At 62.4% G+C, this 55920-nt stretch carries 54 protein-coding genes, 1 tRNA gene, 4 pseudogenes and 1 riboswitch (1 of these 60 only partly in view); of the genes and pseudogenes, 28 read left to right on the forward strand and 31 right to left on the reverse strand.

All coding sequences use genetic code 11. The features are described 5' to 3' along the window. The first annotated feature begins 138 nt into the window (after window positions 1-138). The 8 genes and pseudogenes from ACF8MI_RS07055 to ACF8MI_RS07090 form a co-directional block, all read left to right on the forward strand. Window positions 139-786, forward strand: coding sequence for a DedA family protein (locus ACF8MI_RS07055; protein WP_016715375.1), 648 nt, complete (start codon window positions 139-141; stop codon window positions 784-786). 9 nt (window positions 787-795) lie between these two features. Then, window positions 796-1611 carry a zinc-dependent peptidase gene (locus tag ACF8MI_RS07060; protein WP_392517439.1) on the forward strand — a complete coding sequence of 272 codons (816 nt, stop codon included), beginning with the start codon at window positions 796-798 and terminating at the stop codon, window positions 1609-1611. Between the two features lie 93 nt (window positions 1612-1704). Beyond that, window positions 1705-2232, forward strand: a complete 528-nt coding sequence (ppa, locus tag ACF8MI_RS07065) for an inorganic diphosphatase (RefSeq protein WP_003255365.1) — start codon at window positions 1705-1707, stop codon at window positions 2230-2232. A gap of 186 nt (window positions 2233-2418) precedes the next feature. Further along, window positions 2419-3120, forward strand: coding sequence for an XRE family transcriptional regulator (locus ACF8MI_RS07070; protein ID WP_060499530.1), 702 nt, complete (start codon window positions 2419-2421; stop codon window positions 3118-3120). Window positions 3121-3524: 404 nt separating this feature from the next. Then, window positions 3525-5246, forward strand: coding sequence for a copper resistance system multicopper oxidase (locus ACF8MI_RS07075; protein WP_200929049.1), 1722 nt, complete (start codon window positions 3525-3527; stop codon window positions 5244-5246). 26 nt (window positions 5247-5272) lie between these two features. Then, window positions 5273-6148, forward strand: coding sequence for a copper resistance protein B (locus ACF8MI_RS07080; protein ID WP_233458212.1), 876 nt, complete (start codon window positions 5273-5275; stop codon window positions 6146-6148). 9 nt (window positions 6149-6157) lie between these two features. Next, window positions 6158-6499, forward strand: a pseudogene (locus ACF8MI_RS07085) (cytochrome c); the annotation flags it as partial. Beyond that, window positions 6500-6682 (forward strand): annotated as a pseudogene (locus ACF8MI_RS07090) (alpha/beta hydrolase); the annotation flags it as partial. A gap of 47 nt (window positions 6683-6729) precedes the next feature. Here the strand turns inward: ACF8MI_RS07090 and ACF8MI_RS07095 are convergent. Continuing rightward, the gene (locus ACF8MI_RS07095) at window positions 6730-7716 is read right to left on the reverse strand and encodes a zeta toxin family protein (RefSeq protein ID WP_200929047.1); all 987 of its coding nucleotides are present in this window, start codon (window positions 7714-7716) and stop codon (window positions 6730-6732) included. Between the two features lie 158 nt (window positions 7717-7874). Beyond that, window positions 7875-8016: riboswitch (FMN riboswitch) on the forward strand. An 81-nt stretch (window positions 8017-8097) separates the two neighbouring features. On the opposite strand from ACF8MI_RS07095, the gene ribB reads away from it, so the two are divergent. From ribB to ACF8MI_RS07120, 5 genes are all read left to right on the forward strand, one after another. Then, window positions 8098-8748: a 3,4-dihydroxy-2-butanone-4-phosphate synthase gene (ribB, locus tag ACF8MI_RS07100; RefSeq protein ID WP_016715363.1), complete on the forward strand. Its 651-nt coding sequence runs from the start codon at window positions 8098-8100 to the stop codon at window positions 8746-8748. A gap of 136 nt (window positions 8749-8884) precedes the next feature. Next, on the forward strand, window positions 8885-9127 hold the full coding sequence (locus tag ACF8MI_RS07105) for an exodeoxyribonuclease VII small subunit (RefSeq protein ID WP_060499534.1): 243 nt from the start codon (window positions 8885-8887) through the stop codon (window positions 9125-9127). Further along, window positions 9124-10011 carry a (2E,6E)-farnesyl diphosphate synthase gene (ispA, locus tag ACF8MI_RS07110; RefSeq protein ID WP_060499535.1) on the forward strand — a complete coding sequence of 296 codons (888 nt, stop codon included), beginning with the start codon at window positions 9124-9126 and terminating at the stop codon, window positions 10009-10011. The genes ACF8MI_RS07105 and ispA overlap by 4 nt, the downstream gene beginning before the upstream one ends. Window positions 10012-10118: 107 nt before the next feature. Next, window positions 10119-12014: a 1-deoxy-D-xylulose-5-phosphate synthase gene (gene dxs, locus ACF8MI_RS07115; RefSeq protein WP_104833534.1), complete on the forward strand. Its 1896-nt coding sequence runs from the start codon at window positions 10119-10121 to the stop codon at window positions 12012-12014. Window positions 12015-12118: 104 nt separating this feature from the next. After that, window positions 12119-13990 (forward strand): TonB-dependent receptor domain-containing protein, encoded by a 1872-nt coding sequence (locus tag ACF8MI_RS07120; RefSeq protein ID WP_200929046.1) that lies wholly within the window; start codon window positions 12119-12121, stop codon window positions 13988-13990. Here the strand turns inward: ACF8MI_RS07120 and ACF8MI_RS07125 are convergent. The 12 genes from ACF8MI_RS07125 to nrdR form a co-directional block, all read right to left on the reverse strand. Then, window positions 13968-14780, reverse strand: a complete 813-nt coding sequence (locus ACF8MI_RS07125; protein WP_060499538.1) for a cobalamin-binding protein — start codon at window positions 14778-14780, stop codon at window positions 13968-13970. The genes ACF8MI_RS07120 and ACF8MI_RS07125 overlap by 23 nt on opposite strands. Continuing rightward, window positions 14780-15199, reverse strand: a complete 420-nt coding sequence (locus tag ACF8MI_RS07130; RefSeq protein WP_200929045.1) for an MFS transporter — start codon at window positions 15197-15199, stop codon at window positions 14780-14782. Before ACF8MI_RS07130 ends, ACF8MI_RS07125 begins: the two co-directional genes overlap by 1 nt. Next, window positions 15196-15813, reverse strand: coding sequence for a GTP cyclohydrolase II (gene ribA, locus ACF8MI_RS07135; RefSeq protein ID WP_012270291.1), 618 nt, complete (start codon window positions 15811-15813; stop codon window positions 15196-15198). The genes ACF8MI_RS07130 and ribA overlap by 4 nt, the downstream gene beginning before the upstream one ends. Window positions 15814-15948: 135 nt before the next feature. Beyond that, on the reverse strand, window positions 15949-16692 hold the full coding sequence (locus tag ACF8MI_RS07140; RefSeq protein ID WP_060499540.1) for an ABC transporter substrate-binding protein: 744 nt from the start codon (window positions 16690-16692) through the stop codon (window positions 15949-15951). A gap of 16 nt (window positions 16693-16708) precedes the next feature. Continuing rightward, window positions 16709-17212: a phosphatidylglycerophosphatase A gene (locus ACF8MI_RS07145; protein WP_003255391.1), complete on the reverse strand. Its 504-nt coding sequence runs from the start codon at window positions 17210-17212 to the stop codon at window positions 16709-16711. Further along, window positions 17209-18177: a thiamine-phosphate kinase gene (thiL, locus tag ACF8MI_RS07150; protein WP_200929044.1), complete on the reverse strand. Its 969-nt coding sequence runs from the start codon at window positions 18175-18177 to the stop codon at window positions 17209-17211. Before thiL ends, ACF8MI_RS07145 begins: the two co-directional genes overlap by 4 nt. Before the next feature lie 18 nt (window positions 18178-18195). After that, complete coding sequence (gene nusB / locus ACF8MI_RS07155; RefSeq protein ID WP_003255393.1) at window positions 18196-18696, reverse strand: transcription antitermination factor NusB; 501 nt, start codon at window positions 18694-18696, stop codon at window positions 18196-18198. Then, window positions 18693-19169, reverse strand: coding sequence for a 6,7-dimethyl-8-ribityllumazine synthase (gene ribE, locus ACF8MI_RS07160; RefSeq protein WP_003255395.1), 477 nt, complete (start codon window positions 19167-19169; stop codon window positions 18693-18695). Before ribE ends, nusB begins: the two co-directional genes overlap by 4 nt. Window positions 19170-19261: 92 nt before the next feature. Next, complete coding sequence (ribBA, locus tag ACF8MI_RS07165; protein ID WP_016484697.1) at window positions 19262-20353, reverse strand: bifunctional 3,4-dihydroxy-2-butanone-4-phosphate synthase/GTP cyclohydrolase II; 1092 nt, start codon at window positions 20351-20353, stop codon at window positions 19262-19264. Between the two features lie 18 nt (window positions 20354-20371). Further along, window positions 20372-21037 carry a riboflavin synthase gene (locus tag ACF8MI_RS07170; RefSeq protein ID WP_060499542.1) on the reverse strand — a complete coding sequence of 222 codons (666 nt, stop codon included), beginning with the start codon at window positions 21035-21037 and terminating at the stop codon, window positions 20372-20374. A gap of 42 nt (window positions 21038-21079) precedes the next feature. Then, window positions 21080-22210: a bifunctional diaminohydroxyphosphoribosylaminopyrimidine deaminase/5-amino-6-(5-phosphoribosylamino)uracil reductase RibD gene (ribD, locus tag ACF8MI_RS07175; protein WP_156867947.1), complete on the reverse strand. Its 1131-nt coding sequence runs from the start codon at window positions 22208-22210 to the stop codon at window positions 21080-21082. A gap of 2 nt (window positions 22211-22212) precedes the next feature. Next, complete coding sequence (gene nrdR, locus ACF8MI_RS07180) at window positions 22213-22677, reverse strand: transcriptional regulator NrdR (RefSeq protein ID WP_009685710.1); 465 nt, start codon at window positions 22675-22677, stop codon at window positions 22213-22215. Window positions 22678-22783: 106 nt separating this feature from the next. Here nrdR and ACF8MI_RS07185 point away from each other — a divergent pair, with 106 nt between their 5' ends. The 3 genes from ACF8MI_RS07185 to trxA are packed head-to-tail and all read left to right on the forward strand — an operon-like array spanning window position 22784 to window position 24800. Further along, on the forward strand, window positions 22784-23236 hold the full coding sequence (locus ACF8MI_RS07185) for a YbaY family lipoprotein (RefSeq protein ID WP_060499544.1): 453 nt from the start codon (window positions 22784-22786) through the stop codon (window positions 23234-23236). Next, window positions 23237-23896: a methyltransferase gene (locus ACF8MI_RS07190; RefSeq protein ID WP_060499545.1), complete on the forward strand. Its 660-nt coding sequence runs from the start codon at window positions 23237-23239 to the stop codon at window positions 23894-23896. A 31-nt stretch (window positions 23897-23927) separates the two neighbouring features. Next, window positions 23928-24800, forward strand: coding sequence for a thioredoxin (gene trxA, locus ACF8MI_RS07195; protein ID WP_060499546.1), 873 nt, complete (start codon window positions 23928-23930; stop codon window positions 24798-24800). Between the two features lie 68 nt (window positions 24801-24868). Here trxA and ACF8MI_RS07200 read toward each other — a convergent pair whose 3' ends face one another. After that, entirely contained in the window at window positions 24869-26152 is a 1284-nt protein-coding gene (locus tag ACF8MI_RS07200; RefSeq protein ID WP_060499547.1) for a hypothetical protein, read from the reverse strand. Window positions 26153-26506: 354 nt separating this feature from the next. Further along, window positions 26507-26869 (reverse strand): hypothetical protein, encoded by a 363-nt coding sequence (locus ACF8MI_RS07205; protein ID WP_200929042.1) that lies wholly within the window; start codon window positions 26867-26869, stop codon window positions 26507-26509. Between the two features lie 128 nt (window positions 26870-26997). Here ACF8MI_RS07205 and ACF8MI_RS07210 point away from each other — a divergent pair, with 128 nt between their 5' ends. The 5 genes from ACF8MI_RS07210 to ACF8MI_RS07230 all read left to right on the forward strand — a co-directional run bounded on the left by ACF8MI_RS07210 (window position 26998) and on the right by ACF8MI_RS07230 (window position 30918). Beyond that, complete coding sequence (locus ACF8MI_RS07210) at window positions 26998-27573, forward strand: DUF2796 domain-containing protein (protein WP_060499549.1); 576 nt, start codon at window positions 26998-27000, stop codon at window positions 27571-27573. Continuing rightward, complete coding sequence (locus ACF8MI_RS07215) at window positions 27574-28284, forward strand: ABC transporter ATP-binding protein (protein ID WP_060499550.1); 711 nt, start codon at window positions 27574-27576, stop codon at window positions 28282-28284. Then, on the forward strand, window positions 28284-29549 hold the full coding sequence (locus tag ACF8MI_RS07220; protein WP_060499551.1) for an ABC transporter permease: 1266 nt from the start codon (window positions 28284-28286) through the stop codon (window positions 29547-29549). The genes ACF8MI_RS07215 and ACF8MI_RS07220 overlap by 1 nt, the downstream gene beginning before the upstream one ends. A gap of 63 nt (window positions 29550-29612) precedes the next feature. Beyond that, the gene (locus ACF8MI_RS07225; RefSeq protein ID WP_060499552.1) at window positions 29613-30125 is read left to right on the forward strand and encodes a DUF3299 domain-containing protein; all 513 of its coding nucleotides are present in this window, start codon (window positions 29613-29615) and stop codon (window positions 30123-30125) included. A gap of 109 nt (window positions 30126-30234) precedes the next feature. Continuing rightward, a complete protein-coding gene (locus ACF8MI_RS07230; protein WP_014589498.1) occupies window positions 30235-30918 on the forward strand; it encodes an OmpW family protein in 684 nt (227 codons plus the stop codon). Here the strand turns inward: ACF8MI_RS07230 and ACF8MI_RS07235 are convergent. Then, entirely contained in the window at window positions 30906-32063 is a 1158-nt protein-coding gene (locus tag ACF8MI_RS07235; protein WP_200929041.1) for an MFS transporter, read from the reverse strand. The genes ACF8MI_RS07230 and ACF8MI_RS07235 overlap by 13 nt on opposite strands. 101 nt (window positions 32064-32164) lie before the next feature. On the opposite strand from ACF8MI_RS07235, the gene ACF8MI_RS07240 reads away from it, so the two are divergent. Further along, a complete protein-coding gene (locus ACF8MI_RS07240) occupies window positions 32165-32608 on the forward strand; it encodes a helix-turn-helix domain-containing protein (RefSeq protein ID WP_104833539.1) in 444 nt (147 codons plus the stop codon). A gap of 52 nt (window positions 32609-32660) precedes the next feature. Here the strand turns inward: ACF8MI_RS07240 and ACF8MI_RS07245 are convergent, their stop codons facing one another. The 3 genes from ACF8MI_RS07245 to ACF8MI_RS07255 all read right to left on the reverse strand — a co-directional run bounded on the left by ACF8MI_RS07245 (window position 32661) and on the right by ACF8MI_RS07255 (window position 35430). After that, window positions 32661-33593 (reverse strand): NAD-dependent epimerase/dehydratase family protein, encoded by a 933-nt coding sequence (locus ACF8MI_RS07245; RefSeq protein ID WP_060499555.1) that lies wholly within the window; start codon window positions 33591-33593, stop codon window positions 32661-32663. After that, window positions 33586-34470 (reverse strand): sugar nucleotide-binding protein, encoded by an 885-nt coding sequence (locus tag ACF8MI_RS07250; protein WP_104833540.1) that lies wholly within the window; start codon window positions 34468-34470, stop codon window positions 33586-33588. The genes ACF8MI_RS07245 and ACF8MI_RS07250 overlap by 8 nt, the downstream gene beginning before the upstream one ends. A 150-nt stretch (window positions 34471-34620) precedes the next feature. Next, window positions 34621-35430 carry a helix-turn-helix transcriptional regulator gene (locus ACF8MI_RS07255; RefSeq protein WP_060499557.1) on the reverse strand — a complete coding sequence of 270 codons (810 nt, stop codon included), beginning with the start codon at window positions 35428-35430 and terminating at the stop codon, window positions 34621-34623. A gap of 178 nt (window positions 35431-35608) precedes the next feature. On the opposite strand from ACF8MI_RS07255, the gene ACF8MI_RS07260 reads away from it, so the two are divergent. Both ACF8MI_RS07260 and ACF8MI_RS07265 read left to right on the forward strand, forming a co-directional pair. Next, on the forward strand, window positions 35609-37051 hold the full coding sequence (locus tag ACF8MI_RS07260; RefSeq protein ID WP_060499558.1) for a sodium:alanine symporter family protein: 1443 nt from the start codon (window positions 35609-35611) through the stop codon (window positions 37049-37051). 63 nt (window positions 37052-37114) lie between these two features. After that, window positions 37115-38113, forward strand: coding sequence for an asparaginase (locus tag ACF8MI_RS07265; protein WP_177337107.1), 999 nt, complete (start codon window positions 37115-37117; stop codon window positions 38111-38113). A gap of 15 nt (window positions 38114-38128) precedes the next feature. Here ACF8MI_RS07265 and ACF8MI_RS07270 read toward each other — a convergent pair. The 9 genes from ACF8MI_RS07270 to ACF8MI_RS07310 all read right to left on the reverse strand — a co-directional run bounded on the left by ACF8MI_RS07270 (window position 38129) and on the right by ACF8MI_RS07310 (window position 49049). Next, window positions 38129-38224 (reverse strand) — tRNA-Sec (locus ACF8MI_RS07270). A gap of 6 nt (window positions 38225-38230) precedes the next feature. Then, window positions 38231-40153: a selenocysteine-specific translation elongation factor gene (gene selB, locus ACF8MI_RS07275; protein WP_104835391.1), complete on the reverse strand. Its 1923-nt coding sequence runs from the start codon at window positions 40151-40153 to the stop codon at window positions 38231-38233. Then, a complete protein-coding gene (selA, locus tag ACF8MI_RS07280; RefSeq protein ID WP_104833541.1) occupies window positions 40150-41577 on the reverse strand; it encodes an L-seryl-tRNA(Sec) selenium transferase in 1428 nt (475 codons plus the stop codon). Before selA ends, selB begins: the two co-directional genes overlap by 4 nt. Window positions 41578-41736: 159 nt before the next feature. Beyond that, on the reverse strand, window positions 41737-42657 hold the full coding sequence (fdhE, locus tag ACF8MI_RS07285; RefSeq protein WP_060499561.1) for a formate dehydrogenase accessory protein FdhE: 921 nt from the start codon (window positions 42655-42657) through the stop codon (window positions 41737-41739). Window positions 42658-42661: 4 nt separating this feature from the next. Next, window positions 42662-43318, reverse strand: coding sequence for a formate dehydrogenase subunit gamma (locus ACF8MI_RS07290; RefSeq protein WP_104833542.1), 657 nt, complete (start codon window positions 43316-43318; stop codon window positions 42662-42664). Beyond that, window positions 43315-44265 carry a formate dehydrogenase subunit beta gene (gene fdxH, locus ACF8MI_RS07295; RefSeq protein WP_060499563.1) on the reverse strand — a complete coding sequence of 317 codons (951 nt, stop codon included), beginning with the start codon at window positions 44263-44265 and terminating at the stop codon, window positions 43315-43317. Before fdxH ends, ACF8MI_RS07290 begins: the two co-directional genes overlap by 4 nt. Beyond that, complete coding sequence (gene fdnG, locus ACF8MI_RS07300; protein WP_200929040.1) at window positions 44265-47333, reverse strand: formate dehydrogenase-N subunit alpha; 3069 nt, start codon at window positions 47331-47333, stop codon at window positions 44265-44267. Before fdnG ends, fdxH begins: the two co-directional genes overlap by 1 nt. Before the next feature lie 147 nt (window positions 47334-47480). Continuing rightward, window positions 47481-48242 (reverse strand): SDR family NAD(P)-dependent oxidoreductase, encoded by a 762-nt coding sequence (locus ACF8MI_RS07305; RefSeq protein ID WP_200929039.1) that lies wholly within the window; start codon window positions 48240-48242, stop codon window positions 47481-47483. A gap of 21 nt (window positions 48243-48263) precedes the next feature. Continuing rightward, complete coding sequence (locus ACF8MI_RS07310) at window positions 48264-49049, reverse strand: TSUP family transporter (protein ID WP_200929038.1); 786 nt, start codon at window positions 49047-49049, stop codon at window positions 48264-48266. A gap of 199 nt (window positions 49050-49248) precedes the next feature. Here ACF8MI_RS07310 and ACF8MI_RS07315 point away from each other — a divergent pair, with 199 nt between their 5' ends. Next, entirely contained in the window at window positions 49249-50631 is a 1383-nt protein-coding gene (locus ACF8MI_RS07315) for a PLP-dependent aminotransferase family protein (protein WP_200929037.1), read from the forward strand. 223 nt (window positions 50632-50854) lie between these two features. On the opposite strand, the gene ACF8MI_RS07320 is transcribed toward ACF8MI_RS07315, so the two are convergent. After that, complete coding sequence (locus tag ACF8MI_RS07320) at window positions 50855-51310, reverse strand: hypothetical protein (RefSeq protein WP_200929036.1); 456 nt, start codon at window positions 51308-51310, stop codon at window positions 50855-50857. 1240 nt (window positions 51311-52550) lie between these two features. On the opposite strand from ACF8MI_RS07320, the gene ACF8MI_RS07325 reads away from it, so the two are divergent. Both ACF8MI_RS07325 and tnpA read left to right on the forward strand, forming a co-directional pair. Continuing rightward, the gene (locus ACF8MI_RS07325; protein ID WP_267909311.1) at window positions 52551-52682 is read left to right on the forward strand and encodes a transposase; all 132 of its coding nucleotides are present in this window, start codon (window positions 52551-52553) and stop codon (window positions 52680-52682) included. A gap of 101 nt (window positions 52683-52783) precedes the next feature. Next, window positions 52784-53215 (forward strand): IS200/IS605 family transposase, encoded by a 432-nt coding sequence (gene tnpA, locus ACF8MI_RS07330; RefSeq protein WP_200929035.1) that lies wholly within the window; start codon window positions 52784-52786, stop codon window positions 53213-53215. Window positions 53216-53540: 325 nt separating this feature from the next. On the opposite strand, the pseudogene ACF8MI_RS07335 reads toward tnpA, so the two are convergent. Next, a pseudogene (locus tag ACF8MI_RS07335) lies at window positions 53541-54062 on the reverse strand (IS30 family transposase); the annotation flags it as partial. A 292-nt stretch (window positions 54063-54354) separates the two neighbouring features. On the opposite strand from ACF8MI_RS07335, the pseudogene ACF8MI_RS07340 reads away from it, so the two are divergent. Then, a pseudogene (locus ACF8MI_RS07340) lies at window positions 54355-54576 on the forward strand (transposase domain-containing protein); the annotation flags it as partial. Window positions 54577-54986: 410 nt separating this feature from the next. On the opposite strand, the gene ACF8MI_RS07345 reads toward ACF8MI_RS07340, so the two are convergent. Continuing rightward, window positions 54987-55920, reverse strand: partial view of a cell division protein FtsQ gene (locus ACF8MI_RS07345; RefSeq protein WP_200929034.1) — the 3' portion only. It continues 221 nt past the right edge of the window; the window shows 934 of its 1155 coding nt (coding positions 222-1155); its start codon lies off the right edge, out of view; its stop codon occupies window positions 54987-54989.

Here is a 55920-nt window from a genome sequence, read left to right on the forward strand (position 1 = left end):
ATACCCCCGCCGTAACCCCCCGCTACAAACTCCCCGGGCATGTTCGCGACTTAGCCGTATAATGCCCCATCTGTCATGTGTGAAAATTTACCCATCCCCAGGTAACCGAGCCTACGCCCCAGAACACAGGTGCTGTACATGGATTTCAACCCGCTGGACCTTATCCTGCATCTCGATGCCTACCTCGATCTGCTGGTCACCAATTACGGTCCCTGGATCTACGCCATCCTGTTCACCGTCATTTTCTGTGAAACAGGGCTGGTGGTAATGCCTTTCCTGCCAGGCGATTCGCTGCTGTTCATCGCTGGCGCCGTGGCCGCTGGTGGTGGCATGGACCCGGTGCTGCTGGCCGGCCTGCTGATGGCTGCCGCCATTCTGGGGGACAGTACCAACTACGTGATAGGGCGAACGGCCGGCGAGCGGTTGTTCAACAACCCCAACTCGAAAATCTTCCGCCGCGATTACCTGCAGCGTACCCACGACTTCTACGAACGCCACGGCGGCAAGACCGTGACCATGGCGCGCTTCCTGCCCATCCTGCGTACCTTTGCACCGTTCGTCGCCGGCATCGCACACATGCATTACCCACGCTTCCTCGGTTTCAGCATCGCCGGTTCGCTGCTGTGGGTGGGAGGCCTGGTTACCCTGGGTTACTTCTTCGGTAACGTGCCGTTCATCAAGCAACACCTGTCGCTGATGGTGGTGGGCATCATCATCCTGTCGCTGGTGCCGATGATCCTCGGCCTGCTGCGCGGCCGCCTGGGCCGGGCCGCCAAGGCTCACTGACCGCCACTCATGTGGTCGTTCAGCGCCTGGCGGCGCAAGCGCACCCTGGCGCGCTACCCCATCTCCCCCCAGCAATGGCAGGCTGTACGCGAGCGCCTGCCGATGCTGGACGGCATCAGTGACGCCGAAGACCACTGGCTGCGCGAAGCCTGCATCCTGTTCCTGCTCGACAAGCACCTCACCTGCCTGCCCGGCGTCGAACTGGACGACGAGCAGCGCCTGCTGCTGGCCGCCCAGGCGCAACTGCCACTGCTGCACCTGGGCGAGCTGAACTGGTATCAGGGCTTCCACGAAATTATCCTGTACCCCGACGACTTCAAAAGCCCCCAGCGCCACCGCGATGCCAGTGGCGTGGAGCACGTCTGGGACGGTGAGCACAGCGGCGAAGCCTGGCAGCAGGGGCCGATCATCCTGGCCTGGAACGGCGTGCTGGCCAGTGGCGGCTGGGAGGCCTACAACCTCGTCATCCATGAGCTGGCGCACAAGCTCGACATGCTCAATGGCGATGCCAACGGCCTGCCCCCGCTGCACAGCGGCATGCCGGTGGATGAGTGGGCAACGGCCATGCAACAGGCCTACGACGACCTCAACCGCCAGCTGGACGCCAACCCCGACGCCGAAACCGCCATCGACCCCTATGCCGCGGGAAACCCGGCAGAATTCTTTGCTGTCACCAGCGAATACTTCTTTAGTGCCCCCGACCTGCTGCAGCAGGCTTATCCATTGGTCTACCGCCAGTTGTCGCTGTTCTACCGGCAAGACCCGCTGGCGCGCCTGCGCCGGCTACAGGCAGAACACCCCGAATACCGCGAAAGCCACGCCTGACGGGGCCGCACATCAGACCAGGCGTGGCATGCCCCGGCAGAATGTGCCTATAATCGCCGCCACTTTTTTGGTCAAACACGGGGGCACTGCCCAATGAGCTACAGCAAGATTCCGGCGGGCAAAGACCTGCCGAACGACATCTACGTCGCCATCGAGATCCCGGCCAACCACGCGCCGATCAAATACGAGATCGACAAGGACAGCGACACCCTGTTCGTCGACCGTTTCATGGCTACCCCAATGTTCTACCCAGCCAACTACGGCTTCATCCCGAACACCCTGGCTGACGACGGTGACCCGTTGGACGTGCTGGTTGTTACCCCTTACCCGGTAGCGCCAGGCTCGGTTATCCGCGCCCGTCCGGTTGGCGTGCTGAACATGACCGACGACGGCGGCGGCGACGCCAAGGTCATCGCTGTTCCTCACGACAAGCTGTCGCAGCTGTACGTTGACGTGAAGGAATACACCGACCTGCCAGCCCTGCTGATCCAGCAGATCGAGCACTTCTTTGCCAACTACAAAGATCTCGAGAAAGGCAAGTGGGTCAAGATCGAAGGCTGGGAAGGCGCCGACGCCGCCCGTGCCGCGATCACCAAATCGGTTGCTGCCTACAAAGGCTGATACCGGTTGCAGGAAGAACCCCGCCATGGCGGGGTTTTTTTATGCCTGAACGGGCGATGCTCAGGTTGCTGGTAATAAATCCTACGCAGTCCTACATCAACTCCCTACAAACCACCCCTTTTCGTACAACCCCTGTCAACACCCGGTTCATATGCTTGCTGCCCCCCCGCCGCTACACTCGCCAGCATGAACACTTCCGGCGACCGCCTCAAAGCCCTGCTCCACGAATGTGGCCTGACCCCTTCCGATTTTGCCGCCCAACGCAGCGTCACACCGCAGCACGTCAACAACTGGTTCAAACGGGGTGTGCCTTTGGCCCGGCTGGACGAACTGGCCGACTTGTTCTGCGTGCATCGCCGTTGGCTACGCACCGGAGAAGGGCCCAAACATCCCAACCCGATCCTGCGCAGCGGCGCGCCCCGGCCGACGCCCGTCAACCCGCCCTCTCCGCTGTCGGTGGAACATGGCCGGGCAGTTAAGGTGCCCTACTACCAGTTGCAACAAGGCCTGCTGTCGCCGGTGGCCAGCAAACACCTGCGCTTGCCGGCAAAAGCGTTGAGGGGGCTGGGTGTGCATGCTGCCAATGCGATCTGCCTGGCGATGCCGGCCAGCAACATGCTGCCGCTGATTCCGCTGAATGCCAGCCTGGCCATCGACCTGGGCATGACCCGAGTGGTAGAGGGCGAAACCTATGCCCTGCTGCACAACGGCATGCTCAGGGTGAACAACCTCAGCCTTGGCCAGCACGGTACGCTGTACCTGCACAGCCATGACCGGCGCAACTACGCAGTCGAACGCTACACCCCCGCACAGTGCCAGGCGCAGGGCCTGGAAATTCTTGGCTGGGTGTTTCACTGGTCGCATTTCCGCCAACAGCGGCCTGGCTGAAACACCCTGTGCCATTTTTTGCTGGGCATCCTGCGCGTGCCCTTGTATGCTACGCGGCACATTCAGCCCCGACCTGCGCAAGCCGCGGTCCAGAGGGCTCTGGCGATATCCCACACGGGCATCTGCCATTTCTTTCAGGCCCTTGATGGCCACTCAGTTAAGGCGATTGCGGCTTACCATAAATTAGTCGGAAGCGTCCCCGAGAAGCCGGCCACAAGCCGGCTTTTTAATGCCTCGCCGAAAGCCATCCCAAGCCCTCTGCAGCCTGCCTCCCCCCTTCGAGAAGCTGACGAAAAAGTAATGTCGAACTCAGTTTTCTGACAGCGGCAACTCGCTAGTTTGGTCGTGGGCTGCGACATCCAGCAGCCAGGATATCCGCACTCCACACGACTGGACGCAACGGCATGCAAAGCAAAACCACAAGACGCACCTTCGTCAAAAGCCTGGCCGCTACCGGACTGCTCGGCGGGTTGGGCATGTGGCGCACGCCGGTGTGGGCCTTGAACAGCCCTGGCCAGCCAACCGTGCTGACGGGCAGCGACTTCGACCTGTACATCGGTGAACTGCCGGTCAATATCACCGGCACAACGCGCACAGCGATGGCCATCAACGGCTCTATACCTGGCCCAACGCTTCGCTGGCGCGAAGGCGATACCGTTACGCTTCGCGTGCGCAACCGTTTGAAGCAGGACACCTCCATCCACTGGCACGGCATCATCCTGCCGGCCAACATGGATGGCGTGCCTGGCCTGAGCTTCGATGGCATCGCCCCGGATGGCCTGTATGAGTACAGGTTCAAAGTCCATCAGAACGGCACCTACTGGTACCACAGCCACTCAGGCTTCCAGGAACAGGTTGGGGTGTACGGCGCGCTGGTCATCGATGCGAAAGAACCCGAGCCGTTCACCTATGACCGGGATTACGTGGTGATGCTCAGCGACTGGACGGATGAAGACCCTGCCCGGGTGCTGTCCAAGCTCAAGAAACAGTCTGACTACTACAACTTCCACAAACGGACGGTGGGTGATTTCGTCAACGACGTGTGCGAAATGGGCTGGTCCGCTGCGGTGGCTGATCGCACGATGTGGGCCGAAATGAACATGAGCCCCACCGATCTCGCGGACGTGAGCGGGTACACCTACACCTACCTCATGAATGGCCAGACACCGGGCGGCAACTGGACGGGGATATTCAAGCCTGGCGAAAAAATTCGCCTGCGCTTCATCAACGGCTCCGCCATGACGTATTTCGACGTGCGTATTCCCGGCCTGAAGATGACCGTGGTTGCGGCGGATGGGCAATATGTGAAGCCGGTATCGGTCGACGAGTTCCGTATCGCGGTTGCTGAAACCTACGATGTGATTGTCGAGCCCGAAGATGAGCAGGCATACACCCTCTTTGCTCAATCCATGGACCGTACCGGCTATGCCAGGGGAACGTTGGCTGTCCGCAAAGGCTTGCAAGCGGCTGTTCCAGCTGTTGATCCACGCCCGTTGATTTCCATGAGCGACATGGGTATGGATCACAGCGGCATGGCGGGGATGGACCATAGCAGCATGGCCGGCATGGACCACAGCCAGATGGCCGGCATGAGTGGGGCCATGCAGCGCCATCCTGACTCAGAGACCAACAACCCCTTGGTCGACATGCAGACGATGAGCCCGACGCCGAAACTGAGCGACCCGGGCATCGGGCTGCGTAACAACGGCCGCCGTGTGCTGACCTATGCGGACCTGCGCAGCACCTTCATTGATCCCGACGGCCGAGAACCTGGCCGCACCCTCGCGTTGCACCTCACAGGCCACATGGAAAAGTTCGCCTGGTCGTTCGACGGGGTCAAGTTTTCCGATGCCGAGCCGCTGCGTCTCAAATACGGGGAGCGCCTTCGTATCACCTTGGTCAACGACACCATGATGACTCACCCCATCCACCTTCATGGTATGTGGAGCGACCTGGAGGATGAGAACGGCAACTTCATGCTGCGCAAGCACACCATCGACATGCCGCCTGGCTCGAAGCGAAGTTACCGCGTGACTGCGGATGCCTTGGGGCGCTGGGCCTATCACTGCCACCTGCTGTTCCACATGGAAATGGGCATGTTCCGAGAAGTCCGCGTGGACGAATGAGCGGGAAGTCCGAGATGAAAAAACCTATGAAGCAAAGCGCAATTTTCCTCTCTGCTGCCACCGCAGGCCTGCTTGCTGTCTACGCCCCGTCGTCGTGGTCCAGCGACAACCATGGCGCGATGAAGGGCATGGATCATAGGAGCATGGATCACTCGAAGATGAACCATGGTGCTGCCACCCCTGCGACGACCAGCCGAACGCCGATTCCCGAATTGACGGATGCAGACCGGCAGGCGGCATTCCCCCCGCTGGGTGGGCATCAGGTGCACGACAGCGCACTCAATAGCCTCTTCTTGCTGGACCAGCTTGAGTATCAGGATGCAGACGAGGGAAGCACCCTGGCCTGGGATGCTACCGGGTGGGTCGGCGGCGATATCAACCGGGTGTGGTTTCGCTCCGAAGGCGAACGCACCAACGGCGTCACCGAAGATGCCGAGTTGCAGTTGCTCTATGGCCGCGCTGTCAGCCCCTGGTGGGATGTGGTTGCCGGGGTGCGCCAGGATTTCAAACCGCAATCCCCGCAGACCTGGGCTGCATTCGGTATCCAGGGCATGGCGCTTTACGGCTTCGAGGCCGAAGCCACCGCGTTCCTGGGTGAGAACGGTCAAACCGCCGCGCGCCTGGAAGGCGACTACGACATTCTGCTGACCAATCGCCTGATTCTTCAGCCCACCGCCGAAGCCAATTTCTATGGCAAGAACGACCCTGAGCGCGGTGTGGGCTCTGGCCTGGCCAATACGGAGGTCGGGCTGCGGCTACGGTATGAAATTGTTCGCCAGTTCGCACCTTACATAGGCATCACCTGGAACCGTTCCTATGGCAGAACGGCCGATTTCATCCGCGACGAGGGCGGCGCTGTGGATGAAGCGCGTTTCATTGCCGGCATCCGCATGTGGTTTTGAGAGCCCGAGATGAAAAAAACAATTACAACGCTTGCAGCAGCAGGCGCCGTCGCCGGTGCCGGCGTATTGGGCGCAGCTTACTTTGGCCTGGTGAACGTCGGGGCTGATGATCCCCATTTCCCGGCCGTGCATGCCTTTCTGGCCATGGCCAGGGATCGGTCCATCGAGGTACGGGCCAGGGATATCGAGGTACCGAACCTCAAGAATGAAAACCTGATTCGCATCGGCGCCGGTAACTACAACGCCATGTGCATTGGTTGCCATCTGGCCCCTGGCGTCGAAAAGACCGAGCTGAGCCAAGCGCTGTACCCGTCGCCCCAAGATCCGAGCAAGCTCGGCGCCAGCGGTGACCGGGGCAGCGAAGAACCCTCGAAACCCAGGGCGCAGCTTAAAGGCGATGTCGAGAAGCCCGCGCGCGAGCTGGCGGCGGATCTGGCCAAGGTAAAAAGCCTTCAGGTGCGCTTCGAACGGTTCGATGGGCTGGATCATGGGCAAATGCTGGGGGCTTCCTTGAACGCGGTGATCGAGCAGTAGGCCAGATAACAGGGAATCCCGCTCCGGCCTGCTGCTCCGTCGCATCGTCAAGGATAGATGTACTTGAGCACGTACTGGCTCAGCTCACGGAAGGCATCCCTGGGAATCCGGGCTACAAGATCTGGTGTCCGGCCAAGCGTCTTGCAGCATGCCGCGACCATCTGCTGGCGCACCGGCTCATCGAGCATGCTGGCATGCACAACCTGGAAGAACTGAAGGTAAACGCCAGAACCACTGCCCTCAGGGCTGCGCCGGATTTCAACAGGTATGTCGTGGTAAGGCGCCCGGAAGAACGGCTGACCATCGTAGTCCGCCTGTGGGGTCAGCACACCCTGGGCATCACACCGGCTGTGACACAGCACTTTGCTCTGCTGATCCGTCTCGAAGCCTCGTTCATAAAGCGTCACTTGCGACCCGGGTGCCTGTAGGCAGGCACTTTCAAAAGCGTTCAGGATCTTCCGGGCATTCGCCTGGGAAGCCTGGATCTGCGACAACGCCACGAACCGCTCGATTTCACCCTTGACGACACTTTTAACGCCACGGTCGAGGGTTGCCCAGTGGCTGAACTCCTCTTTGCAGGCAATCATGTGAATCTCGAAGCGGTAACCTGCCTCTACGGCAGCAGGCGGGAAACCGGCGAACGCTTCATCGTCCAGTGCCGACTCCATGATGATGTTGTAGCGGTTGGCGAAGGCATACTCGAAAACCTTGCCGCTCAGCGCTCTGACGAAGGCTTCGGTGTGTTGGTAAACATGCAACACACCGTGCTCGCTCATCTGTGCGTAGTGCGGGTGCAGTTTGCGGAACTCAGGCAAATAAAGCCGCACATGGTTCTCGTAGCGCTTGCTGGGTAGCAACTGCTTCTCCAGCAAGTAAGTCTTGCCCGACCCTTGCGCCCCCGCAACGATTAGCATGTTCGGGGTGGGGTCACTGTCAGGCCCATCAGCCTCACGTGCCTTGTCGAAGAGCGTGTTGTCGAGCACGGCAAAGGCATCTGTCACGTCGTTGGCAGTGAACGGGTAAAGCGTGGCCATATCTGCAATCCTCAAGTATCTGCCCCAAGCGGGCTGCCCGGCACTTTAGAAGTTGCGATGACGTACTGTGTGGTAGATGGCTATGGCATCTCTGGCCAGCCCGCCGAAGGTCGTAGACGCGTGGGTTGCCAGTGAGGTGGCCATGTGCGTTATGCTTGGCCGGTCTTCAGGGCGGGGTGAAAGTCCCCACCGGCGGTAAATCGAAAGATGAGCCCGCGAGCGCCCCGGCTATGCCGGGGGTCAGCAGATCTGGTGCGACTCCAGAGCCGACGGTCATAGTCCGGATGAAAGAAGGCGTCAGGCAGGGGCCTATCCGGGCGCCCCTGCGCGCGCATTTTGTTCGCCCCGAGACGTTCATCGATCATTCACGAGGAGCGTTTCATGTCCACCCTTCACCACCCGCAATTCCCCAATGTTTCTGCCGCCATCGCCGCCTTCCAGGCCGGGCGCCCTGTATTGCTGCTTGATGATGACGACCGCGAAGACGAAGCGGACATCATTGCGGCTGCCGAAAACATCACGCTGCAGACCATGGCCATGATGATCCGCGACTGCAGCGGCATCGTCTGCCTGTGCCTGGACGAAGCCACCGTTGACGAACTGCAACTGGCGCCGATGGTGCAGAACAACCAGGCCCGCCACGGCACCGGTTTCACCGTCACCATCGAAGCGGCAGAAGGCATCACCACCGGGGTTTCTGCCCAGGACCGCATCACCACCATTGGCGCAGCATTGCGTTCCAGCGCCGAACAACGCCATATCGTCAGCCCAGGGCATGTGTTCCCGCTGCGCGCCCGCAATGGCGGGGTGTTGACCCGCCGTGGGCACACTGAAGGCTCGGTGGACCTGGCACGCCTGGCCGGCCTGCGCCCTGCGGCGGTGCTGTGCGAGCTGATGAACCCCGATGGCAGCATGGCCCGTGGCGAGCAGGTAGCGGTGTATGCGCGGCAGTACAACTTGCCGGTGCTGACCATCGAGGAGCTGGCGCGGTATCGGGAGGCGATGCTGGAGCGGGAAGCCGAGCCTGCCTGATAGATCACCTTGGGGCCATTCGCGGGTTTACCCGCGAAAGGGCCTGTGAAACCCGCCTCATTACCCCTGAAGTTTGCTCCCCCCGCCCCGCTCTGCTAGTGTCGCGCCGTTCTGACATGCCACCGAGACAGTCGCCATGGCCCGCAAAAAAGCCTCCCTCGATTTCGAGCAATCCCTCGCAGACCTGCAAGCACTGGTCGAGCGCCTGGAGAACGGCGAGTTGTCGCTGGAAGAGTCGCTGGCCGCCTTCGAGCAAGGCATCGCCCTGACCCGTGATTGCCAAAGTGCCCTGGCCCAGGCCGAACAGAAGGTCCAAATTCTGCTGGAGCGCGATGGCGAGCTGGCTGCCCAGCCCTTCGACGCGGAGCCAGAAGCATGATCGGCACCTACCAGGCCAGTTGCCAGGCGCGTGTCGACGCAGCCCTCGAACCCCTGTTCGTCGCCCCGACCAAAGAGCTGGAACGCCTTTATGCCGCCATGCGCTACAGCGTGATGAACGGCGGCAAGCGTGTGCGCCCATTGCTGGCCTATGCAGCCTGCGAAGCCCTGGGTGCCCCGGCCGAACAAGCCAACGGCGCAGCCTGCGCGGTCGAACTGATTCACGCTTATTCGCTGGTGCATGACGACCTGCCGGCCATGGACGACGACGACCTGCGTCGCGGCCAGCCGACCACTCACAAAGCCTTCGATGAAGCCTGCGCCATTCTGGCTGGCGACGGCTTGCAGAGCCTAGCGTTCAGCGCCCTGCTCGACCCGCGCCTGAGCCCGCAGAGCGACAGCATTCGACTGGCCATGGTCCAGGCCTTGGCCAAAGCTGCCGGCCCGGCTGGTATGGTCGGTGGCCAAGCCATCGACCTCGGCTCGGTTGGCCTGAAGCTGGACCAGCAGGCGCTGGAGTTCATGCACCGGCACAAGACTGGCGCGCTGATTGAAGCCAGCGTACGTCTCGGAGCCCTGGCCAGCGCCCATGCGGAACAGGCGCAGCTGGATGCCCTGCAAACTTACGCACAGGCTATCGGCCTGGCATTCCAGGTGCAGGACGACATCCTCGACGTTGAAAGCGACACCGCCACCCTGGGCAAACGCCAGGGCGCTGACATAGCCCGTGACAAACCGACCTACCCGGCACTGCTAGGGCTGGAAGCGGCCAAGACCTATGCGATCGAACTGCGCGACCAGGCGCTGGTCGCACTGGATGGGTTCGGCGAAAAGGCCGAGCCGCTGCGGGCGTTGGCGCGCTACATTGTCGAACGCCGTAACTGATTGATTGGGGCTGCAGAGCGGCCCCAACTGCCACCCGCATGAATGGGCAGCTTTTCCTACAATGGGGTAAACTGCCGCGTCTTCACACACCTATAACGACTCGCCTGATGCCCACGACGTTTCAAGAGATCCCCCGCGAACGCCCGGTCACGCCGTTGCTCGACCGCGCTGACACGCCTGCCGGCCTGCGCCGGCTGGCCGAAGCCGACCTGGAGACCCTGGCCGACGAACTGCGCCAGGAACTGCTCTACACCGTGGGTCAGACCGGTGGGCATTTTGGTGCCGGCCTGGGCGTGATCGAGCTGACCATCGCCCTGCACTACGTATTCGACACCCCGGACGACCGACTGGTGTGGGACGTCGGCCACCAGGCCTACCCGCACAAGATCCTCACCGGGCGCCGTAACCGCATGCTCAGCCTGCGCCAGAAGGACGGTATCGCCGCCTTCCCGCGCCGCAGCGAAAGCGAGTACGACACCTTTGGCGTTGGCCACTCCAGCACCTCGATCAGCGCCGCACTGGGCATGGCCATTGCCGCCCGCCTGCAAAACAGCGCGCGCAAGTCGATTGCGGTGATCGGGGATGGTGCGCTGACCGCCGGTATGGCCTTCGAGGCGTTGAACCACGCCCAGGAGGTCAACGCCGACATGCTGGTGATCCTCAACGACAACGACATGTCGATTTCGCGCAATGTCGGTGGCCTGTCCAACTACCTGGCCAAGATTCTCTCCAGCCGCACCTACTCGAGCATGCGCGAAGGCAGCAAGAAAGTGCTGTCGCGCCTGCCCGGCGCCTGGGAAATTGCCCGTCGCACCGAGGAGTACGCCAAGGGCATGCTCGCCCCCGGGACCCTGTTCGAAGAGCTGGGCTGGAACTACATCGGCCCGATCGACGGCCACGACCTGCCGACCATGATCGCCACCCTGCGCAACATGCGAGACCTGAAAGGCCCGCAGTTCCTGCATGTGGTGACCAAGAAGGGCAAGGGCTTCGCCCCGGCCGAGATTGACCCGATCGGCTACCACGCCATCACCAAGCTAGAGCCGGCCGACAAGCCTGCCGCGCCGAAAAAAGCCAGCGGGCCGAAATATTCTGCCGTGTTCGGCCAGTGGCTGTGCGACATGGCTGCCGCCGACAACCGCCTGGTGGGCATTACCCCGGCGATGAAGGAAGGCTCGGATCTTGTAGCCTTCAGCGAGCGCTACCCAGAACGTTACTTCGACGTAGCGATTGCCGAGCAGCACGCCGTCACCCTGGCAGCCGGTATGGCCTGCGAGGGCAGCAAGCCGGTGGTGGCGATCTACTCCACCTTCCTGCAGCGCGCCTACGACCAGCTGATCCACGACGTGGCGGTGCAGAACCTCGACGTACTGTTCGCCATCGACCGCGCCGGCCTGGTTGGCGAAGACGGCCCGACTCACGCGGGCAGCTACGACTTGTCGTACCTGCGCTGCATCCCAGGCATGCTGGTGATGACCCCGAGCGACGAGAACGAGCTGCGCAAGATGCTTAGCACCGGCCACCTGTACAACGGTCCGGCGGCTGTTCGCTACCCGCGTGGCACCGGCCCGAATGCGCCGATCAGCGGCGACCTCGAACCGCTGGAAATCGGCAAGGGCGTGGTTCGTCGCCAAGGTGAGAACGTCGCCCTTCTGGTGTTTGGTGTTCAACTGGCCGAGGCCATGCAAGTGGCCGAGCAGATCAACGCGACTGTGGTCGACATGCGTTTCGTCAAGCCGCTGGACGAAGCCTTGGTGCTGGAGCTGGCTGGCAGCCACTCGCTGCTGGTGACCATTGAAGAGAACGCCATCATGGGTGGCGCGGGTGCTGCGGTGGGTGAGTTCCTTGCCAACGAAGCCGTGGTCAAACCGTTGCTGCACCTGGGGCTGCCGGACATCTATGTCGAGCATGCCAAGCCTGCGCAAATGCTGGCTGAGTGTGGGCTGGATGCAGCGGGGATCGAAGCTTCGGTGAAGGCCCGCATGGCCAAGCTCGGCCTCTAGGGCCTATTCGCGGGCACGCCCGCTCCCACAGGTAATCCACTGCTCTTAAGGCCGGAGATATACCTGTGGGAGCGGGCGTGCCCGCGAATGCTATGGTGCAGAAAATGAGAAACCCAACCTTTGCCACCCTGCTTTGCCTCCCTCTCCCGCTGCTGGCTGCCGAACGCGACGACGCCCTCAAGCTCCCCGACGTACTCATAAGCGCCAGCCGCCAGGTCGAGTCACGCACCGCCACCAGCGCCGCGAACACCGTCTTCACCCGCACCGACATCGACCGCCTGCAACCCACCAGCGTCACCGACCTACTCGCCCGCGTGCCCGGCGTACAAGTGGCCCCCACCGGTGGCCGTGGCAGCCTGCCTGGCATCTTCATACGCGGTACCAAGGCCGCACAGAGCCTGGTGCTGGTCGATGGCGTACGCATCGCCAACGCGACCTCTGGCGACAGCGGCCTGCAATTTCTGGACGTGGACCAGATCGAACGTGTCGAAGTGCTGCGCGGCTCGCGCTCGGCGGTGTACGGCAGCGATGCCATTGGTGGAGTGATCCAGATCTTTACCCGCCGTAGCAATGGCAACGGCCTGCAACCGCGCCTGCGCCTGGCAACGGGCAGCAACCAGACGTTCCAGCGAAGCCTTGGCCTCTCAGGAGGTAATGGCGAAACCCGGTTCAACCTCGGCGCCAGCCTGGATGAAACCGCCGGCATCGACTCGACCGGGCCATCATTCGCCAGCGACGGCGACCACGACGCCTACCGCAACAAGTCGCTCAACCTGAGCCTGAGCCACACCTTCGGCGAACGCTTCGAGGCCGGCCTGAACCTGCTCGACAGCCGTGGCCGCAGCGAGTACGACAACCCGTTCGGCGGCTTCGACCCGGTCACCTTCGAAAGCTTCGGGCAAAAGCCCTACACCGATTTCAGCGTTAGCAGCCTGGGCAGCTATTTCGATGCCCAGGTCACCGATACCTGGCATTCGCGGCTGGAACTGGCCCACAGTGAGAACCGCGACGACAAGCGCGACAAGCTCAGCGCCGAACGCTTCGTGTTCAACACCTACCGTGACCAGGTTTCCTGGCAGAACGACCTGGCCCTGGGCGAGCAACACAGCCTGCTGCTGGGTGGCGACTGGTACGAAGACCGCGTGCACGCCAGCACCGATTTCACCGAGGACAGCCGCTGGAACCGCGCCGTATTCGTCCAGCATCGTTACAAAGGCGAGCAATTCTCCACCGAAGTCGGCGTGCGCCTTGACCGTAACCAGCAGTTCGGCGGACAGACCACCTGGAGCGGCAGCCTGACCGTACCGTTGAATGCGCAGAACGACGTGCTGCTGTCCTACAGCGAAGGCTTTCGGGCGCCAACCTTCAATGACCTGTATTACCCCCAGTTCAGCAACCCGGGCCTGGACCCCGAGCACTCCAGAAGCTACGAGTTGCAATGGCGCAGCCAGCTGACCACGGACAGCCGCCTGGAAACCTCGCTGTACCGCGCAGACCTGCGCGATGCGATCGTGTTCGGCCAGGACTCGATACCCCGCAATGTCGCCTCGGCACGCATCAACGGTTTCGAGATGGCCCTGGCGCAACAATGGGGCCCGTGGCGCAGCCAGCTGGGCCTGGCACTGATCGACCCGCGTGACCGCGACAGCGGCCACACCCTCGCCCGCCGTGCCCGCCGCACACTGAGCCTGGACCTGGACCGTGAACTGGGGCGTTTCAGCGTGGGGGCAAGCTGGCAAGCAGTCAGCAGTAGCTATGACGATGAAGCCAACCGCAACCGCATCGGCGGCTATGGCCTGCTCGGTTTGCGCGGTAGCTGGGCAGCCACGGATGAAGTGAAACTGGAAGCAAAGCTGGATAACCTGCTGGACCGCGCCTACAACCGTGCCCTTTACAGCTATGAAGGCGCCTACCACCCGTACCGAGAAGAAGGCCGTACGCTGCTGTTCAGCCTTACCTGGACGCCGGCGCTTTAGCCGCGAGCAACGCGCACAGGCGGGCGGTGGCTTCGATCATCTGCCCGCTGGGGCGCTCCAGGCCTTTGTCAGGTACCACCAGCAAGCGGCCATCGGCAACCGCACGCAGTTGCGGCCAGGCCTTCCAGCTCGCAAGCTGCGCCTGATCGCCAGCCAGGATGACCTGCGGGTTGCGCAGCAGCACAGACTCCACATTCACCTGTGGCGCCGGCTGACTGAGGTCGGCGAACACATTGCGCGCCCCGCACACGGCCAAGGCATCGCTGACCACCTGCCGGCCACCCAAGGTGTACAAGGGGCGGTCCCAGACCTGATAGAACACCTGCAATGGCTCATCGCGCCGATACTGCTGACGCAGCTGCCCCAACCGCTCCCGCAGGGCCTGGGCGTACTGATGGCCTTGCTCGGCACGCCCGACGCGCCCGGCAATGGCCTCGATCTGCTCAATTAGTTGCTTGATGTCATGGGGTTCGGCACTGAAAGTCGCAATGCCCAGGCGCTTGAGCTGGTCGCGCTGGGCGGGCGGCACGCTGCCAGGCCACAGCAGTAACAGGTCAGGGCGCAGGCTGAGCAGGCGCTCCATGTCCAGTTGCCCTTGGCGCCCCACCGAGGGCAGGTCGCGCAGCGCCGCCGGCCGTTCACCACCGTCAAGCACACCCACCAGCAGGTCGTCGGCCTGCAGTTCGAGCATGATTTCAGTCATCGACGGCGCCAGACTGACGACCCGCATGGGTTCAGCGGCCAGTGCGGTGCAGGCTACCAGCACCAGAAGGCCAGCCAGCAGGCGCATTAACCGAGCTGACGCGGAATGCGATAGAGGTACAGCACCACCACGGTGGACAGCGCCAGCAGGATCTGCGGCACCGCTTCCAGTCCGACCAGCACCGACAGCGCAGCGACCCAGGCCGGGAAGCAGGCATACAGCATGGCCAAGCGCCGAACCCGCGCCAGTTCGATCCAGGCGGCGGGCTCTTCGCCCGTGCCAAGCACCTTGGAGGTGGCGATCAGGGCCCGCTTGTAAGCCCCGAAACGCGGCAGGCTGAGGAACATGGTCGCCGCGCCGGCAATGAACAGTGGCATGGCCAGCACCGGGATCAGTGCGTCACCGCCACCAAAGGCCCAGGTCATCACCGGCAGCGGCACCAGGCCCACCGCCAGGTACTGCCACCAGGCCAGCGCCAGGCGCCGCTTGACCTCGGTGCGGGTCACGCCTGGGGCGCCTCGCCTTGGTGTTCGTTGCCCAGCATGTGGCCCAATTTGCCGGCCTTGGTCGCCAGGTAGTAGCGGTTGTGCGGATTGTGGCCGGTGTGCAGCGGCACACGTTCGGCAACCACGATGTTCATGTCGGTCAGGGCTTTGACCTTGCGCGGGTTGTTGGTCATCAGCCGCAGCGACTTCACGCCCAGGTGCTCCAGCATCGGCAGGCACATGGCATAGTCGCGCTGGTCGGCGGCAAAGCCCAGGCGCTCATTGGCTTCGACGGTGTCGGCGCCGCCATCCTGCAGCTCGTAGGCGCGGATCTTGTTCAGCAGGCCAATGCCACGGCCTTCCTGGCGCAGGTACAGCAGCACGCCACGGCCTTCACGGGCGATGGCCTGCAGCGCGGCTTCCAGCTGAGAGCCGCAGTCGCAGCGCTGGCTGAACAGGGCATCGCCGGTCAGGCACTCGGAGTGCAGACGCCCCAGCACCGGCTGACCGTCCGCGATGTCACCCAGGCTGAGCACAACGTGCTCACGGCCAGTGGCTTCGTCGAGAAAGCCATGCATGGTGAAAGTCGCGAAAGGCGTCGGGAGTTTAGAGGCGGCAACAAAGACGACGGGCACGTTGTGCTCCTGGAATAAGTAGGAAATTTCTCGTGAGCCGATTGTATCAGCAGGTTGGGGGATGTGGGCTGGCTGAATACCGTGGCTTAAGATCGAAAAGTTCGATGCTTAGGCTATCCAGGCCCGGCCCTGGCTTCAGTGCGGTTTGCTATCCGAAGTGAACGGATACGGCTGCTTCCAGCGCTCGAAGATCGGCTTCAGTTCGCCACTGCGCACCAACTCGGCCATGCGCTTGTCAAACAGGTCGCTCAAGGCTTTGGCCTGGTCGTTACGGGTAAAGGCCAGGTACAGCGGCAGCTCGGCCACATGCGTGCGACGGAAGCGCTCAGGCTGGGAGCTTTGGCCGAGCACGTAGTCAACCTCGGTCAGCGCATCGATATAGAAATCCACCCGGTCATGCTCAAGCATCGGCAAGATGCCTTCGCGGCGCTGAACTTCCCGGAAGTCATGCACATTGGGCAGATAGCTGGCGTAGTCATAGCCGCGTACCCACGCCAGGCGGTATTTACCCACGTTCTCAGAGGTGGGCACAGGCTTGCTGGCCAGCCCCAAGGCGTAGATATGGTCCATGTCGAAGTGCCAGCGCGGGTAAAGGTTATCGTCGTTCTCTGCCTTGTACGAACCCACCCAGGCATCAGCCTCGCCCCGTTTCACCAACCCGACCGCCCGGCTGTAGGGCGCGCTCTGGGTCACCACCTTGACCCCGGCCGGCTCGAACACCTTGCGCAGCACGTCCCAGGCGACCCCGGTACCGTCGGCGTTGGTATAGTCGAGCCACTCTTCACTGACCAAATGTATCTGCTTCGGCACACCGTCAGCAGCTGTCACCCACGGGGCAACACTCAGCAGCATTGCCAGCAGCACAGTCCTTATGGCCATTCACGCGCTCCCTGTTTCAGGCAACCGCCCACACCAGAACCTGCATGCCCAGCCAGGCGAACACGCCGGCCAGGATATCGTCGAGCATGATACCGACGCCCCCGTGCACATGGCGGTCGATCCAGCGGATCGGCCACGGCTTGAGGATGTCGAAGAAGCGGAACATCAGGAACCCTGCCAGCAGCCACTGCCAGCCTTCCGGCACCAGCCAGAGGGTGATCCACATGCCGACAATCTCATCCCAGACAATGCCTTCATGGTCGTGTACACGCAAGTCATTGGCGACTTTGCCGCACAACCAGAAGCCAAACAGCATGCTCACGCCGAGCAGCAGCCAGTACCCCCAGTCGGGCAGCATCTGCCACAACGGGATGAACGGTATGGCCACCAGCGAACCCCAGGTGCCTGGGGCCTTGGGCAAGGTGCCGGAACCGAAGCCGAAGGCGATGAAGTGCCACGGGTTGCGCCAGACCGAAGGCGGAACGAACTCCGCAGGCACCTGGTTGGGGTGATCGGTCACGGTGTCTCCCTAAAGTGTTGATAGCCCCGCTGAACGGGGGTGATGTCCCGGCCCTGCGCGTCGCGCAAGGTCACACCCTGCCCTTCGAGCACACGGCCAATGGTATGCACCTCGACGAAACCGAGGTTGGCCAAGGGCGCCAGCGCCTCAGGCGGCAGCGTGAAGGCCAGCACGTAATCGTCGCCACCCGCAAGCGCAGCCTGCACTGCCGCCTCGCGGCCGAGGAAGGCCTCTACAGCAGGAGACACTGGCACCTGATCCAGGTTCATCTCCAGCGCCACGCCGGACGCCTTGGCGATATGCCCACAATCTGCGAGCAGGCCATCGGAGATGTCCAGTGCTGCGGTGGCCTGGCCGCGCAGCAGCGTGCCCAGGGTGAGCTGCGGCATCGGCGACCAGTAATGGGCAAGCAGCGACTCAGCCAGCTCGGCGGGCGCCTCGCGCTCACCCAGTACCAGCGGCAATGCACCGGCGGCCTTGCCCAAAACCCCGCCGACGCACAGCAAGTCGCCTGGCCGTGCACCGCTGCGGCGCAACGCCTGGCCAGCCGGCACGCGGCCGAACACGGTAACGGTGATGCTCAGTGGCCCTCGGGTGGTATCCCCCCCGATCAGGCTCATGCGGCAGCGGTGGGCCATGCGGCTTAGGCCGTCCGCAAAGGCGGCCAGCCAGTCTGGGCCAACATCCGGCAGGGTCAGGGCGAGGGTGAAGCCGATTGCGGTCGCACCCATGGCCGCCAGGTCACTGGCCGCCACGGCCAACGAGCGCTGGCCGAGCAGAAGCGGATCGCAGACAGCAGGAAAATGCACCCCGGCGACCAGGGTATCGGTCGACACCGCCAGTTGCTCACCCGGGGGAAGCTGCAGCAGGGCGCAATCGTCACCGATCCCCAGTGCCACGCCCTCGCCGCCCTGCGCACAGGGCGCGGCGGCGAAGTAATGGTTGATCAGCTCGAACTCACCCATGGGCAGGCAGCGCCGGAATCAGCGCTTGTTCGCCTTGACTTCTGCTTCACGCAGGGCCGGAGCGAGCTTGTCCAGCACGCCGTTGACGAACTTGTGGCCATCAGTGGCACCGAAGACCTTGGCCAGCTCGACACCTTCGTTGATCACGACGCGGTAAGGCACATCGACGCGCTTGATCAGTTCCCAGGTGGACAGACGCAGCACGGCCAGTTCGACCGGGTCGAGCTCTTCCAGTGCGATGGTCATGCAAGGCACCAGCGCCTTGTCGATTTCGCCCTTGATTGCCGGGACTCCATGCAGGATCTCGCGGAAATAGGCACCGTCGACATCGGTGAAATCGTTATCCACCCGGAACTGCGCTTCGATCTCGTTCAGCGAATGCTGGGCCATGTGCCACTGGTACAGGGCCTGGGTCGCGAGCTTGCGGGCTTCGCGGCGCTTGGCGCTCTTCGAGGGCTTGCCGGCATCCGCAGGTTTTGGATCGCGCGGGTTGAAACGATCGCTTTCGTCGCTAATCACTTGGCCTCCAACTGCGCCAGCAGGCTGACCATTTCCAGAGCGGACAGGGCAGCTTCAGCACCTTTGTTGCCGGCCTTGGTGCCGGAACGTTCGATGGCTTGCTCGATGGAGTCGACGGTCAGTACGCCGAAGGCCACCGGAACACCGAACTCCATGGATACCTGGGCCAGGCCCTTGGTGCATTCGCCCGCCACGTATTCGAAGTGCGGGGTACCACCACGGATCACGGCACCCAGGGCGATGATCGCGTCGTAGGCGCCTTGCTGGGCGACCTTCTGTGCCACCAGCGGGATTTCGAATGCACCCGGGGCACGGATGATGGTGATGTCGCTTTCGCTGACACCGTGGCGTACCAGGGCATCAACGGCACCGCTTACCAGGCTTTCGACGACGAAGCTGTTGAAGCGGCCAACCACCAAAGCATAGCGACCTTTGGGGGCGATGAAGGTACCTTCGATGGTCTTCAGGGTCATTCCGATATTCTCATCTTCAAGAGCGAGGCCGCATGCTGGCGGCCTCGACAGGGGTATGGACTCGAGCTGGAGGGCGTCACTGCCGCCTCAAGTCACTCGGAGGGCACGTATTCTACAACTTCCAGATCGAATCCGGATATCGCATTGAACTTCATCGGCGAACTCATCAGGCGCATCTTGCGCACACCGAGGTCGCGCAGGATCTGTGAACCGGCACCCACGGTGCTGTAGGTGGTCGGTGCCTTGGCCGGTGCATCGCCCGCGCTTTCGCGGATGTGCGCCAGCAGCACGTCGCCGTCCAGCGGGTGGCCCAGCAGCAGCACCACGCCGCTGCCGGCCTCGGCCACGGCAGCCATGGCCGCACGCAGGCTCCAACGGCCCGGCTGCTTGACCAGCAGCAGGTCGCGCAGCGGGTCCATGTTGTGCACGCGCACCAGGGTTGGCTCTTCGGCGCAGATCTTGCCCAGGGTCAGGGCCATGTGCACGTCGCCTTCCACCGCATCGCGGTAGGTGACCAGGTTGAACTCACCCAGCTCGCTTTCCACCGGCTGCTCGGAAACGCGCTGCACAGTGCGCTCGTGGATCATGCGGTAGTGGATGAGGTCGGCGATGGTACCGATCTTCAGGCCGTGCTCGGCGGCGAACACTTCCAGTTCCGCACGGCGCGACATGGTGCCGTCGTCGTTCATCACTTCGCAGATGACGCCGCTTGGCTCGAAACCAGCCATGCGCGCCAGGTCGCAGGCGGCTTCGGTGTGGCCGGCGCGGGCCAGGGTACCGCCAGGCTGGGCCATCAGCGGGAAGATGTGGCCTGGGCTGACAATGTCTTCGGCCTTGGCATCCTTGGCGGCGGCAGCCTGCACGGTACGGGCGCGGTCAGCGGCGGAAATGCCGGTGGTAACGCCTTCGGCGGCTTCGATCGACACGGTGAACTTGGTGCCGAAGCCCGAGCCGTTGCGCGGCGCCATCAGCGGCAGCTTCAGCGTTTCGCAACGCTCGCGGGTCATCGGCATGCAGATCAGGCCACGGGCGTGCTTGGCCATGAAGTTGATGTGCTCAGGCAGGCAGCACTCGGCTGCCATGATGATGTCGCCTTCGTTTTCGCGGTCTTCGTCATCCATGAGGATGACCATTTTGCCCTGGCGGATGTCTTCAACCAGTTCTTCGATGCTGTTGAGCGCCACGCGGCACCCCCTTCTCAATCAGGATTTCAAGAAGCCGTTGGCGGCCAGGAAGCTTTCGGTAATGCCACTGCCCTTGCTCGGTTCAGCAGCCTTGTCACCCAGCAGCAAGCGCTCCAGATAACGGGCCAGCAGGTCGACCTCAAGGTTTACCCGACGCCCTGCGCGGTAGTCGGCCATGATGGTTTCGGACAGGGTGTGCGGGACAATGGTCAGCTCGAACTCGGCGCCATTGACCTCATTGACCGTCAGGCTGGTGCCGTCGACGGTGATCGAACCCTTGTGGGCGATGTACTTGGCCAGTTCCTTCGGTGCACGCACGCGGAACTGGATGGCGCGGGCGTTATCGCTGCGCGAGATGATTTCACCAACCCCGTCGACGTGGCCGCTGACCAGGTGCCCGCCCAGGCGGGTGGTGGGGGTCAGGGCCTTTTCCAGGTTGACCTTGCTGCCACTCTTGAGGTCGATGAATGCGGTGCGCTTGAGGGTTTCGACGCTGACGTCGGCCCAGAAGCCGTCACCCGGCAGTTCGACAGCGGTCAGGCACACACCGTTGACAGCGATGCTGTCGCCGAGCTTGACGTCATCCAGGTCGAGCTTGCCGGTCTCGACGTAGACGCGCACGTCGCCACCCTTGGGGGTGAGGCTGCGGATGGTGCCGATGGATTCGATGATGCCGGTGAACATGGGGTCTTCCTCAAAAACGGTTTGCACGGGGCAAGCCCGGCATTATACGCCGGGCGCCGGCAGGGGGATGGCCGTGACCCGCCAGTCATCGCCCACTGCGCGCATTTCGGTAATTTTCAGCCGCGGTGCTTTGCTCATCTTGTCCAGCGGCCAGTCCAGCAACGGGCGGGCGTTGGAGCCGAGGAAGGTGCCGGCGACGAAGAACTGGTACTCGTCGACCAGGCCTTGCCGGGCAAAGGCGCCGACCAAGCCGGCACCGGCTTCCAGCAGGATTTCGTTCACGCCACGCGCCGCCAGGGCTTGCAGCAGCGCAGGCAGGTCGACCTGGCCATTGTCGCCCGGCAGGCTGAGCAACTCGTGGCCGGCAGCGGCATAGCCTGGGTCATCTGCGACAGCGGTCACCACCAGGGCCGGGCCGGCCTGGAAGAACGGCGCATCCAGTGGCAGGCGCAGGCGGCCATCGACCAACACGCGCAGCGGTGTGCGGCTGAGCGCCAGGGCGGTGGTTTCGGGGTCTAGGCCCAGCTCGTCGCCGCGCACGGTCATGCGGGCGTTGTCGGCCAGCACGCTGGCAGCGCTGGTCAGCACCACGCTGGAACGGGCACGCAGGCGCTGCACCGCGGAACGGGCAGCCGGGCCGGTGATCCACTGGCTTTCGCCACTGGCCATGGCGGTGCGGCCATCCAGGCTCATAGCCAGCTTGGCGCGCACGAACGGCAGGCCATGTTCCATGCGTTTGAGAAAGCCCGGGTTGAGCGCGCGGGCCTCGGCTTCGAGCACGCCGCTGGCCACTTCAATACCCGCCTCGGCCAAACGCCGCAGGCCCTGCCCCGCCACTTGCGGGTTAGGGTCCTGCATGGCAGCCACCACCCGCGCCACACCGGCGTTGACCAGCGCTTCGGCACAGGGCGGCGTGCGGCCATGGTGGCTGCACGGCTCCAGGGTGACGTAGGCGCAGGCACCGCGGGCACGCTCACCGGCCTGGCGCAGGGCATGCACTTCGGCATGCGGCTCGCCGGCGCGCACGTGCCAGCCTTCGCCGACCACTTCGCCGTCGCGCACGATCACGCAGCCTACACGGGGGTTGGGGTGGGTGGTGTACACGCCTTTGCGCGCCAGCTCCAGCGCGCGGGCCATGTAGTGGGCGTCAAGGATGGCGGCTTGGCTGGGCATGTTCACTCTTTAGCCGGCTCACGGGCCAGGCGGTCGATTTCTTCGCGGAACTCGTCCAGGTCCTGGAAGCGCCGGTACACCGAGGCAAAGCGGATGTAGGCCACTTCGTCGAGCTTGCGCAGCTCGGCCATGACCATTTCACCCACCACCAGCGATTTCACTTCGCGCTCGCCAGTGGCGCGCAGCCGGCTCTTGATGTGCGCCAGCGCCGCTTCCAGCCGTTCGACGCTGACCGGGCGCTTTTCCAGGGCCCGTTGCATGCCGGCACGCAGCTTGTCTTCGTCGAAGGGCTGGCGTGTGCCGTCCTGCTTGATCAGCCGGGGCAGCACCAGCTCGGCGGTTTCGAAGGTGGTGAAACGCTCGCCACAGGCCACACATTCGCGGCGGCGGCGCACCTGCTCGCCCTCGGCAACGAGGCGAGAATCGATGACCTTGGTGTCGTTGGCACCGCAAAAGGGACAGTGCATGGTGGCAGGCAACAAAAAAAGGGAGGGCCATGGTAGCGCATTGCACTGGCAAGACAAGCCAAAGGGGTTAACATCCATGGGAATTCTGCCCGTGAAGGACTACCCCATGCACTACCGAGCGCTCGTCGTGCTGTGCTGCGCCGCCCTGCTCACCGCCTGCGGCAGCGACAGGCCAAAGACCGATGCATCCCCTGCACCCACGCCCGCTCGCGCGGCCAAACCGGCAGAAGTGCTGGGCCCGCTGCCGGCCTACCAGCGTGAGCTCAGTGGTACCTTGCTGGAAATACCAGCCGGGGCAGACGTGGAACTGGCCTTGCTGGTGATCGACGAACGCGACCGCCCGCAACGCCTGCTGGCCAGCAGCAACCTGACCGGCACCGGCCAGGCCCTGCCCTACCACCTGCGCTTCAACCCCGAGGCCTTCCCGGCCGGTGCGCGGGTCGAGCTACGTGGCCGGGCCAGCAGCTCCGGCCAGCTGATCATGCACCTGCCACCGGTGCGTATTACCCAAGCGCAGACCCAGGCCACCGGCCCGCTGCGTTTCGAGAAGGCGCCGTAAGTGGCTCCACTGGCCCTGCAACAGGCCCTCAGCGGCCTGATAGGCGAAGCGCGCCTGGTGGTCAGCGAGCTGCCCGGCTGCGACCTGAAGCTGTGGCTGATCGACGACCAGAACATGGACCGCGCCTTCAGCAGCGAAGAAACCCGGCGCATTCTTGAAGAGCCGCCCTACTGGAGCTTTTGCTGGGCCAGCGGCCTGGCCATGGCCCGCTACCTGGCCGAGCGCCCGGAATGGGTGGCCGGCAAGCGCGTGCTGGACTTTGGCGCCGGCTCCGGTATCGCTGGCATTGCCGCCGCACGCGCCGGTGCACTGGAAGTGGTGGCCTGCGACCTCGACCCGCTGGCCCTCGATGCCTGCCGCGCCAATGCCGCCCTGAACAGGGTTGAGCTGAACTACAGCAGCGACTTCTTTGCCGAAGAAGACCGCTTTGACCTGATCCTGGTTGCCGATGTGCTGTATGACCGCGCCAACCTGCCGCTGCTGGATGCCTTCCTCGGTCGCGGCCGCCAGGCGCTGGTGGCCGACTCGCGGGTTCGCGACTTCAGCCACCCGCTGTACCAGCAGTTGGGCGTGCTCGAAGCGCTGACCCTGCCAGACCTGGCCGAGCCACACGAATTCCGCCGGGTCAGCCTGTACCACGCCAGCCGCGACACCTTATAGTGGTGCCATACACGAGTTTGCGAGAGTCGCGATGACCCAAGACACGCCTTACATTTTCGACGCTACCGATGCCACCTTCCAGCAACTGGTGATCGAGAACTCCTTCCACAAGCCGGTGCTGGTGGACTTCTGGGCCGAGTGGTGTGCACCGTGCAAGGCACTGATGCCGCTGCTGGCGAAGATTGCCGAGGGTTACCAGGGCGAGCTGCTGCTGGCCAAGATCAACTGCGACGTAGAGCAGCAAGTGGTTGCCCAGTTCGGCATTCGCAGCCTGCCGACCGTGGTGCTGTTCAAGGACGGCCAGCCGGTAGACGGCTTTGCCGGTGCCCAGCCGGAATCGGCGATTCGCGCCATGCTCGAACCGCATGTGCAGATGCCTGCCGCACCTGCAGCTTCGCCACTGGAACAGGCCAAGGCGCTGTTCGCCGAAAGCTGCTTTGCCGAAGCCGAAGCGCAGTTGCAGGCGCTGCTGGGTGAGGACAACAGCAATGCCGAGGCGCTGATCCTGTATGCCCGCTGCCTGGCCGAGCGTGGTGAGTTGGGCGAGGCCCAGGTGGTGCTGGATGCGGTCAAGACGGACGAGCACAAAGCTGCGCTGGCCGGTGCCAAGGCACAGCTGACGTTCCTGCGTCAGGCGGCCAGCCTGCCGGAAGTGGCGGACCTGAAAAGCCGATTGGCGCAGAACCCACAGGATGACGAAGCGGCTTACCAGCTGAGCATTCAGCAGCTGGCGCGCCAGCAGTATGAGGCGGCGCTGGAGGGGTTGCTGAAGCTGTTCCAGCGTAACCGTGGCTACGAGAACGGTTTGCCGCAGAAGGCATTGCTGCAAGTGTTCGAGTTGCTCGGCGGCGATCACCCGCTGGTTGGCGTGTATCGCCGCAAGCTGTCGGCGGCGATGTTCTGACCTGCCCAGCACCGTTAGTGGGGTGAGGGTGGATAGCACAATCGCTATCAACCCTTCACCTGCAGGCGTCAACCACCATTGCGCATGGCCACGAACTCGGCCGCAGTCAGCAACGGCATTGGAATGATGACAACCGCAAACTGCATGTAGGTCGGATTGCGGTGGATCGCCTGCAGCACACTGAATTTAGAAACCCCACCTGCTGTGAAAACGCCGCCCGACACTGACCCGTCCCCCGCCAACACCTTCCAATCGGTTTCCTCCAACGGCACTTCCTGCTCGCCGGTCCCCCAGCCCACATAACAGAAAGTCAACTTTAACTTGTTGCCAACGGCTGCAATTTTAAAGTAATGGGTAGGCTGAGCATTGAGCACGATCATCGTTGAGTAATACGGCAACAGGGTGAAGCCCGTAATTATCCGAACAATATCAACGGGGTTTCTTTTCAAGGTATCGAGCAGTGCAGCATCCTTGCGAGTCAACGGGTTTTGGCCATAGCGGACACCGCCATCGTCTTGCGGGATGTAACTGCAAAAGCGACCGTCAGGCACGAGTTGCCCTAACGTTTCCGACGCGAATCGCCAGATCGGCGCGGCAGGGTTGACTGTATTCAGCGCCAAGCGCTGACCGGCACTACCGGCGGAAACGATCCGGACCAAGGGGCTGACGTGCGAAGAATAGAGGGCAGCCTCAGGGGCTAAGGCGCCCGCGTCAAAAAGTGCCGCTTCAGCCAGACTGGCCTGGGCAACCGTGGCATCCGGATCGCCCTCATCAAGCCCGGTGAATCTTAAATACCCACGCGGGAAAATTATCTGGGCCAATTGCTCGAAATCGCGCCCATAGTACCCTGCATCGGGAATGTGACTGCTTTGCAGGTAGCATAGGCCCGAATGGCTTTCATCCACGCTCAGCCTGTCAGCACGCCCATCGCTCACACTGGCAGAAAGTGAACCATTGTTCTCGCTGGCGTTAGCCATATACAAAACATGGGGAAGCGGAGCTTGAGCGCGCCGCAGATAGAAGCGCAAATCCTTCATCAGCCACTCGCCATAAGTGACATCATCGGTTTTGGGCAGCACAACAACTTTGTCCCTTGCAGGGAGGCTGTCAAAACGGAGCTTGAATGGCAAGCCGGCATCGGTGTCACGCTGTCCCCACCCCAGAAACCCTATGGAGAAGTCGGCTCCAACCGACAGCGTAAAGACTGTGTCGCCGTTGTATTTATATGTCCCAACACACTGGTCCAACCTGAAGGACTGAAACAGTGCCAGGCGCTCATTCTGGCTACCAGCAACTACTTCCAGTAGATCTGCATAAGCGGCGCCTGGCGCTCTTTGAAACTCGTAGCTCATGTAGGATACAAAGCGCCTTGCGAAGGTGATTGTTTCACTGTTGCCAGTTGGAAACTCCGGCAGCGGACTGCCCAACACACACCGGGTCACCAGCCAACCACTTGGGCGTCGATGAACAAAGTCCAGCGTATCGGTGTGGACAGTATCCGGCCTCTGCTGGTAATAGCGCAGCGTTCAACTTTTCAGCGTTAAAAGCAAAGTGCATGCGCCAACCGCGCAAGTCGTACGCTTGCACTACTGCATCGTTTTCAGTCTTCATGGCAGGTTTCCGTAAATGAAGGCCTGCCCATTCAAATCCTCTATGTGGCGAATAAAAACTGGCAGTTTTACCAGTTGACGGCTGCCACCCTTGGCTTAACCCTGCCCACTTGCATCACCCTGCCAACAGTACAGTGGGGCATCCTCGCCGGCCAGCACACGAACCTCAGCACTGTGTCGCAAACGCACCAGCAGCCTCTTGCCCGCTGTTGCGCTACCGGTCAGGCCCGCCAGGTTATCCAGCAACTCGGGGCCAGATAGCTGCCCGGCCTGGCGCAACAAATCGAGTGCCGCCGCCCACTGCCCGTCATCCTGGCGCGCAGCCGCCACCGGAGCCGCTGCAACGGCCTGCGCCACCACCGGCACCTCGACCTGCCGCCCCAACTGCGCCCACTCTTCAGGCGCCAGCTCGATGGTCAGGTCCACCGGCCAGTCACCAATCTGTCCACGAATTCTCACGACGCTTCCTTCTAACCAGGTCAGTACCCCATCCTACCGCATGATGAAACCTGCATTACACAGGCTGGCGGCGCGCAGAAAAGTTGTTATAACATAACCCAATCATTCAGCCCGCCCCGGAGCCGTCCATGCGTCGCCTGCTGCTTGCCCTGCCCTTCGCCTTGCTACCACTGGCCGTGGCCCATGCCCACGATGACCATGATCACGACCACGCCCATGGCACCCTCGGCGCCCACGAGCATGGCGTAGCCAAGCTCAACGTCGTGCTCGATGGCAACACCCTGGAACTGGAACTGGACAGCCCGGCGATGAACCTGGTCGGTTTCGAACATGCCGCCAGCAGCGATGCCGACAAAGCCAAGGTCGCCGCTGTGCGCCAGCAGCTTGAACAGCCACTGAAGCTGTTCGGCCTCTCTGCTGCCGCAGGCTGCAAAGAAGATCAGCAAGAGCTGGAAAGCCCACTGTTCGGTGACGCCCCGAAAGCCGACGACGATGGCGACGAACATGAGCACGGCCACCAGCACAGCGACATCGGCGCCCACTACCAGCTGACCTGCGCCAACCCCGACAAACTGGCACAAGTGGACCTCGGCCCGCTGTTCAAGGCCTTCCCGGCCACCCAGAAGATCAACGTGCAACTGATCGGCCCGAATGGCCAGAAAGGTGTGGAAGCCACGCCGGCCAAGGCAGCGGTCGCTTTCTGAATGAGCCAGCCGTTGATCGAACTGCGTGATTTGGTGTTTGCCTGGCCAGGCCAGCCGCCGCTGCTGGATATTCCGGCCTTCCACCTGGACGCTGGTGAAGCCCTGTTTCTCAAGGGCCCCAGCGGCAGTGGCAAGACCACCTTGCTGGGCCTGCTGGGCGGCGTGAATGTACCGGCTCAGGGCCACATCCAGTTGCTTGGCCAAGACCTTGGCAGCCTGGGCCAGGGGGCGCGTGACCGCTTCCGCGTCGACCACACGGGTTATATCTTCCAGCAGTTCAACCTGCTGCCGTTCCTGTCGGTACGCGAAAACGTCGAACTGCCCTGCCGCTTCTCGCGCAGCCGCAAGGCCCGCGCCGAACAGCGCCATGGCAGTGTCGACCAGGCAGCCAGCACACTGCTGGCCCACCTGGGGCTGGATGACTCCGCCCTGCTCGCCCGCCGCGCCGACAGCCTGTCGATCGGCCAGCAGCAACGGGTGGCCGCCGCCCGCGCACTGATCGGCCAGCCCGAGCTGGTGATTGCTGACGAACCGACCTCTGCACTAGACGCCGATACCCGCGAAGCGTTCATCCGCCTGCTGTTCGACGAATGCCGCGCCGCCGGTGCCAGCCTGCTGTTCGTCAGCCACGACCAAAGCCTGGCGCCACTGTTCGACCGCCACCTTTCCCTGGCCGACCTCAACCGCGCCGCCAAGCCCCGGGAGGCCTGATGTACCTGCTCCGCCTTGCCCTGGCCAGCCTGGCCAACCGCCGTTTCACCGCCTTCCTCACCGCGTTTGCCATCGCCCTGTCGGTGTGCCTGCTGCTGGCCGTGGAGCGCGTTCGCACCGAGGCCCGCGCCAGCTTCGCCAGCACCATCAGCGGTACCGACCTGATTGTCGGCGCCCGCTCCGGCTCGGTGAACCTGCTGCTGTATTCGGTATTCCGCATTGGCAACGCGACCAACAACATCCGATGGGACAGCTTCCAGCATTATGCGCAGGACCCGCGGGTGAAGTGGGCGATCCCTATCTCGCTGGGCGACTCGCATCGCGGCTACAGGGTGATGGGCACCACGACGGATTACTTTGATCATTACCAGTACGGCCGCCGCCAGCACCTGGAATTGAGCCAAGGGCGTGAGTTCGCCAGCGACCCGTTCGAGGTGGTACTCGGTGCCGAAGTCGCCGAGGCGTTGCACTACAAGCTGGGGGACAAGCTGGTGCTGGCCCATGGTGTGGCAGCGATCAGCCTGGTCAAGCATGACGACAAGCCGTTCACCGTGGTTGGCGTGCTCAAGCGCACCGGCACACCGGTCGACCGCACCTTGCACATCAGCCTGGGCGGCATGGAAGCCATCCATATCGACTGGCACAATGGCGTACCGGCCCGTGGCGCCGGGCGCATCAGCGCCGATCAGGCACGTACGATGGACCTGCAACCTGCCGCCATCACCGCGTTCATGCTGGGCCTGAACAACAAGATCGCGACGTTCAGCCTACAACGGGAAATCAACGAATATCGCAGCGAGCCGCTGCTGGCGATCCTGCCTGGGGTGGCCCTGCAAGAACTGTGGAGCCTGATGGGCACGGCGGAACAGGCGCTGTTCGTGGTGTCGCTGTTTGTGGTGCTGACCGGCTTGATCGGCATGCTCACGGCCATTCTCACCAGCCTCAACGAGCGCCGGCGAGAAATGGCAATCTTGCGGTCGGTCGGGGCCAGGCCGTGGCATATCGCAGGGCTGCTGGTGCTGGAAGCGCTGTCACTGGCGGCAGTCGGGATCGTGGCCGGGCTGGGGTTGCTGTATGCGGGTATCGCCTTGGCACAGGGGTATGTGCAGGCCAACTATGGGTTGTATTTGCCGCTGGCATTGCCGAGTGCTCATGAGTGGACCTTGCTGGCTATCATCCTTGGGGCCGCGTTGCTGATGGGTAGCGTGCCGGCTTGGCGGGCTTACAGGCAATCGCTGGCCGACGGCCTGTCCATTCATCTTTAAGAGCCTGCAATGATCAGAAACCTCACTGCCTCCTTCGCGGGCTCGCCCGCGAAGAGGCCGGCAATGCACATGCTGCTGGCCCTACTGTTGGTGATAGCGATGCCTCTGTGGGCCGCCGAACCCAAAGAGCTGGACTGGCCTGCCCTGATCCCCGAAGGCGCCCCGGTCATCCCGCCACAACTGGCGCCGCTGCATGACATGTCACAGCTCAGCAACGCCCTGTCTGCCGAGTCCGCCCCACCCGCTCGCCAGCAAGCGCCCGACGCGCCCGTGGTGAAAAGCCTCGACGGCCAGCAAATCAAACTGCCAGGCTACATCGTGCCGCTTGAGGTCAGCGAAGAAGGCCGCACCACCGAGTTCCTGCTGGTGCCGTACTACGGCGCGTGCATCCACGTCCCCCCGCCACCGTCAAACCAGATCGTGCATATTTTCAGCGAAATAGGCGTACGCGTCGAAGACCTCTACCAACCCTACTGGATCGAGGGAAAGATGCAGGTTAGAGCCTCCAGCAGCGAACTGGCCGATGCCGGCTACCAGATGGAGGCCGAGAAAATCTACGCGTATGAGCTGAGATGAGAACTGTTTCGAATTCATGAAGACGCTTCTTTGAGCTGGGTCAAACTTTGTGTTTAACCAGCTCCGTACCATTGGACTACTCGATTAATAACGTCCTTTGGGAGCTTCCATGAACAAGTCCTTGCTCGGCGCCTCGCTTGTGGCCCTTGCGCTCGCCGCCCCTGCCGCCCACGCCTACCAGGCAGGGGACATGATTTTGCGCGCAGGCGCCATTACCACTGCCCCGAACGAAAGCAGCGGCGACCTGAAGTTCGACGGCAACAAGGTGTCAGGCACCAAGGCAACCCTGGACAGCGATACCCAGCTGGGCCTGACCTTCGCCTACATGCTCACCGACCACATCGGCCTGGAGCTGCTGGCAGCCACCCCGTTCAAGCACACCGTGGGCGTAAAAGGCCTGGGCGGCGGGCTGGACGGCAAGCTGGCAGACATCAAGCAACTGCCACCGACCCTGTCGCTGCAGTACTACCCGATGGAGCCGAACTCGCGCTTCCAACCGTATGCCGGTGTGGGCATCAACTACACCCTGTTCTTTGACGAAGACTTGAGCAGCGCACGCAAGCAACAAGGCTTCAGCAACCTCAAGCTGCAAGACTCGGTAGGGATTGCCGGCCAGCTGGGCATGGACTACATGCTCACCGACAACCTGCTGGTCAACGCCTCGGTCTGGTATGTCGACATCGACACCAAGGCCAGCGTCAATGGCCCGACCGCACTGGGCTACAGCAAGACCAAGGTCGACGTAGACGTTGACCCGTGGGTGTACATGGTCGGCCTTGGCTACAAGTTCTGACCGGAACACGGCAGGGCGGCTTCGGCCGCCCTTTCTCGTTGCAGCCACAGCCAGTACCCCAGCGCGACCGCACTGATGGCCATGCCAAGCCCACACACCGCAAGCCACCCCCATCGGGCATACACCCGGCTCGCCAGCACCGCACCCAACCCGCTACCGACCGAATAGCAGCACATATAAGCACCAATCAATCGGCTAGCCATCGCGCCACGCCCTGCCAGCAACACGCTTTGGTTGGTGACATGCACTGCCTGCACGGCGAAGTCCAGCATCAGCACACCGAGCACGAAAACGATCAACGACTGCCCGACAAAGGCCGTGGGCAACCACGACAGCGTCAGCAACGCCAGCGCCAGCCCGGTGGTGCGCGCTCCCAGCCCCAGATCGGCCAAGCGACCAGCGCGCGCTGCCGCCAACGTACCGGCCACACCTGCCAGACCGAACAGGCCAATCTCAGTATGGCTCAACGCCAATGGCGCAGCGCTCAGAGGCATGACCATGGCGCTCCACAGCACGCTGAACGCGGCGAAGATCAATACGCCGAACACGCCGCGCTGGCGCAGCAGCCTGTCGTGCCGAAACAAGCGGAATTGGGACACGATCAGCTCTCGGTAACCGGGACGCTGCACCAACGCCAGCGCCAGCAAGAGCACTGCGGCCACGAGATAAACACTGCGCCAGCCGGCCAGGTCAGCCACCCCACCCGCCACCAGGCGCGCCAACAGAATGCCCAGCACCACACCGCTCGTGACGGTGCCTACCGCTTGCCCTTGCTCAGCGGGCGAGGCCAGGCTGGCGGCATGCGCCACCATCACCTGCACCATCACGGCCATCAGCCCGGTGATGGCCAGCGCCAGCAACAGCATCACCCAGTTTGGCGCCATGCCCACGCCGACCAGCGCCAAGGCCGAGAACAGCAACTGGCCGAGCAACAGGCGTTTGCGGTCGATCAAGTCCCCAAGCGGCACAATCAGCAGCAGCCCCAGGGCATAGCCCGCCTGGGTTGCACCCACTACCCAGCCAATCTGCTGCTGTGCCACACCCAGTTCGGCGGCCATCGATTCGAGCAGCGGTTGGGCAAAGTACACCGTCGCCACCGCCATGGCGCTGGTGATCGCAAGCAGCAGGGTTATCCAGCGTGTCATCGGGGTGGCCTCGATAATGTAGTTTCGAATTGAAACCACTTATGGCTATTTAGCAAAAGTGGTTTTAATCTGCAACCAGACAATCAGGACAGGCCTGCCACATGCTCGATGAAAACAATGCGCAATGCCCGGTAGCCCGTGCCTTGGAGATATTGGGTGACCGCTGGGCGCTGATGATCCTGCGCGATGCCTTCGATGGCCTGCGACGCTTCAGCGAATTTCAGAAGAACCTGGGGCTGGCGAAGAACATCCTCGCCTCACGGCTCAAGCTGCTGGTGGAAAGTGGGTTGCTGATGACGCAGCCAGCTTCGGATGGCAGTGCCTACAAGGAATATGTGCTGACCGAGAAGGGGCGGTCGGTGTTCCCCGTGGTGGTGGGCCTGAGGCAGTGGGGGGAGCGGTATCTGTTTGAAGCGGGCGAGGCGCGTTCGGAGCTGGTGGAAGGCGCTACCGGGCAGACGATCGAGGTCATCCAGGTACGGGCTGAAGATGGGCGGGTATTGGCTGCCGAGGATTGCCTGCGCAGAGTTGTGCGGCACGGGTGATTTTGGGGCGGCTGGCTTGCCGGCAATTGGGGCGCGCAGCGCCCCTAGGGCCTCAGGCCTTGCCCAGAAGCCGCGCCAGACCTTCAACCATTGGCGTCGCCTGCGGAAACTCGAACCGCGTCAGCAAGCGCTGATTATCCGCCCGCGAATGGCGAATATCACCCGAACGCGCAGCCACATGGCTAACCGCCGGCAGGCTCCCCACCACCTTCTCCAGTGCCACCAGCAACTGGTTCAGCGAGGTGGCCTGATTGAGGCCGATGTTCACCGCCCCCTCCTCGACCTGCGGCTGCTCCAGCGCCTGCACCATCACCTGCACCAGGTCGCCCACGTAAAGGAAGTCGCGGGTCTGTTCGCCATCACCGAAGATGGTGATCGGCAAGCCCTGCACCGCGCGCTCGCAGAAGATGCTGATGACCCCGGAATACGGCGAGGATGGGTCCTGGCGTGGCCCGAAGATATTGAAGAAGCGGAACACCACCGGCTCCAGGCCATGCTGGCGTCGGTAGAAGTCCAGGTACTGCTCACTGGCCAGCTTGTCCACCGCGTACGGGGTGAGCGGTGCCTTGGGCGTGTCTTCGGCAATTGACTCGCCCTCGCCATTGTTGCCATAAACCGCCGCACTGGAAGCAAATAGCACCCGGCGCAAGCCATGCACGCGCATCGCTTCGCACACATTAAGGGTGCCAATAAAGTTGCTCTGGTGTGTGCGCACCGGGTCTTCGACCGAGGCCTGCACCGAGGCCACTGCCGCCAGGTGCACCACGGCACTGCAGCCGGCTGCGGCCTGCGTGACCAGCCCGGCGTCGGCAACATCACCTTCGATCAGTTCCAGCCGTGGGTGGTCGACCTGCAGGTTACTGCGCCGGCCAGTAGAAAAGTCGTCGAGAATGCGTACAGCGTAGCCTTTGTCCAACAACGCATCGCACAGGTGGGAGCCAATGAAGCCGGCACCGCCGGTGATCAGGATGGGGGCGTCAGCCATGGCGGTAGAACCGGTCCAGTAGAGGCGGCAGGCCGGCGCGCCAGGCGCGGGGCTTGATGCCGAAGGTATGAAGGATTTTCTTGCAGGCCAGTACCGCGTGCTGCGGCTCTTCGCTGGCATCCGGCCGTGCGGCATGAGCCTGCGGCGTTGGCGCCTGAACCGCGAGCTGGCGATACTGGCCCGCTTCGGCAAGGATCGCCTGGCCCAGCGCCAGCGGCGTGGTCGCCTCGTTGCCAGCGTAATGGTAGGTGCCCCACAGCGGCGCACTGCAATCGAGCTGCTTGAGCACCGACAGGATCACCCGCGCAGCATCGTCGACCGGTGTCGGGTTACCACGCCGGTCATCGGCCAGCAGCAGCTCTTGCGGTTGCTCGGCACGGGTCAGGAAGCGGCCCAGCGACCCGTCGATGCTTTCGTCGAGCAACCAGCCAAAGCGCAGTAGCACATGCTGCGGGCAGGCCGCACGCACACTCTGCTCGATGCGCCACAACGCCTGGCCACGCATGCCCAGCGGCACTGGCTCGTCCTTTTCGCTGTAGGCCGTGGCCCGCGAACCGTCGAACACGCGGTAGCTGGAAGGCTGTACCAGGGTGATCTGGTGGTGCTGGCACAGCTCTGCGAGCCGCTCTACTGCCCGCTCCTGTTGAGCCAGGCGCTGTTCGCTGACCGACTCGGCCTGGAACCAGTCGAAGTAATAGGCCAGGTTGACCACGGCGTCGGGGCGGTGATCGTCGAGCAACTGGGTGAGGCTCGCCGGCGTCCAGCCGTTCTCGGGCGGGCGCGGCGCCAGGAATGCGATGTCCTCCTCGGCCCCAAGACGAATCAGCGCTTGCCCGAGGGCATTGCCACCACCCAACAGCATTAGGCGCATACGCATAGAGTCAGCAGATCCGGAGAGGTTGATGAAGGAAAGGGGTCATTTTGCGGTTTCCTCTGCGGGAAGTCCAACCACAGGCCTTATTCAGTTGCCTGCATGACCTCTGTGGGAGCGGGTTTACCCGCGAAGAGGCCAGTACAGGCGCTACATCTATTCAATCTCAAACAAACTGTTGCGCAATGGCCCCACACTCAAGCGTTCACGCACATCATCATCTATACGCGGATCATCCGGCCGGTACAGTTTCACCTGCCGATAGGCATTGATGCGATTGATCTCTTGCCCCAGATACTCCCACACCACCCGGGTACAGGCCGGGTTGCGTCGATCGCCGCTGGACACTCCAGCCTTCAGACCATTCAGGCGGGTAATGCGGCTTTTGAAGCTGGGGATGAGGATGGTCTGGCTCATTTCGTTGTACGTGAGCGACTCGTAGTCGATCAGGAACAGCCGGTCCTGCAACTGGAACGCAGCCCCCAGGTAGCGGCAGCGTACCTCAGCGTGCTGGTCGGTGGCGCTGGAGCGTTCCTGGCGTTCCTGGCGCTCGAACAGGAAGCGGCCACGCTCCTCCCACAGGTGAACCAGCGACACCAGGATGGTGCCCGGCACCGACATGCAGTTGGAATACTCGAAGTAGTAACCGCAATAACGCGACAGGTTGCCGGCGTGGTCGTGCAGCGGACGGAACAGTTCGCTGATCGGGTCGCTGGGCTGCTCGGCCAGCGTCGACACCCGTGCACCGATGAGCCTGGCGAACTGCTCGGCCGGCAAATTCAGTTCGTAATCCTCGACCCCGAAGAAGTCGCCAATGCGCTTGAGGTTGTAAGCCGTCGGACGGCTCTGCCCGCTCAGGTACTTGTTGAACTGTGCCCGGTTGATCGACAGCTGCCGGCAAACTTCGGAAATAGAGCGGTAGTGGCTGCAAGCCAGCTTGAGGTTGGTAGCGAAATGATCGCTCATGTGCGGGACCCAGGTGACGCGAATGACGCCATTGTAGCATCAAGTCGCGCCAACTAAGAGCAACCCGCGAAATTGTAACCACTCTTGTCATGGCCAACCATGCGCCCCAACGAATAGCGGTGCGCCTGCCGTCCGCTGGTCTTTCCACACGAAGAATAAGAATCGAGGTCATTCTCCAATGCTCGAAGTACTCAACGATTTCCTCTCGGGGAAACTCCTCATCGTGCTGATCGTAGGGCTGGGTAGCTACTTCACCATCCGCTCCCGATTCGTTCAGTTCCGCCATTTCGGCCACATGTTCGCCGTGTTCAAGGAATCGCTGCGTGGCCAGGCAGGCCAGCTGAGCTCCTTCCAGGCCCTGATGCTGAGCCTCGCCGGCCGCGTTGGCGCCGGTAACATTGCCGGTGTCGGTATTGCCGTGACCCTGGGAGGCCCAGGTGCCGTGTTCTGGATGTGGGTCACCGCATTGGTGGGCATGTCCAGCAGCTTCTTCGAATGTACCCTGGCCCAGGTGTACAAGCGCGCCGATGGTGACGGCCTGTACCGTGGCGGCCCGGCCTACTACATCCAGCATGGCCTGAAGCGTAAAGGCATGGCCATCGTGTTCTCGATCCTGCTGCTGGTCACCTACGGCTTCGCCTTCATCGGCCTGCAGTCGTACACCGTGACCCACTCGCTGCAGAACGCCTTCAACTTTGCCCCGAGCCAAACCGGTATTGTCCTGGCCGTGCTGCTGGCCATCACCTTCATCGGCGGCATCAAGCGTATCGCTGCGGTGTCGGACCTGCTGGTACCGGTCAAGACCCTGGCCTACATCGGCGTGACCCTGTACGTGATCGGCACCCAGATCGAACACGTGCCGGCCATGCTGGAAACCATCTTCAAGAGCGCCTTCGGCCTCGACCCAGCCTTCGGCGGCCTGCTCGGCAGCGCCATCGTCATGGGCGTGAAGCGTGGTGTGTTCGCCAACGAAGCGGGCCTTGGCAGTGCGCCGAACGTCGCTGCCGTGGCTGCGGTGAAACACCCGGGCGCCCAGGGCGTGGTCCAGGCCTTCAGCGTGTTCCTCGACACCTTCGTGATCTGCACCTGCACCGCACTGCTGATCCTGCTGTCGGGCTTCTACACCCCGGGCTTCGAGGGTGACGGTATTGTCCTGACCCAGAACTCGCTGGCCGCCGTGGTCGGTGACTGGGGCCGTGTGTTCGTCAGCGTTGCACTGTCGCTGTTCGTGTTCACCTGCATCCTCTACAACTACTACCTGGGCGAGAACAGCCTGCAGTTCCTCACCCGTAACCGCGTGGTACTGATGGTGTTCCGTGGCCTGGTGCTGGCACTGGTGGTCTGGGGCTCGATGCAAGACCTGTCGACCGTGTTCGCCTTCGCCGACATCACCATGACCTGCCTGGCCTTCGTCAACCTGGTGGCCCTGGCCCTGCTGTTCAAGGTCGGCCTGCGTGTGATGCGCGACTACGACGAGCAGCGCAAGGCGGGTATCCAGCAGCCGGTGTTCGATTCGACCAAGTTCGCCGACCTGGACCTGGACCGCAATGCCTGGCCTGCCAATCCGCAGGCGGAAACAGCCACTGACAAAACAGTCGGCCAAGCACAGCCTCAGCGCTGATACGCTGCCCTGCCAAGCCGCCCCTTCTGCGGGCGGCTTTTCTTTCTCCGCTCTCCGCTACGGATGTTCTCCATGCGTGCCGTAAAGAATCTTCTCGTTCTCTATACCGGTGGCACCATCGGTATGCTCGAAACCCCTGAAGGCCTGGCGCCAGCCGGTGGTTTTGAAGCACGGATGCGCGAGCACTTCGCGCACATGGCCGATGCGCCTCAGCTTCAATGGACCCTGCATGAACTGAACCCGCTGCTCGACAGCGCCAACATGCAACAGCACAACTGGCTGGCGATGCGCGATGCCATTGTCGATGCGGTGGATGTGGCGGGCCATGACGGCGTGCTGGTGCTGCACGGCACCGACAGCATGGCGTATAGCGCTGCGGCATTGTCGTTCCTGCTGCTGGGGCTGCCGGTTCCGGTGCTGCTGACCGGCTCGATGCTGCCGGCGGGTGCCGCTGACAGCGATGCGTGGGCCAACCTGTGTGGTGCGCTGCGCCAGTTCGAACATGGCCTGGAAGATGGCGTGCAGCTCTACTTCCATGGCCAATTGCTGCATGGCTGCCGCGCCTCGAAGCTGCGTAGCGAGGCGTTCGATGCCTTTGCGGCGCTGCCGCGCCATCGTGATGGTGAGCATGCCGAGATGATCCCTGCCGAACTGGGCTACAAGCAGCCGCGCAAGCCGGTCAACCTGGCGGTCGTGCCGGTGTTCCCGGGGCTGCAGGCCGGGCACTTGCAGGGTTTGATCGACAGCGGTGTGCAGGGGTTGCTGCTGGAATGCTACGGCAGCGGTACAGGGCCATCGGATGACCAGGCATTGCTGAATGTACTGAGCGCGGCGCGCCAGCGCGGTGTGATGCTGGCGGCTATCAGCCAGTGTCCTGAAGGCTCGGTGGTGTTCGACACCTATGCGGCGGGCAACCGCTTGCGCGGGGCCGGATTGGTCAGTGGTGGCGGCATGACCCGTGAGGCAGCGCTGGGCAAGATGGTTGCGCTGTTGGGGGCGGGCTTGAATGTGGATGCAGCAGAGCAGTGGTTTGCTCTGGACCTGTGCGGCGAACGGGCCTGAACAGGCGAAAGAAAATGGCGGAAGGCAGCGGGAGTCGAACCTGCCCGGGAACGGCTGCCGTCCCCAACCGGGTTTGAAGCCCGGCCGCGCCACCGGGCGCGATTGCCTTCCTTGAACTCAGTGCCTGGCCTGCTGCTGGGCCAGGGCGCTGTCGGCGCGGATGTGACGCTGGTCGGCCACCCTCCGGGTCAGGCCGATGCGGTCGAAGTATTCCAGAATCTGCACACTGCGCTTGCGACCGATCCCCAACATATCGCGAAACGCGGCAACCTGCACTATCGGCGTCTCACTGGCCTGCCCCAGCAGCAACACTGCCATGCGCTGTAATGCCGACTCCGGGTAGAACAGGTCACGCACCACCTGGTGCACCAGGCCCAGCCGTGCAAGCTTGCGCAACAACAGGCGTACATCGGCTTCGGCGCGGTTCTCTTCACTGGCCAACGTCCTGACCCAGGGCGGATCGTATTGCCCCGCCAACAGCCTCGGTTCCAGGCGCGCCCACAACTCACTGTCGGCTTCGCTCAATTGCACCTTATGATCGGGCAAATGCAGCCAAGGCCCGCTGCTGGCGATGCTGCCGTCATCGAGCAACTCGTCCAGCAGGCTGACGAAGGCCGGCCGCTCCAGGGGTAAGGCCGCAAAGCGGCGCAGGCGATCACGGTCCGGGCCGAGCTGGTCGGGCTCCTGTTCGTGGAACCGTTCCAACTGCTCCATCACCTGCTGCTTCAGCGCTTGCCACTTGGCAGTGGCGAACAGCAGTTGGCCCTGCCGCGTGGCTACCACCAAAACTTCTTCCGGCAACTGCCAGGTTTCTCGCAGGCGATTGAACTGCCGCTCAAGCCGCTGGGGGTCGATACCGCCCGGTGCACTGGCAAGCAGCGCCGGCAGCGCCTGCTCCAGTTCTTCGGTATCGCGCAGCACCTGCAACTGGCGCAGGCGCTCATCGCTGCGGCGTTGGCGGCTTGGCGCGAACGGGTCCAGCACCTTGCCACCGCCCAAGGTGCGCTGGGCACGCTGGTCGCGCAGCACCAAACGGTCGCCATGCACCGCCTGCAGCGGCGCATTGAGTAACAACTGGGCAAACATGCGCTGGCCGGCCGCCAGGCTTTCGCCTTCAAGCAAGGCGACCCGGGCCGTCACATCCTGAGTCCCCAGGTGTACGTGCACGGCGCTGAAATGTTCGAACGTACGTGTCTCTCCCGGTAACAGGCTCAGCTCGATATCCACCCGTACGCCGGGCGCATGCAACCACTCAGGCACCAGCCAGTCACCCCGGTGTACCTGTTCCAATGCCAGTCGCTCGGCAGCGATGTTCAGCGCCACCCGCTGGCCCGCTTCTGCCACCAACGAGGCCTTGTTCTGTGCATGCAGGCCACGCACGCGCACCGCTTTGCCGGCCTTGCCCAGCAACAAGGTATCGCCGGCACTGACCCGCCCGGCCAGCGCCGTGCCGGTGACCACCACGCCAGCGCCGCTAACCGCGAAAGCGCGGTCGACGGCCAGACGAAAACCACCGCGCACAGCGCGTGCCCGTACATTGGCCTCAGCCTCCAGCAGGGCTTGACGCAGCGCGCCCACGCCTTCCCCGCTGATGCTCGACAATGGGAATTGCCGCGCACCGGCATACGGCCCTGGCGCCAGCAGTTCACTGATTTGCACCTGCACATCGGCCAGCCGGGCCGGCTCGACCCGGTCGCATTTGCTGATCGCCACCAGGGCCTGGGGAATGCCCAGCAGCTCGATGATCGCCAGGTGCTCGCGCGTCTGCGGCATAACCCCGTCGTCAGCAGCCACCACCAATAGCACCAGGTCGATGCCATGGGCACCGGCCAGCATGTTGTGGATAAAACGCTCGTGGCCCGGCACATCGATGAAGCCCGTCAGCGGCGCGCCTTCGCTCAGCGCCGCATAACGGTAGCCAAGGTCGATGGTCATGCCGCGGGCGCGCTCTTCCTGCCGCTGGTCGCCGGCCTGGCCAGTCAGCGCCTGCAGCAGTGCGGTCTTGCCGTGGTCGATGTGCCCAGCGGTACCAACGATCACTGCACTGGCCCCAGGTGCAAGGCGGGCAACTGGGCCAGCCACTGGGCTTCGTCATCCAGTTGGCGCAGGTCCAGCCACAAGGCATCGTCATCGATGCGGCCCAGCACCGGCACAGGCAGATCACGCAGGGCCCGCTCCAGTACATGCAAGCTGCGCCCGCGCAGCTTCTTCGACACTTGCGGGCGCAGGCACAGCGCGGCACTGGGCAGGCGCGCCACCGGCTGGCTGCCACTGCCAATCATGCCCAGCGCAGGTTCTACGCTGACGGCCCATTGCTCGCCGAGGCGTGCCTTGAGTTCGGGCGACAGGCGCTCGGCCTGAGCCTGGATCTCGGCCTGGCTGCGGGTCAGCAGGCGCAGGCTGGGCAGGCGTTCGGCCAAGCGGTCGGGGTTGCGGTACAGTGCCAGCACCGCTTCAAGGGCTGCGAGGGTGATCTTGTCGACGCGCAAGGCTCGCTTGAGCGGGTTTTTCTTGATCCTGGCGATCAGGTCCTTGCGGCCAACGATGATCCCTGCCTGAGGCCCGCCCAGCAGTTTGTCGCCGCTGAAGGTGACGATATCGGCGCCATCAGCCAGGGCCTGGCGCACCGTAGGTTCGGCGGGCAGGCCCCAGCGGGTAAGGTCGAGCAGGCTGCCACTGCCGAGGTCTTCGAGTAGCGGCAGTTCATGTTGGTGGGCGATCCGCGCCAGCTCGGCAGTGGGCACCTGGGTGGTGAAGCCTTGGATACTGTAATTGCTGCAATGCACGCGCATCAGCAGGCCCGTGCGCGGGCCGATGGCGGCCTCATAGTCGCGGGCATGGGTGCGGTTGGTGGTACCGATCTCGTGCAGCTTCACGCCGGCCCGGGCCATGATGTCGGGAATGCGGAAGGCGCCGCCAATCTCGATCAGCTCACCACGGGAGATGATGCCCTCCTTACGTGCGCCTAGGCTGTTGAGCGCCAGCAGCACGGCGGCGGCGTTATTGTTGACTACGGTGACGGCTTCGGCGCCGGTCAGCTCGCGGATCAGGCCTTCGATCAGGTCGTCGCGGTCGCCGCGCTTACCGGTAGCCAGATCGAACTCCAGGTTGAGTGGATAGCGGGCGGCGGTCTGCATGGCCTCGATGGCCTCTTCCGGCAGCAGGGCGCGGCCGAGGTTGGTGTGCAGCACGGTGCCAGTGAGGTTGAACACACGGCGGACCTGGCTGCGCTGTTGAGCGGCAAGGCGTTCGCCGGTGCGGCCCAGCAGCACTTCGGTGGCCAGTTCGGCGGCGCTGAGCTCACCGTTGCGAGCAAGATCACGCAGGTCGTCGAGCAGTTGGCGCAAGGTAGCCAGCACTGCATCGCGACCATGGCGGTCGATCAGCGGGAGGCAGGCCGGGTGGCGCAGGAGGGTGTCGATGGATGGGAGGCGTGGGGTGTCGCTGGCTAGGCTTGAAGACATGCGGTACTACCTTGGGTTATCCGGTGTCTGTACTGGCCTCTTCGCGGGCACGCCCGCTCCCACAGAGTCCGCGCTGTATTTGAGGCTTGCGCAGTCCTTGTGGGAGCGGGCGTGCCCGCGAAGAAGGCAACTCGGTCTTTCAGTGTAGACACTCACCCACTACCCGGGCGCGAGCATCAGGTTGGGCGCCAGGCGATGAAAGCCCTCCTCGTCCAGGCGCATATCCAGCACCAGGCTGGCCAGGTCGTCGGCCAAAGGCTCGGCCGCTGCATCGTTCTCCAGATAGTTGTGCTTCAGGTAGCTTTCACACCCCGGGCAGCACTCGGCACGCAATGGCGCCTTGCCCGGCGCATGGCGATCATCCTCAAGGCTGGTATAGCGCAGGTCCTTGCTCGACTCGCAATACACGCACTTCACCCGCACCACATGCCATTCACAGGCACACAACGAACAGACCAGATAGCGCAGGCCATTGTGCTTGCCACGGTTGCGCACCACCCCAGCCATTGCCGGGGAACTGCAGGCCGGGCACTGGGCCAGGCTGCCAGCAGGTTTCAGCTCCGGCGTTGGCAACGCCAGCAGCCAGCTGGACCAGGCCGCCTGCAACGCAGCCCCGAGGAACGGCACCAATGCCGGTGGCACCGCGTCATACTGCCCTGCCAGCAAAGCGATGCCCCAGCCTTTGCGCTGGCTGTCATCACTGCCACGCAGCACCTGCAAGGCCTCACCCAGCGGGCCACGGGTTTCACCGTTGAAGTGCTCAAGGAGGGCCTGTAACCAAACCAGCCAAGGCCCTTCGCGCACCAGGCTGTCAGCCGCCAGCGGCGGCAAACCATGACTTATGCACAGGCGCTGACGTTCCTCGGCCACCGGTACGCCAGCGGGCGGGTTATCCACAAGCTGCTGTTGGACGCAGCACAACCGCGCCACCAGCCTCAGATAGTCGCCAAGGGCATTGCCCTCGGCCAACTGCTCCAGTCGCGCGGCGCGCACTTCGAACAGGTTGGCGGGCGGCAGGTGCAGAAACGGCGGCATCACCGCCGACGCTTCGATCTGCCCGGGTTCCAGTATCGTGCTCAAGCGTTCATCCTTCTTTTCGTCCGTGATTGCCCGGCGTTTTGTCGCCGGTCACTTCGCGGTACCACAACTCATGGTGCTTGCGTGCCCACGCGCGGCTGACCCAGCCATACAGCATGGCGCCGATCGAGCCCTTGATCCAGATGCCGGCATAGATATGCACGATGATGCTGAGAATCAGCACGAACGCCGCCAGCGCGTGCAGCAGCGCAGACAAGCGAATGGCATCGATGCCGAACCAATGGCTGAAATACGCACGCCAGATCACCACTCCACTCACCAGCAGCACCAGCATGCACGCCAGCAAGGTCCAGAACAGCAGCTTCTGTCCGGCGTTGTACTTGCCGATGGGGGGCACGCCATCCTCACGATTGACCATCACCCGATCGATGCGACGCAGCCACAGGCGGTCGTTGGCGGTGATGAAGTTGGCGCGCCAGAAACGGAACACCAGGCCAAGGAAGAACACGAACATCGCCACCCCGATGAAAGGGTGCAGGATGCGCGTCCACGGCCCGCCGCCAAACAGGTGGCTGAGCCAGAACAGCGCCGGATGAAACAGCGCCAGCCCCGACAGCCCCGCCAGGATGAACAGGATTGCCACAATCCAGTGGTTTGTCCGCTCATTGGCGTTGTAGCGCAGGATGGGTTTGTTGTCGTTCATGGCCGCTGCTCCCCTTGCCCACCGGGCTTGGTCGGGTCGTAGACATGGACCGCAGGATCCACCTGATGCACGTTGTCATCCGGCTGCGTGGGGTGCTCGTCCTCCTCGACCCGCTGTGGGCCAACCCGCACATAATGGAAGAACCCGGCCAACACCGCCGCGCCCATGGCCAGCAACGCCAGCGGCTTGGTGAAGCCCTTCCACAGCCCCACCAAAGGGCTGATCACCGGCTGGTCCGGCAGGCCGGCATACAGCTTCGGCGTGTCGGCATGGTGCAGCACGTACATCACGTGGGTGCCGCCGACGCCATCCGGGTCGTACAACCCGGCGTTGTCGTAGCCCCGCGACTTCAGGTCGACAATGCGCTCGGCGGCATGCACTTTCATCTCGTCCTTGCTGCCGAACACGATCGCCCCGGTCGGGCAGGTTTTCACGCAGGCTGGCTCCAGGCCCACGGTCACGCGGTCGGAACACAGCGTGCACTTGTACGCCTTGTGGTCCTTCTGCGAGATACGCGGGATGTTGAACGGGCAGCCGGTGATGCAGTACCCGCAGCCGATGCAGTGGTCCTGGTTGAAATCGACGATGCCGTTGGCGTGCTTGATGATCGCCCCCGGGCTTGGGCACGCCTTCAGGCACCCTGGGTCTGCACAGTGCATACAGCCATCCTTGCGGATCAGCCACTCCAGGTTGCCGTCGTCGCGCTCGTGCTCGGTGAAGCGCATCAGGGTCCAGGTTTCGGCCGTGAGGTCCTGGGGGTTGTCGTAGGTGCCGTGGTTGTGGCCGACCTCGTCACGCAGTTCGTTCCATTCCGAGCACGCCACCTGGCAGGCCTTGCAGCCGATGCACTTGGTGGTGTCGATCAGCTTGGCGACTTCCTGCTGCTGGCGTACCGAAGGCGGTACGGTGGTGGTGGCCGAGCGGGCGATGATGTCTTGGCTGGCCATCAGAGTTTCTCCACTTTGACGAGGAACGACTTCGACTCTGGCGTCTGGGTGTTGCCGTCACCGAGGAATGGCACCAGGGTGTTGGTCAGGTAGCCATGCCGGGTAGCGCCGGTGAAACCCCAGTGCAACGGAATGCCGATCTGGTGCACGGTCTGGTTGTTGACCTGGAGCGGGCGAATCCGCTTGGTCACCACTGCCACCGCATCGATATGCCCGCGCTTGCTCGACACCCGCACCCGGTCGCCGGCCTTGATGCCTTTCTCGTTGGCCAGCACCTCGCCGATTTCGACGAACTGCTCGGGCTGGGCAATGGCGTTGAGCCGGCAATGCTTGCTCCAGAAGTGGAAATGCTCGGTCAGCCGATAGGTGGTCGCCGCGTAAGGAAACTCGTCGTGCGTGCCGAGCGTGTCCCACACCGAGTCGAAGATGCGGCCAGCCGGGTTGCTGACCACCTTCTTGTTCTGCGGGTGCAGCGGGTTGATACCGATCGGCGTTTCGAACGGCTCGTAGTGCTCGGGGAACGGCCCCTCAGCCATCTTGTCGATGGCGAAGAAACGCGCCACGCCTTCGGGGTTCATGATGAACGGGTTCATCCCGGCCTCGGGCGGCGAGTCGGCCTTGAAGTCCGGCACATCGGTACCGGTCCAGGCCTTGCCGTTCCACCATACCAAGCGTTTCTTCTCTGGGTCCCACGGCTTGCCTTGCGGGTCGCTGGAGGCACGGTTGTAGAGGATGCGACGGTTGGCCGGCCAGGCCCAGGCCCAGTTCTGCACCTGGTGCATGCCAAACGGGTCGCTGTTGTCGCGGCGGGCCATCTGGTTGCCCTGCTCGGTCCAGCAGCCGGCGAAGATCCAGCAGCCAGACGCCGTGCTGCCGTCGTCCTTCAACTGGCCGAAGCCTGACAGTTGCTGGCCGGCCTTGAGCGTGGCGCCGGTGGCGTCGGTGAGGTCGGTGACCGCCCAGCCGTTCATTTCCTTGGCCAATTCCTCCGGAGATGGCTCTTCAGGGATCTTGTACGGCCAGCTGATGTTCATCATCGCATCAGGGTAGGCGCCGCCCTCGGCCCGGTAGCGTTGGCGCAGGCGCAGGAACAGCTCGCTCATGATCTGCACGTCGGTACGGGTCTCACCTGGCCCATCGGCCCCCTTCCAGTGCCATTGCAGCCAACGACTGCTATTGACCAGCGAGCCGTCCTCCTCGGCAAAGCAGGTGGTGGGCAGGCGGATCACTTCGGTCTGAATATTGGCGGTGTCGACGTCGTTGAACGGCCCAGCGTTTCGCCAGAACTCCGAGGTCTCCGTGGCCAGCGGATCCATGATCACCAACCACTTGAGCTTGCCCAGCGCTGCGGTGACGCGGTTCTTGTCCGGCAGCGCAGCAATCGGGTTGAACCCCTGGCATATGTAGCCGTTGACCTTGCCCTGGCCCATCATCTCGAACATGCGCAGCACGTCGTAGGCCGGGACATCGAGTTTGGGCAGCCAGTCATAGCCCCAGTTGTTTTCCGCCGTGGCGTTGGCGCCGTACCAGGCCTTCATCAGGCTGACGTGGAACTTGCCGTAATTCTGCCAGTACGACAGCTGCCCTGGGCGAAGCGGCTTGGACGCGCGCTTGTCGATGTAGGTGGCGTAGTCCTGCTCGGCATCACCGGCCAGGGTCAGGTAGCCCGGCAACGAGTTGGACAGCAGGCCGAGGTCGGTCAGGCCCTGGATATTGGAGTGCCCGCGCAAGGCGTTGACACCACCACCGGGCATGCCGACGTTGCCCAGCAGCAGCTGGACCATGGCCGCACTGCGGATGATCTGCGCACCGATCGAGTGCTGCGTCCAGCCGAGCGCGTAGAGAATCGTCATGGTCTTGCCCGGTGCCGAGCAGGTGGCGATCTCCTCCCAGACTTTCATCATGGCGTCCTGCGGCATGCCACAGGTCATGCTCGCCAGTTCCGGGGTGTAGCGGCTGTAATGCTGTTTCATCAGCTGGAACACGCAGCGCGGGTGCTGCAGGGTCGGATCGACCTTCGCATAACCGTCCTCACCCAGCTCGTAACCCCAGCCGGATTTGTCGGCATACACACGCTTGGCCTCGTCGTAGCCGCTGAACAGCCCGTCCTCGAAGCTATAGGTCTCTTTGACGATGAACGACACATCGGTGTAGTTACGCACGTACTCGTGCTGGATCTTGTCGTTGCTCAGCAGGTAGTTGATCAGCCCGCCCATGAAGGCGATATCGGTACCGGTACGGATCGGCGCGTAGTAGTCCGCTACCGACGCGGTACGGGTAAAACGCGGGTCGACCACGATCAGCCGCGCCTTGTTGTGCGCCTTGGCCTCGGTCACCCATTTGAAGCCGCACGGATGCGCTTCTGCTGCGTTGCCACCCATCACCAGGACCAGATTCGCGTTGGCGATATCGGACCAGTGGTTGGTCATGGCGCCACGGCCGTACGTCGGGGCAAGACTTGCCACCGTCGGGCCATGTCAGACACGTGCCTGGTTATCGAACCCCAGCATGCCTGTTGCGCGGACGACCTTGTGGGTCAGGTAGCCTGCCTCGCTGGAGGCGGCGGAGGCAGCCAGAAAACCGGTGGTGAGCCAGCGGTTTACGGTTTGCCCCTGGGCGTTCTTCTCGATGAAATTGGCGTCTCGGTCCTGTTTCATCAGGCCTGCGACGCGGTCGAGCGCCTCGTCCCAGCTGACCCGCACCCACTCCTTGCTGCCGGGTTTGCGTACCTCGGGGTACTGCAGGCGGCTCGGGCTGTGGATAAAGTCCAGCAGGCCGGCGCCTTTCGGGCAAAGGGTGCCGCGGTTGACCGGGTGGTCGGCGTCACCTTCGATGTGGATGATGTTCTGTTTGACGTTTTTACCCGCATCGCCCTGGCTGTACAGGATCAGGCCGCAGCCGACCGAGCAGTAAGGGCAGGTGTTACGGGTCTCGATGGTGTGCGCCAGCTTGAAGTGACGCACCTGCTCGGCGAAGGCCGGCGTCGGGGCCATGCCCAACGCCGCCAGGCTCGAGCCTCCAAGGCCGACGGCGGCGACCTTGAAGAATTGCCGACGGTTCAGGTCCATCGTGCACTCCTGATCAGGTGGTGGACGCGCGGAACATGGCCGGCGCCTCTTGATAGTCACGGTGGCGGCCAATACATGGCTGCCAATAGTTAAGACTAGTCAAGAATCGGGAACGTGCGATGACCTGAGTCAGTGGTAGGGCCCGGGTCAGGCACGCGGCAGGTTGCGCACCACATTCAGCGCCGCACTGCTCTGCGCCACCGGCATGATCTCGACAGTATTGATGTTCACATGCGCCGGCTGATCGGCAATCCAGGCTACCGTAGCCGCGATGTCTTCCGGCAGGATGGCATCGACATCCCGATACAACGCCTGCACCGCGTCCAGGTCGCCATTCAGGCGTACCACCGAGAAGTCGGTGCCCGAGCAGAGCCCCGGCTCGATGTTGCTCACGCGTACTCGGGTGCCCGCCAGGTCGGCACGCAAGTTGAGGCTGAACTGGCGGACGAAGGCCTTGCTGGCGCCATAAACATTGCCGCCCGGGTAGGGGTAAGTGCCGGCGATTGAGCCAATATTGATGATCATCCCGCTGTCGGCTTCCACCATTTGCGGCAGAATCTTGTGGGTAACCATGGCCAGGCCGGTAATGTTGGTGTCGATCATCCGCTGCCAGTTTTCGGCGCTGCTGGCCTGGGCTCGGTCCACACCCAACGCCAGCCCGGCGTTGTTGACCAGCAGGTCGATCTGCAGCGATGCATCCCGAATCTGCTCGACCGCCGTCTCCAGCGACACCGGGTCGGTGACGTCCAGCGCCAGCGGAATGAAATTGCCCCCCAACTCGGCCTCCAGCGCTTTCAGTTTGTCCATGCGCCGGGCGCCACCGATCACGCGGTAGCCTTTGCCGATCAGCGTGCAGCAGATGGCACGGCCAAAACCCGAGGAGGCGCCAGTTACGAATGCGGTTTTCATCAGTTTTCTCCTATCAGTAGGTCAGGCCAGGTACTTCACGCCCAGGCTGGTGAACAGGCAAAGCATCGAGAACACCAGCGCCTTGCGTACCACTTCGTTGCCTTTGCGCAGCGCCAGGGCACTGCCCAGGTGGTTACCCAGGATGTTGCAGGCCACCAGCGGCCATGCCAGCAGGTAGACGACCTTCCCGGCCATGACGAAGGCGACCAAGGCGCCGATGTTGGAAGCGAAGTTGAAGGTTTTGGAGTTGGCCGAACTGGAGACCAGGTCCATGCGCAGCAGGTAATGGAAGGCGATGATGAACATGCTCCCGGTACCGGGGCCGAAGAAGCCGTCATAGAAGCCGATGGCCAGGCAGGTCAACGGCACCACGGTGTACAGCATGCGCGAAGACAGCTCTCGTTCCTCTACCGGGCGGTCCTTGGGGGTGAGGAAGATGAGGATGCCGAACGGGATCAGCGCCAGGATGATCTTGCCTACAGTCTCTTGCGAGATCGACACGATCAGGTGCGCCCCCAGGTAGGCACCCAGCAGTGAGAACGGCACCCCGACCAACGCTACCTGCCAGACCATCTTGCTGTTGGCCAGGAAGTTGCGAATGGCCGCCAGCGTGCCAAGGGTGCTGACCAGTTTTTCCTGGCCCAGTGCCACCTGCGGCGGCATGCCCACCAGCAAAAAACCCGGTACCAGAAACAGACCGCCACCACCGGCAATACTGTCGACGAAGCCTGCAACGAAGGCGATCGCGCCGAGCATGACGATTGCCAGCAACGCGTGTTCCGCCCAGTAAGCACCGAGAATTTCCATAGCAAAGCCCATCCAATGGCGTGTTTTGCCAAGGCCGACGTGAGTGAGCCTGCCCTGATTGATGCGATGATTGTAATTACGAAAATTGAATCGATGCAATAAACAATTAATTCAACTCAATTCCCACGATTACCATCATTAGCTGCATCTGGGCTTTCATGCTAGGCTGCGCGCTCTTGCAGAATCTGGTGCGTTTTCCATGTGGGTCCCTCATTACGGCGATCAAACCCAGCCGGTTTACCTGATGATCGCTAATGCCCTTGAACAGGACATCGAAAGTGGTCGGCTTGCAGCGGGTGATCGCTTACCCACCCTCAAGGACCTCGCCGAGGCACTGAGTGTGACGCCCGGCACCGTCGGCAGGGCCTACGACGAGGCAGCCAAGCGTGGCCTGGTGGTTGGCGAAGTCGGGCGGGGCACATTTGTAAAGCAGCGGCGGCAGCCATTGCCTATCCCGTCGCTGCCCGCACCCATTGCCGGCGAAAGCAGCCAGATCGATCTCTCGATCATCAAACCTAACGACGCTCACATGAGCGAGTGGCTGGGTACGGCTATCAGCGAACTGGCCACTTCTTCGGACTTGGGGCAGGTACTCGACTACGTGACCGAGGGTGGCCACACCTCACACAAGCAAGCCGGTGCGGCCTGGATTCAACGCTGGCTGCCAGATGCACGCTGGCAACAGGTTGTACTGACCTCTGGCGCGCAGCATGGCCTGCTGGTAGCCATCAGCAGCCTGTCGAAGAGCGACGATGTGGTGCTGTGCGAGTCGTTTTGCTACCCAGGCATCATCTCTCTGGCCCACAGCATGGGCCGGCGTCTGCGCGGCGTGGCCATGGACGAGCACGGCATTATTCCTGATGCATTGCGCGCGGCCTGCCTGGAGCACCGCCCTTCCCTGCTGGTATGCGTCACCACGCACCAGAACCCGACCAACTCGATCATGCCCCACGCACGGCGCCAGGCCATCGCCGAGATCGCCCGCGAGTTCGACCTGTTCATCGTCGATGACGACATCTACGGTTTTCTCGAGCCCGCCCCGGATTACAAGCCACTGGCCGCGTATGCGCCTGAACGCTCGGTGTACCTCACCAGCCTGTCCAAGAGCGTGCTGCCGGCGCTGCGCATCGGCTACCTGTACGCTCCGCCGCAAACCCTGTCACGGTTATCGTCGATGGTACGCAGCAGCGTGTGGATGCCTTCGCCATTGATGGCGCAATTGGCCAGTAACCTGATCAACAGCGGCATGGCCGACCAGTTGGTACGGGTACAGCAGGACGAGGCGGCCGCGCGCCAGCACATGGCCCGGGAGATTCTTGGCCGATACAACATCCGTACTCAGCCCCACAGCTTTCATATCTGGCTGGAGTTGCCAGAGCCGTGGACCAGCGACGAGTTCGCCAACCTTGCGCGTAACAACGGCGTGACGGTGGTCAGCGGCAGCCAGTTTTTACCAGAACGTAGCCACGCCACCTGCGGTGTGCGCATCGCGCTGATGAGCCCCAGCCGCCAGGAACTGGGCTTTGCCCTGACCAAGTTGGCAAGCCTGCTGGATTCGCCGGAGCCGCGGTTGTTCTACTAAGCAAGTGGGCTACGGTACTGCCCTTGTGAGCACCACATTATCTATGTACAAGGAGCAGCCTTGTGCTGCGAACAGGCCAGTGGGCCTGGCGATGATCTTCGGCTGCAATGGCCCTTTTGTAGCGCAAGGCTGCTCCTACTGATTCTGCGCACCTTGAAGGCCATGCCGGCGGGATGGGAGCAAGCGAGGAAAATGTTTTTCGACCCTGTGTCCCAACTGCCCGTCAGTTGATTGCTATATTGAAATTATCGCCTCCCAGATACCGGATTTGAACTGTTCCAGTAACAACTTGCCCATCCGGCGCGATAAGTTTGTAGATCGTCACCAGGAACGCCTCTCGCCCCATTGCCTTCCTTGAATACAGATAGCCACCCAAGGTAAATAGCGCTCCGCCAGCGGTAATTATCGGCCCTGCGTAGATCTGAACATACTGAAACCAGGAAGGGCCGGCAGAACGGTAGTAGGAGATCGTCGACGGGCCGAAAACCAGCGCTGCAAAGGCCAGCGCAGCAATGGCGAAACCTAACAGGAGCAGCAAGCCTCCAGTGTAACCGGCCCCCTTTTCGCAACCCTTGAGGTATACCGCGTAGCCTTCGCTGAACCCCGGGATCCGATAGTCACCTGATAAAGAATTCAGCTGAAATTCAATTCGATCAAACCCTTCACTCTCTGATTGCATGATCCACTCCTTTGAAAACATAGATGCTAAGCAATCGCGACAGCAGATAGTTGACGCAAGAGGAAATTCAGAAACCGCCTACAACAACACAGACAATCTGATATTTAGAGGCCCCTCCCGTAACTTCATATTTCTCAATTTCTGCGGGCAAAAAAAACCCGGAGCGACTGCTCCGGGTTGTTGGTATGGCGCGATGCCTTAACGTTCGAATCAGAACGGTTGTAGGTAGCTGAGAGCAATATTGCCAAGCGCTCTAATCATTAAAAACCCTTTGCAATCATCATGTTGCATAGAAATCGACAGCCTCTAGGTTCATAAAAGTAAAGAAATACGTAAAGTTTCGCTCAAATGGCCCAGAAAAACTTTACATCATGCTCATAGCAACCCCTATCGGAGCGAGCATGTGGATAGGCTGAAGCGACTCCTTACCCTGCCTCATCCGACTGCTTTAATGGTGACAGCCAGACAAGCCGTATACAACCACCCAACACTGTTTCGCCTCGTTACAGCCCGCCAACCAAGCCAAGGACGGATCCCATTGATCTTGTGCCTCATGACTACAGATTCCCGGCTTATGACTACAGATTCCCGGTGCTATCAGGCTCCGGTACGGTCGATTGAGGGATCAGCCCTTTGCCGCGACTTGACCTACAATATTTGCTGGCCACTTGTGCTGTGCTTATCTTGCAAGATTCTGGAAAGTTGAGCCTTGCATGTGCGGATAAGTGGTTGATATTTAACACATTAGCTATTCCGCCCAAACTCTATTTTCTTGTGCATCATCTCCCCAGCGAAAATGGCCACCGGTCGAGCGTCGAGCTTAGTGACGAAAGCTGACGCACAGGATGACCGTGTTCCTGAGCGCTCCTGACGTGAGGAACTAGAGCTCATGACTACAAATTCCAGGCAGCTAGGGATGGCAAAGTTGCTGTTTGAGCATCCCCTGCTGAACGAACTCGGCGGCCCATCATGGGACTGGGACCCATCGTCTGCGTCGTCGTGGGTGTAGTGGGTACATGCCTCATCGGCATCGGGCTCAGGCATTACAGGCGTTGATATTTAAGACGGAGGAGCTCACGTGCTCGCTGAGACACTTACCGACAGCGGCTATTCGGCATATCGAACGAGCCTGTTCAGCGTATCCGTCCGGCCAACACACCTTCCTGGCCCCGACGCCAAAGGCGATGGTGTCCACCTGATTTAAGTGGACACCATTTCTAGCCTTTTAAGCGGGTCTTTCATGCAGCCACAACGCCGTTCCTACTCCAAATCATTCAAGGCCCAGATTATTCAAGAGTGCGCCCAGCCCGGGGCCTCGATTGCCAGCGTTGCGCTGAGCCACAGCCTCAACGCAAACCTCGTCCATAAATAAACAAGGTAATCCCCCGGCTAAGCCGGGGGACTCCTTGAGGTTTGACCGTGTGATGCGGTCATCGGGAACCTTCTGTCTCGACCAAGAGATAGGGGTACCCAATGAGAGATTATCAGAGCCTTGCTCACACGAAGTGGGACTGTAAGTACCACGTTGTTTTCATTCCGAAGAGGCGCAAGAAGGCAATCTTCGGTGCGATCCGGAAGCAGCTGGGTGAAGTGTTGCATGAGTTGGCGAGGCAGCGGGAGTGTCGGATTGTGGAAGGTCATTTGATGCCAGACCATGTCCATATGTGTATCAGTATTCCGCCCAGGCACTCGGTGTCGTATGTGGTTGGTTACATCAAGGGCAAGAGCGCGATCTCGATAGCCCGGCGCTTTATGGGCAAGACGAAGAATTTCACTGGTGAGAATTTCTGGGCCAGAGGGTACTTCGTCTCAAAGGTGGGGTTGGATGAGGAAATGGTGCGTGCTTACATCCGAAATCAGGAAAAGGAAGATGAGCACTATGATCAGCTCAAATTCGGCATGTGACGCCAGCCGCCTTCAGGCGGCCCCATTACTTGCCCCTTTGAGGGGCTAATAGATTAAAGCCCCCGGCTTTGCCGGGGGATACTTACTGGATCCGAGTGCACACGCAGAAAGCCATGGCGCTGCAACCTGCTTTCATTCCTCTGTCCTTGCAGGCTATTGGGACAAAGTCGGATTCCGCGTCATCGACTATCTGTCTGGAAATCCCACACCCGAGCGGTACCATCAAAGTGAACTGGCCGACCGAAAGCGCCGCTGCCTGGTAGCCGACCGCGCAACACGGTGCAATATCACCATATCTACCAGGAACTGCTCTCTGTGGGTCGGCGCTGGCGCGCACCACCAACGTGCCTACAGACGAGGCGTTAGCCTTACCCTTGGTCAGGTCGCCTCCCAATACCCCGGCATCAGACGGTCTTCGATCTCCGGCGGACGCACATGAATGCTGACCATCTCAGGGATCAGGCCGCGCCGATCCACACCGCCATAGCGCGGTCTGCGCGTCGTCTTGCTTTGGCGCAGGCAGATGATCAGCTCCTTGCGCAGTTCACCGACCGGCAGGGCATAGATCGCGTTATAGATCGTCTTGCGACAGACGTAGGCCTCTCTGAGGTTGGGAGCCTTCATGCTGCGCATGCTTGCGGGCAATCTGATCGGGAGACAAACGCTCACGCAGCAGATGGGCCACCAACTCGAAGCGCTCGCTACCCAGCAACAGCTTTCGCATCGGTCGACAAACCTAGCGGCGGGCCTGCATCTGCTGCCGGGCCGCACGGGCCGAGTAACAACCGCAGGCACCTCGATTGCGGCGCAGCTCCCGACTGATGGTCGAAGGGGATCGGGTGATCAAGCCGGATTTGGGTGCAACAGGGCGGTCGGTGCTGCGTCTGCTTCAAGCCGGTGACCAAAGACACACCGTGGCATAGTCGCCATATTGTGAAGCTAGGTCATGGCGGAACGGACGCGGCGGCTAATCTTGAGATATACCACCTGCGCTGCCCGAGGGATGTGCAATTTGCCTATGCCGATGACGTACAACCGGGTGCCTAGAGGTGCCTTAGCGGAGGCTTGAGCCGTGTGCTGGGAAACTCGCATGCACGGTTCTTAGGGGGTTGGACGCGGGCAACCGCGTCTGACTACCCGACAACCAGATCCGGCCATGGGCCCTAGGGCGCTCGAACTGGTTGTTTGCCGGCTCGCTACGCAGCGGCAAACGCGCGGCGGCGATCATGAGCCTGATCCAGTCGGCCCGCATGAACGGACATGACCCGTATGCCTATCTCAAGGACGTGCTGACACGCCTGCCGACGCAGCGGGCGAGTGAGATCGGCCAACTAATGCCGCATCAGTGGGTACCTGCCTGAGTCGCGCAAGGTGAGTTCGGCGAACGCTTACACTGCACCGACAGCTTGCCGGCCCGATGGGGAATGGCGATCTGGATGGCCCTGTCGGCCGCACTCGGGGTAGCCGGCACGCTCGGGACGAGAGGAATTGGAATAAAACCTGAAGGCACAGCGGGCAGCTGTGCCTGCTGGCGGCGAATCCACTTATGCACGAGATTGGCGTTGAGGCCGTGGCTCAAGGCCACGCCGGCAACCGAGGCGCCGGGCTGGGTGCACTCATCGACGACCTAGGCCTTGAAAGATTTGGGATAGGAGCGGCGTTGGCCTGGCACGGGAGATCCTCCGCAAGGGGCTTGAAATGGTGTCCACCAAAAACAGGTGGACACCATGCCGCTAGCTGGAAGAACCGGGGAGGTGTGTTGGCCAGACGCTTACGCCGGATCACTTTTGTCAGGGCTGCTCCAGTCTTCAAATGGTGTTTGCAGGTCGCGCTCAGGAATTTCCCAGATCACCAGTCGCGGTGGTGTCTGTGTGAAGGCCGGGCTACTGAAGTAATCCTTGGCTGCGCCGGCAAATTCTCCACCGTCTTTGGCGAAGTTACCCAAGCTGGTCTCCAGTGCCTGCTCCAGAAAAGGCACGAAATTGGAGTTACGCGAAAACGAAGTGCCAATCAGGGCAACATTAGGCAACTGGCTGTCCCCGAACAGGTCGTCTTCACTGATGCCTTGGTCTTGCTCAAAAGCACTGAACCGCGACAACTTCACCTTCTCCACGGCAGGCTGCAGCCCTTCTGGCAGCCAGTCCAGACCGGCCAGACGCACCAGGTCGCCTGGACGTACCTGCTCCTCGCCCGAACTGCGGGACCATTGTTTCACTGGCGTGACATCAATACCCAGCTTCTTGATCTGCGACGCGACCCGCTGCGCGGCGTGCTCAGCACCCTCTTCACTCCAATGCGTATCGGTACGTAGAAACGCTGCGCTGCCAAGCGGTTTTAGCGCTGCCGTCAGATCTAGAACCGACACGCCAGTTTCCTGCGCCCAGCGCTGCCATTGAGCGGCGCGCCCTGCCAATGCGGCAGAGCGCTCAAGGCCGCACAATCGGTCAGCAGCGATACGGCTCTTGTCCGGCACCAGTACGACAAGAAGGCGCACGTCACGCTTGGTCAGCCACGCCTCTAGCGCCCTGACCTTTTCCACACGGGCCCGCGCATTGACGTCGGCATGCCTATGGATCTTCATTTCATCCGCCAGGAACAGCCAGCTCGGGCAACCTTGACGTACTCGCGGTCCCGTATCACCGATCACCAGCCAACTCGCTGCCCGCTCCAGATCAGCGGCGCGCTTGGCAAAGGGCACTTCAGCC

Origin of the sequence: Pseudomonas sp. yb_9 (genome assembly GCF_043103635.1) — a bacterium.
Classification (GTDB): domain Bacteria; phylum Pseudomonadota; class Gammaproteobacteria; order Pseudomonadales; family Pseudomonadaceae; genus Aquipseudomonas; species Aquipseudomonas monteilii.

Excerpts from the sequence above, each read along its gene's own strand:
- dxs (WP_104833534.1), top strand. The coding sequence starts at position 10,119 with ATGCCCACGACGTTTCAAGAGATCCCCCGCGAACGCCCGGTCACGCCG.
- ACF8MI_RS07210 (WP_060499549.1), top strand. The coding sequence starts at position 26,998 with ATGCGTCGCCTGCTGCTTGCCCTGCCCTTCGCCTTGCTACCACTGGCC.
- ACF8MI_RS07225 (WP_060499552.1), top strand. The coding sequence starts at position 29,613 with ATGCACATGCTGCTGGCCCTACTGTTGGTGATAGCGATGCCTCTGTGG.
- ACF8MI_RS07220 (WP_060499551.1), top strand. The coding sequence starts at position 28,284 with ATGTACCTGCTCCGCCTTGCCCTGGCCAGCCTGGCCAACCGCCGTTTC.
- ACF8MI_RS07095 (WP_200929047.1), bottom strand. The coding sequence starts at position 7,716 with ATGGCCACGCTTTACCCGTTCACTGCCAACGACGTGACAGATGCCTTT.
- ACF8MI_RS07265 (WP_177337107.1), top strand. The coding sequence starts at position 37,115 with ATGTTCTCCATGCGTGCCGTAAAGAATCTTCTCGTTCTCTATACCGGT.
- thiL (WP_200929044.1), bottom strand. The coding sequence starts at position 18,177 with ATGGGTGAGTTCGAGCTGATCAACCATTACTTCGCCGCCGCGCCCTGT.
- ACF8MI_RS07120 (WP_200929046.1), top strand. The coding sequence starts at position 12,119 with ATGAGAAACCCAACCTTTGCCACCCTGCTTTGCCTCCCTCTCCCGCTG.
- nrdR (WP_009685710.1), bottom strand. The coding sequence starts at position 22,677 with ATGCACTGTCCCTTTTGCGGTGCCAACGACACCAAGGTCATCGATTCT.
- trxA (WP_060499546.1), top strand. The coding sequence starts at position 23,928 with ATGACCCAAGACACGCCTTACATTTTCGACGCTACCGATGCCACCTTC.
- ACF8MI_RS07245 (WP_060499555.1), bottom strand. The coding sequence starts at position 33,593 with ATGGCTGACGCCCCCATCCTGATCACCGGCGGTGCCGGCTTCATTGGC.
- ACF8MI_RS07230 (WP_014589498.1), top strand. The coding sequence starts at position 30,235 with ATGAACAAGTCCTTGCTCGGCGCCTCGCTTGTGGCCCTTGCGCTCGCC.
- ACF8MI_RS07055 (WP_016715375.1), top strand. The coding sequence starts at position 139 with ATGGATTTCAACCCGCTGGACCTTATCCTGCATCTCGATGCCTACCTC.
- ribD (WP_156867947.1), bottom strand. The coding sequence starts at position 22,210 with ATGCCCAGCCAAGCCGCCATCCTTGACGCCCACTACATGGCCCGCGCG.
- ACF8MI_RS07170 (WP_060499542.1), bottom strand. The coding sequence starts at position 21,037 with ATGTTCACCGGCATCATCGAATCCATCGGCACCATCCGCAGCCTCACC.
- tnpA (WP_200929035.1), top strand. The coding sequence starts at position 52,784 with ATGAGAGATTATCAGAGCCTTGCTCACACGAAGTGGGACTGTAAGTAC.
- ACF8MI_RS07060 (WP_392517439.1), top strand. The coding sequence starts at position 796 with ATGTGGTCGTTCAGCGCCTGGCGGCGCAAGCGCACCCTGGCGCGCTAC.
- ACF8MI_RS07125 (WP_060499538.1), bottom strand. The coding sequence starts at position 14,780 with ATGCGCCTGCTGGCTGGCCTTCTGGTGCTGGTAGCCTGCACCGCACTG.
- ACF8MI_RS07140 (WP_060499540.1), bottom strand. The coding sequence starts at position 16,692 with ATGGCCATAAGGACTGTGCTGCTGGCAATGCTGCTGAGTGTTGCCCCG.
- ACF8MI_RS07235 (WP_200929041.1), bottom strand. The coding sequence starts at position 32,063 with ATGACACGCTGGATAACCCTGCTGCTTGCGATCACCAGCGCCATGGCG.
- ACF8MI_RS07290 (WP_104833542.1), bottom strand. The coding sequence starts at position 43,318 with ATGAACGACAACAAACCCATCCTGCGCTACAACGCCAATGAGCGGACA.
- ACF8MI_RS07320 (WP_200929036.1), bottom strand. The coding sequence starts at position 51,310 with ATGCAATCAGAGAGTGAAGGGTTTGATCGAATTGAATTTCAGCTGAAT.
- selA (WP_104833541.1), bottom strand. The coding sequence starts at position 41,577 with ATGTCTTCAAGCCTAGCCAGCGACACCCCACGCCTCCCATCCATCGAC.
- ACF8MI_RS07200 (WP_060499547.1), bottom strand. The coding sequence starts at position 26,152 with ATGAGCTACGAGTTTCAAAGAGCGCCAGGCGCCGCTTATGCAGATCTA.
- fdxH (WP_060499563.1), bottom strand. The coding sequence starts at position 44,265 with ATGGCCAGCCAAGACATCATCGCCCGCTCGGCCACCACCACCGTACCG.
- ACF8MI_RS07260 (WP_060499558.1), top strand. The coding sequence starts at position 35,609 with ATGCTCGAAGTACTCAACGATTTCCTCTCGGGGAAACTCCTCATCGTG.
- ACF8MI_RS07240 (WP_104833539.1), top strand. The coding sequence starts at position 32,165 with ATGCTCGATGAAAACAATGCGCAATGCCCGGTAGCCCGTGCCTTGGAG.
- ACF8MI_RS07070 (WP_060499530.1), top strand. The coding sequence starts at position 2,419 with ATGAACACTTCCGGCGACCGCCTCAAAGCCCTGCTCCACGAATGTGGC.
- ACF8MI_RS07185 (WP_060499544.1), top strand. The coding sequence starts at position 22,784 with ATGCACTACCGAGCGCTCGTCGTGCTGTGCTGCGCCGCCCTGCTCACC.
- ppa (WP_003255365.1), top strand. The coding sequence starts at position 1,705 with ATGAGCTACAGCAAGATTCCGGCGGGCAAAGACCTGCCGAACGACATC.
- ACF8MI_RS07080 (WP_233458212.1), top strand. The coding sequence starts at position 5,273 with ATGAAGCAAAGCGCAATTTTCCTCTCTGCTGCCACCGCAGGCCTGCTT.
- ACF8MI_RS07310 (WP_200929038.1), bottom strand. The coding sequence starts at position 49,049 with ATGGAAATTCTCGGTGCTTACTGGGCGGAACACGCGTTGCTGGCAATC.
- ACF8MI_RS07250 (WP_104833540.1), bottom strand. The coding sequence starts at position 34,470 with ATGCGTATGCGCCTAATGCTGTTGGGTGGTGGCAATGCCCTCGGGCAA.
- ACF8MI_RS07255 (WP_060499557.1), bottom strand. The coding sequence starts at position 35,430 with ATGAGCGATCATTTCGCTACCAACCTCAAGCTGGCTTGCAGCCACTAC.
- ribB (WP_016715363.1), top strand. The coding sequence starts at position 8,098 with ATGTCCACCCTTCACCACCCGCAATTCCCCAATGTTTCTGCCGCCATC.
- ACF8MI_RS07105 (WP_060499534.1), top strand. The coding sequence starts at position 8,885 with ATGGCCCGCAAAAAAGCCTCCCTCGATTTCGAGCAATCCCTCGCAGAC.
- ispA (WP_060499535.1), top strand. The coding sequence starts at position 9,124 with ATGATCGGCACCTACCAGGCCAGTTGCCAGGCGCGTGTCGACGCAGCC.
- ACF8MI_RS07315 (WP_200929037.1), top strand. The coding sequence starts at position 49,249 with ATGTGGGTCCCTCATTACGGCGATCAAACCCAGCCGGTTTACCTGATG.
- ACF8MI_RS07305 (WP_200929039.1), bottom strand. The coding sequence starts at position 48,242 with ATGAAAACCGCATTCGTAACTGGCGCCTCCTCGGGTTTTGGCCGTGCC.
- ACF8MI_RS07215 (WP_060499550.1), top strand. The coding sequence starts at position 27,574 with ATGAGCCAGCCGTTGATCGAACTGCGTGATTTGGTGTTTGCCTGGCCA.
- ACF8MI_RS07325 (WP_267909311.1), top strand. The coding sequence starts at position 52,551 with ATGCAGCCACAACGCCGTTCCTACTCCAAATCATTCAAGGCCCAGATT.
- ACF8MI_RS07075 (WP_200929049.1), top strand. The coding sequence starts at position 3,525 with ATGCAAAGCAAAACCACAAGACGCACCTTCGTCAAAAGCCTGGCCGCT.
- ribE (WP_003255395.1), bottom strand. The coding sequence starts at position 19,169 with ATGACCCTGAAGACCATCGAAGGTACCTTCATCGCCCCCAAAGGTCGC.